This is a genomic window from Allorhodopirellula heiligendammensis (assembly GCF_007860105.1).
Taxonomy (GTDB): Bacteria; Planctomycetota; Planctomycetia; order Pirellulales; family Pirellulaceae; genus Rhodopirellula; species Rhodopirellula heiligendammensis.
In genome coordinates this window covers 368,864-426,534 of the sequence record NZ_SJPU01000002.1, presented here as the reverse complement: position 1 = coordinate 426,534, position 57,671 = coordinate 368,864, and the positions used below count along the sequence as shown (strand labels likewise).

The 57,671-nt window shown below is 56.9% G+C and carries 38 protein-coding genes and 1 riboswitch (2 of these 39 running past the window's edge); of the genes, 23 read left to right on the top strand and 15 right to left on the bottom strand.

The window, feature by feature from the left end; translation table 11 throughout:
* Positions 1 to 2,065 carry the 3' portion of an efflux RND transporter permease subunit gene (locus Poly21_RS11910; protein ID WP_146407260.1) on the top strand. The gene continues 1,280 nt to the left of window position 1, outside the view, so 2,065 of the gene's 3,345 nt are visible here — the last part of the coding sequence; its start codon lies beyond the left edge, outside the window; the stop codon is at positions 2,063 to 2,065.
* A 17-nt stretch (positions 2,066 to 2,082) separates the two neighbouring features.
* Here Poly21_RS11910 and Poly21_RS11905 read toward each other — a convergent pair whose 3' ends face one another.
* Positions 2,083 to 2,997 carry a GDSL-type esterase/lipase family protein gene (locus Poly21_RS11905; protein WP_146407259.1) on the bottom strand — a complete coding sequence of 305 codons (915 nt, stop codon included), beginning with the start codon at positions 2,995 to 2,997 and terminating at the stop codon, positions 2,083 to 2,085.
* Positions 2,998 to 3,197: 200 nt separating this feature from the next.
* Between Poly21_RS11905 and Poly21_RS11900 the strand changes: the two genes are divergently transcribed.
* Genes Poly21_RS11900 through Poly21_RS11890 form a run of 3 tightly spaced genes read left to right on the top strand, consistent with a single transcriptional unit; the run spans position 3,198 to position 6,508 of the window.
* Positions 3,198 to 4,556 (top strand): Gfo/Idh/MocA family protein, encoded by a 1,359-nt coding sequence (locus Poly21_RS11900; RefSeq protein ID WP_146407258.1) that lies wholly within the window; start codon positions 3,198 to 3,200, stop codon positions 4,554 to 4,556.
* Positions 4,553 to 5,422 (top strand): 3'-5' exonuclease, encoded by an 870-nt coding sequence (locus tag Poly21_RS11895; RefSeq protein WP_146407257.1) that lies wholly within the window; start codon positions 4,553 to 4,555, stop codon positions 5,420 to 5,422. The genes Poly21_RS11900 and Poly21_RS11895 overlap by 4 nt, the downstream gene beginning before the upstream one ends.
* 36 nt (positions 5,423 to 5,458) lie before the next feature.
* Positions 5,459 to 6,508, top strand: coding sequence for a CNNM domain-containing protein (locus Poly21_RS11890; RefSeq protein WP_146407256.1), 1,050 nt, complete (start codon positions 5,459 to 5,461; stop codon positions 6,506 to 6,508).
* Positions 6,509 to 6,744: 236 nt separating this feature from the next.
* Here Poly21_RS11890 and Poly21_RS11885 read toward each other — a convergent pair whose 3' ends face one another.
* From Poly21_RS11885 to Poly21_RS11865, 5 genes are all read right to left on the bottom strand, one after another.
* Positions 6,745 to 8,334: an alkaline phosphatase D family protein gene (locus Poly21_RS11885; protein ID WP_146407255.1), complete on the bottom strand. Its 1,590-nt coding sequence runs from the start codon at positions 8,332 to 8,334 to the stop codon at positions 6,745 to 6,747.
* Between the two features lie 357 nt (positions 8,335 to 8,691).
* Positions 8,692 to 10,083 carry a DUF1552 domain-containing protein gene (locus Poly21_RS11880; RefSeq protein WP_302118745.1) on the bottom strand — a complete coding sequence of 464 codons (1,392 nt, stop codon included), beginning with the start codon at positions 10,081 to 10,083 and terminating at the stop codon, positions 8,692 to 8,694.
* Positions 10,084 to 10,198: 115 nt separating this feature from the next.
* Positions 10,199 to 12,139 (bottom strand): DUF1588 domain-containing protein, encoded by a 1,941-nt coding sequence (locus tag Poly21_RS11875; RefSeq protein WP_302118744.1) that lies wholly within the window; start codon positions 12,137 to 12,139, stop codon positions 10,199 to 10,201.
* Positions 12,140 to 12,470: 331 nt separating this feature from the next.
* Positions 12,471 to 14,216, bottom strand: a complete 1,746-nt coding sequence (locus Poly21_RS11870; protein WP_146407253.1) for a hypothetical protein — start codon at positions 14,214 to 14,216, stop codon at positions 12,471 to 12,473.
* Between the two features lie 218 nt (positions 14,217 to 14,434).
* Complete coding sequence (locus Poly21_RS11865) at positions 14,435 to 15,559, bottom strand: potassium channel protein (protein WP_302118743.1); 1,125 nt, start codon at positions 15,557 to 15,559, stop codon at positions 14,435 to 14,437.
* A gap of 123 nt (positions 15,560 to 15,682) precedes the next feature.
* Between Poly21_RS11865 and larC the strand changes: the two genes are divergently transcribed.
* Positions 15,683 to 16,882, top strand: a complete 1,200-nt coding sequence (larC, locus tag Poly21_RS11860) for a nickel pincer cofactor biosynthesis protein LarC (protein WP_146407252.1) — start codon at positions 15,683 to 15,685, stop codon at positions 16,880 to 16,882.
* Between the two features lie 107 nt (positions 16,883 to 16,989).
* Here larC and Poly21_RS11855 read toward each other — a convergent pair whose 3' ends face one another.
* Both Poly21_RS11855 and fae read right to left on the bottom strand, forming a co-directional pair.
* Complete coding sequence (locus Poly21_RS11855) at positions 16,990 to 17,886, bottom strand: NADP-dependent methylenetetrahydromethanopterin/methylenetetrahydrofolate dehydrogenase (RefSeq protein ID WP_146407251.1); 897 nt, start codon at positions 17,884 to 17,886, stop codon at positions 16,990 to 16,992.
* Between the two features lie 226 nt (positions 17,887 to 18,112).
* A complete protein-coding gene (gene fae / locus Poly21_RS11850) occupies positions 18,113 to 18,610 on the bottom strand; it encodes a formaldehyde-activating enzyme (protein ID WP_146407250.1) in 498 nt (165 codons plus the stop codon).
* Positions 18,611 to 18,616: 6 nt separating this feature from the next.
* Here fae and Poly21_RS11845 point away from each other — a divergent pair, with 6 nt between their 5' ends.
* Positions 18,617 to 19,993, top strand: a complete 1,377-nt coding sequence (locus Poly21_RS11845; protein WP_302118742.1) for an ATP-grasp domain-containing protein — start codon at positions 18,617 to 18,619, stop codon at positions 19,991 to 19,993.
* A gap of 159 nt (positions 19,994 to 20,152) precedes the next feature.
* On the opposite strand, the gene Poly21_RS11840 is transcribed toward Poly21_RS11845, so the two are convergent.
* Positions 20,153 to 20,935 (bottom strand): class I SAM-dependent methyltransferase, encoded by a 783-nt coding sequence (locus Poly21_RS11840; RefSeq protein WP_146407248.1) that lies wholly within the window; start codon positions 20,933 to 20,935, stop codon positions 20,153 to 20,155.
* Positions 20,936 to 21,282: 347 nt separating this feature from the next.
* Between Poly21_RS11840 and Poly21_RS11835 the strand changes: the two genes are divergently transcribed.
* The 10 genes from Poly21_RS11835 to Poly21_RS11790 all read left to right on the top strand — a co-directional run bounded on the left by Poly21_RS11835 (position 21,283) and on the right by Poly21_RS11790 (position 33,976).
* On the top strand, positions 21,283 to 21,486 hold the full coding sequence (locus Poly21_RS11835; protein ID WP_146407247.1) for a hypothetical protein: 204 nt from the start codon (positions 21,283 to 21,285) through the stop codon (positions 21,484 to 21,486).
* Entirely contained in the window at positions 21,483 to 22,736 is a 1,254-nt protein-coding gene (locus Poly21_RS11830; protein WP_146407246.1) for a DUF1559 domain-containing protein, read from the top strand. The genes Poly21_RS11835 and Poly21_RS11830 overlap by 4 nt, the downstream gene beginning before the upstream one ends.
* A gap of 254 nt (positions 22,737 to 22,990) precedes the next feature.
* Positions 22,991 to 24,781 (top strand): glutamine--tRNA ligase/YqeY domain fusion protein, encoded by a 1,791-nt coding sequence (locus Poly21_RS11825; protein WP_302118741.1) that lies wholly within the window; start codon positions 22,991 to 22,993, stop codon positions 24,779 to 24,781.
* Positions 24,778 to 26,166: a transcriptional regulator gene (locus tag Poly21_RS11820; RefSeq protein ID WP_146407245.1), complete on the top strand. Its 1,389-nt coding sequence runs from the start codon at positions 24,778 to 24,780 to the stop codon at positions 26,164 to 26,166. The genes Poly21_RS11825 and Poly21_RS11820 overlap by 4 nt, the downstream gene beginning before the upstream one ends.
* Positions 26,166 to 26,723 (top strand): NUDIX hydrolase, encoded by a 558-nt coding sequence (locus Poly21_RS11815; RefSeq protein WP_146407244.1) that lies wholly within the window; start codon positions 26,166 to 26,168, stop codon positions 26,721 to 26,723. Before Poly21_RS11820 ends, Poly21_RS11815 begins: the two co-directional genes overlap by 1 nt.
* A gap of 216 nt (positions 26,724 to 26,939) precedes the next feature.
* Positions 26,940 to 28,358, top strand: a complete 1,419-nt coding sequence (locus Poly21_RS11810; protein WP_146407243.1) for a putative sugar nucleotidyl transferase — start codon at positions 26,940 to 26,942, stop codon at positions 28,356 to 28,358.
* A 293-nt stretch (positions 28,359 to 28,651) separates the two neighbouring features.
* Positions 28,652 to 29,458, top strand: coding sequence for a 30S ribosomal protein S2 (gene rpsB, locus Poly21_RS11805; protein ID WP_146407242.1), 807 nt, complete (start codon positions 28,652 to 28,654; stop codon positions 29,456 to 29,458).
* A 385-nt stretch (positions 29,459 to 29,843) separates the two neighbouring features.
* Positions 29,844 to 30,821, top strand: coding sequence for a translation elongation factor Ts (gene tsf, locus Poly21_RS11800; RefSeq protein WP_146407241.1), 978 nt, complete (start codon positions 29,844 to 29,846; stop codon positions 30,819 to 30,821).
* Between the two features lie 217 nt (positions 30,822 to 31,038).
* Positions 31,039 to 33,318: a bifunctional 23S rRNA (guanine(2069)-N(7))-methyltransferase RlmK/23S rRNA (guanine(2445)-N(2))-methyltransferase RlmL gene (rlmKL, locus tag Poly21_RS11795; protein ID WP_146407240.1), complete on the top strand. Its 2,280-nt coding sequence runs from the start codon at positions 31,039 to 31,041 to the stop codon at positions 33,316 to 33,318.
* A gap of 262 nt (positions 33,319 to 33,580) precedes the next feature.
* Positions 33,581 to 33,640: riboswitch (guanidine-III (ykkC-III) riboswitch) on the top strand.
* 18 nt (positions 33,641 to 33,658) lie between these two features.
* On the top strand, positions 33,659 to 33,976 hold the full coding sequence (locus tag Poly21_RS11790; protein ID WP_146407239.1) for a DMT family transporter: 318 nt from the start codon (positions 33,659 to 33,661) through the stop codon (positions 33,974 to 33,976).
* 267 nt (positions 33,977 to 34,243) lie between these two features.
* Here the strand turns inward: Poly21_RS11790 and Poly21_RS11785 are convergent, their stop codons facing one another.
* From Poly21_RS11785 to Poly21_RS11765, 5 genes are all read right to left on the bottom strand, one after another.
* Entirely contained in the window at positions 34,244 to 34,558 is a 315-nt protein-coding gene (locus tag Poly21_RS11785; protein ID WP_146407238.1) for a TMEM14 family protein, read from the bottom strand.
* A gap of 400 nt (positions 34,559 to 34,958) precedes the next feature.
* The gene (locus tag Poly21_RS11780; RefSeq protein ID WP_146407237.1) at positions 34,959 to 36,398 is read right to left on the bottom strand and encodes a DUF1501 domain-containing protein; all 1,440 of its coding nucleotides are present in this window, start codon (positions 36,396 to 36,398) and stop codon (positions 34,959 to 34,961) included.
* Positions 36,395 to 39,052 carry a PSD1 and planctomycete cytochrome C domain-containing protein gene (locus tag Poly21_RS11775; protein ID WP_146407236.1) on the bottom strand — a complete coding sequence of 886 codons (2,658 nt, stop codon included), beginning with the start codon at positions 39,050 to 39,052 and terminating at the stop codon, positions 36,395 to 36,397. Before Poly21_RS11775 ends, Poly21_RS11780 begins: the two co-directional genes overlap by 4 nt.
* A 113-nt stretch (positions 39,053 to 39,165) precedes the next feature.
* Entirely contained in the window at positions 39,166 to 40,623 is a 1,458-nt protein-coding gene (locus Poly21_RS11770; protein WP_146407235.1) for a DUF1501 domain-containing protein, read from the bottom strand.
* A 38-nt stretch (positions 40,624 to 40,661) separates the two neighbouring features.
* Positions 40,662 to 43,112 carry a DUF1549 domain-containing protein gene (locus Poly21_RS11765; RefSeq protein ID WP_146408627.1) on the bottom strand — a complete coding sequence of 817 codons (2,451 nt, stop codon included), beginning with the start codon at positions 43,110 to 43,112 and terminating at the stop codon, positions 40,662 to 40,664.
* A gap of 359 nt (positions 43,113 to 43,471) precedes the next feature.
* Here Poly21_RS11765 and Poly21_RS11760 point away from each other — a divergent pair, with 359 nt between their 5' ends.
* The 6 genes from Poly21_RS11760 (at position 43,472) to Poly21_RS11735 (ending at position 56,714) form a co-directional block, all read left to right on the top strand.
* Entirely contained in the window at positions 43,472 to 44,014 is a 543-nt protein-coding gene (locus tag Poly21_RS11760; protein WP_146407234.1) for a sigma-70 family RNA polymerase sigma factor, read from the top strand.
* A 1-nt stretch (position 44,015) separates the two neighbouring features.
* Entirely contained in the window at positions 44,016 to 45,830 is a 1,815-nt protein-coding gene (locus Poly21_RS11755; RefSeq protein WP_302118737.1) for a LamG-like jellyroll fold domain-containing protein, read from the top strand.
* Positions 45,831 to 46,071: 241 nt separating this feature from the next.
* Positions 46,072 to 47,775, top strand: coding sequence for a sulfatase (locus Poly21_RS11750; protein ID WP_146407233.1), 1,704 nt, complete (start codon positions 46,072 to 46,074; stop codon positions 47,773 to 47,775).
* A complete protein-coding gene (locus Poly21_RS11745) occupies positions 47,772 to 50,507 on the top strand; it encodes a PSD1 and planctomycete cytochrome C domain-containing protein (RefSeq protein WP_302118735.1) in 2,736 nt (911 codons plus the stop codon). Before Poly21_RS11750 ends, Poly21_RS11745 begins: the two co-directional genes overlap by 4 nt.
* A gap of 17 nt (positions 50,508 to 50,524) precedes the next feature.
* Positions 50,525 to 52,009, top strand: coding sequence for a DUF1501 domain-containing protein (locus tag Poly21_RS11740; protein ID WP_146407231.1), 1,485 nt, complete (start codon positions 50,525 to 50,527; stop codon positions 52,007 to 52,009).
* A 226-nt stretch (positions 52,010 to 52,235) separates the two neighbouring features.
* Entirely contained in the window at positions 52,236 to 56,714 is a 4,479-nt protein-coding gene (locus Poly21_RS11735) for a DUF4332 domain-containing protein (protein ID WP_146407230.1), read from the top strand.
* A 141-nt stretch (positions 56,715 to 56,855) separates the two neighbouring features.
* On the opposite strand, the gene Poly21_RS11730 is transcribed toward Poly21_RS11735, so the two are convergent.
* Positions 56,856 to 57,278, bottom strand: coding sequence for a hypothetical protein (locus Poly21_RS11730; protein ID WP_146407229.1), 423 nt, complete (start codon positions 57,276 to 57,278; stop codon positions 56,856 to 56,858).
* A gap of 164 nt (positions 57,279 to 57,442) precedes the next feature.
* Between Poly21_RS11730 and Poly21_RS11725 the strand changes: the two genes are divergently transcribed.
* On the top strand, positions 57,443 to 57,671 hold the start of the coding sequence (locus tag Poly21_RS11725; protein WP_146407228.1) for a PVC-type heme-binding CxxCH protein. Its footprint extends 3,266 nt past the window's final position; 229 of the gene's 3,495 nt are visible here — the first part of the coding sequence; its start codon is at positions 57,443 to 57,445; the stop codon falls past the right edge of the window.

Sequence of the window (57,671 nt, the reverse complement as noted above, 5' to 3'; positions counted from 1 at the left end):
CAACCAAACTCTCAACATGACGTCCATGTTCGCGTTTCTGATTGCGTTAGGAATCGTGGTCGATGATGCGATTGTGGTCGGTGAGAATATTTACGTTCATCGCGAGATGGGCAAGAGTTACCGCCAAGCGGCCATCGACGGTGCCTACGAAGTGATGCCGTCGGTGATCACTGCCGTCACGACCACGGTGATCGCATTCGCGCCGATCATGTACATGGAGGGTCGCATCAAGCGGCTGACGGTGGTGCTGCCCATGTGCGTCGGTGCGATGTTGCTGATTTCAATGATTGAGAGCCTGACCATCCTGCCAGCCCACCTCTCGCATCGCCGCAGTCGTTTTTTAGATGCCTTGGGTTACTTGTTTTTGCCACTGCGACCGCTCAGTTGGTTGTTGCAGAAGGCGAACGCGGCGATGTCAAGCTTACTCGCGTGGGTGATCGACAGCATCTACACACCGGTGCTTCGCTGGTCGCTCGGTAATTCGGCGATCGTGATCGCTACCTTGGCGGGTATGCTGATTTTGTCGGTGGGGGTCGTGAGGTCGGGAATGGTGCCGTTCTTGTTGTTGCCTAAAATTGACTTTGGGTTCATCACAGTGTCGGTTACCTACCCCGACGGCACCCCCGTGGAGATTACCGACGCTGCCACGCAGCGACTTGAAGAAGCCATTTGGCGTGTCAATCAACGCTCGATTGACGAGAAAATGACGGAGGATCCAGGAGGTTTCGTACAAGCGGTTCAGCGTACCGTCGGATCATCCGGTGACGAGGTCGGCATCGCTCCCGCCAGTCATGTGGGTGGATTGTTCATTCAGCTCAACGATATTGGTGAGCGAACTGTTAGCAGTGACGAGATTGTCCGCATGTGGCGAAAGGAGTCGGGAAGTTTCCCGGGTGCGGAAGCTGTCGCGTTTGGCGCCACTCCACGAGGTCCTGCTTCCCTGCCACTCGAGATGCGTTTGATGGCGACGGGCGAGCACCACGACCAACTCGATGCAGCGATCGAGCGTTGCAAGGCGAAACTGGCCGAGTACCCCTATGTTTCCGACATCGCAACGGACACTCGGCAAGGAAAATGGGAGTATCGCATCAAGGTTCGCGACGATGCCGAAGCGATGGGGGTTTCGCTGGCCGATGTGGCCGGAACGGTCCGCGCGTCGTACTACGGTGAGGAAGTAATGCGACTGCAGCGAGGCCGCCACGAGGTGCCGCTCCGCGTGCGCTATCCCCGTGACGAACGAAATACATTGGTCAGCTTTAATGATATCCGCATCCGCGGGATCGACCGGACCGAACGACCTCTGAGCGAGGTCGCCGAAGTCGACGTGCAACGGGGGTATTCTGAAATTCGCCGTATCAATCAAATGCGCAGCGTGGGCGTCGTCGCCGACGTGGACGAAACCCGCGGCAACGCTTTTAACGTGGTTTCCGATCTAAAGAAGAACTTCGTTCCCCTCCTCGCCGAAGAGTTCCCCGGTGTGGAGTTTGAGTGGGGGGGGCAGCAGGAACAGACCGATGAAACCGTTCACAGTCTATCGCTCGGATTCTTTGTCGTATTGGGAGCAATGTTTTTACTGCTGACAATTCAGTTCAACTCGTGTTGGCAGGCGGTGCTCATCCTCATGATCATTCCGTTCGGGTTTATCGGGGCAATCTTGGGACATGTCGTGATGGATATTGAACTCACCCTGTTCAGTATCTTCGGCATCGTGGCGTTGGCCGGTGTGGTGGTCAATGATTCCATTGTGTTGATCGATTTCATTAACCATCGCGTCGCCGAAGGGCTACCCCAACACGATGCAATTATCGATGGATGCCGACGCCGTTTTCGAGCTGTGTTGCTGACGTCGGTGACAACCTGTGCCGGAATGATGCCGATTCTGCTGGAGCGGTCCAAGGAAGCGCAGGTTGTGTCACCGATGGCCACAAGCCTGACGTTCGGTCTCGCCTTCAGTACGCTGGTGGTTCTGGTACTCGCTCCGGTGATGTACCAAGTTCTCGCCACACTGATGGCGAGCGAACCGGATCATGATGAGTTACCCACTGCAGTGACCGCCGCCGTTTAGCCACGTGCACATGAGACCTACTGCTCCACGTTGACACGCGTTGCACTCACTTCGCGTGCGGATGACGTGTTCACTGATGCAGTGTTGCCAAGCACTTCATCAAGGCGACGACGAATCAGCTCTGCCCAGAGCTGATACCCAGGCTCATTTTGGTGAAGCTTGTCTTGGCGGAATAACTCCGGTCGAGATTGATCCTGGCTGTCGAGATAATACTCCGCTGTGCTGATGAAGGATACACCGGGGTGCGTCAACGCAACGTCTCGCAGCATCGCGTTGAGATCGCGAATCTGCGGCCAGACGCGCCACCGTGAAGGTGTGGGAGTGACCTCGACCAAGAGCACTGGTGCATCGGGTTGATGCTGATGCGAGACCTCGATCACGTGAAGGACCATCTTCCGAACCGCGTCGACCGAACGGTCCGCGTCTGACCCGGTAATGTCGTTGGCCACAAACACCACCAAGGCCTTGTATTGATGGGGGGTAACCAGGCGTTTCGCGAATACGACTAGATCGCTGAATCGAGCCCCCCCATATCCTCGCCGAATAATGGGATAAGGTGCGAGCATCTCAGCGGCATCCTCCCACAGTCGGATGCTGCTGCTGCCCAGCAGCATGACGGCATCTTCGGGATCGCTCTGTGAGCGGTCGAGCTGTTCCAGTCCGGTAATTTCTTGCTCCCACCTAGCAATGGCTTTTGCTCGATCTTGCGGCGAAAGTATTCCCTCCAACTCCACTTCGGTGGCATTCCGTGAGGAAGAAGGGATTTTTTTTTCTTGCGCTAGGGCGTTCGATGCGGCACTGGACGACAACAAGATCAAGGCCGTACATAGTGTTGTCAATCGAGCCTGGGCGGACAGTGGCAGAGAACTCGCCGATGAACCCTGCGGTAGGGTAACTGGTATGGCGAAGCCTAGGATAGATCGTGGCGTCATGGTGGAACAGCTGGAATGATGGATGTGAAAAGCGGGTATTTACGGGCTCGACTGATGCACCCGCGCGAATTTCGTTTGGTGTAGAATAACAGACTGCTTCGTACGGGTGGCCAATGTGGAGCGGACGTTTCATTTCGACAACGTTTGCCTCGGCCACTCATCCCGCCTCACGTCCTTCCTTCGCTCAAACGTGTAAGTTTATGACAAATCAACAAAGCAATCCTGATTCGCTGCCAACGAGCTCAAATGAAAATCGCCGTGATTTTCTACGAAACCGAGTAGCGACCTCGGCGATCGCTGCATCGACATTAGCAATTCCAGCTGGCGTGTCCGCCGCTGAAACGAAAAGTAGTACATCGGCCAACGCTGACTCGAGCAATCCAATCCGGATCGCATTGGTTGGATGTGGTGGTCGCGGCACCGGTGCAATCAATGATTCGTTGACTATCAACGACGGTGTCGTGTTGGTGGCGCTGGCTGACCTCGATATTCAGAAGTGCGACCAAACTCGTCGCGGGATGACCAGTCGACATGCCGACAAAGTAAATGTTCCGGATGCCAAAATGTATGCGGGATTGGATGCCTACAAACGCGTGCTCGCTGACCCCGATGTGGACGTCGTCCTGCTGGCAACGCCTCCCGGCTTCCGTCCGTATCACATCTCCGAAGCAGTGGACGCTGGAAAGCACATCTTTGCTGAGAAGCCATCGTGCGTTGATCCCGCCGGCTACCACGTTTGTCTGGACGCTCACGAGCGAGCCGTCGCCAATGGCACCGCGATCGTGACGGGAACTCAGTATCGTCGACAGACCAACTATATCGAGGCCGTGGAGAAAATCCGCGAAGGTGCGATCGGTGATATCGTCAGTGCGACAACCCGCTACTGTTCCAACTCGATCTGGTTTAAGAACCGTAAACCAGGCATGAGCGAACTGGAATATCAACTCTACAACTGGATGCATTTCGTGTGGCTCTCAGGCGATCAAATCGCCGAGCAAGCCGTCCATAACATCGACGCACTCAACTGGGTGATGGGCTCGCCCCCGGAATCCGCATATGGCTCCGGTGGTCAGTTCACCCGCCCTGAAGGCAGTGAAATGTGGGATAGCATGTCAGTCGACTATGTTTATCCTGGCGAACGGGTCGTGTCCTTCATGTGCCGACAGATCCCCGGCACCCAAGGTGACAACGGGAGTGTGATCTACGGAACCGAAGCAAACATGCACATCGCTGCAATGAGTGGCGGATCACGAATCGTCGATCGCAAGGGCAAAGAAGTCTGGTCGGTCGCGGGAAGCATTTCCGATGCCTACAAGCAAGAGCATAAAGACCTGATCGACTCCATTCGCGATGGAAAACCGATTGTCGAACTGAAGCAGACTGCAGACAGTTCCTTGACCGCCGTGCTGGGACGATTGGCTGCCTACACTGGCCAGAAAGTTACCTGGGATTTTGTCACGGATAAATCGACGCTTGATCTCTTCCCGCAGGACATGGCTTCCAATGGTGTGCCACCGTCGCAAGGCTGTGCCATTCCTGGCAAAACGAAACTCGTATGACCCAGACGAATCGTGACGCCGTCGCGCATTTAATTTTCGACGTCGAAAGTATTGCCGATGGAGAGTTGATCGCCGCTGTCCGGTACAGCGGCGAGAAACTGTCCGCTGACGAGGCAATCGCGCGTTACCAGGCCGAACGGTTCGAACAAACTGGATCCACGTTTATCCCGCACACTTTCATGGTCCCGATCTCGGTCGTGATCGCGAAAGTGACGGCGGACTTTCGGCTACTCGACATCAAATCGCTCGACGAGCCGCATTTTCGACCCCATGTGATGACGAAGCATTTCTGGCAGGGCTGGGAAGCCTATCACATGCCGCAATGGGTGACCTTCAATGGGCGTTCGTTTGATATTCCGCTGATGGAGTTGGCTGCGTTTCGATTCGGGCTGTCAATTCCTAAATGGTTCGACGATAGTGGTTACAAGTCTCGCCGGAATCGTTTCAGCACCGCTTCCCACTTGGACCTGCAAGAACTGCTGACCAACTTTTCCGCCGCCCGTTTTAACGGCGGCTTGAATCTCGCCGCCCAAACGCTTGGCAAGCCCGGCAAGATGGGGCTCAGCGGTGACCAGGTTCAATCCTACTATGATCGCGGCGATCTCAAGGCGATCAGCGACTATTGTCGTTGCGATGTCCTCGACACCTATTTCGTTTTCTTACGGAGCATGGTGCTGACGGGCCGCGCCAGCTTGGCTCAAGAAACCGAGCTCGTCGATCAAGCCAAAGAGTGGATTGAAGGCCAAGCCGAGAGCTGCCAAGCCTGTGCGGACTACATGGACCATTGGTCAGAATGGACCAACCCGTGGCGGCCAGATGAGGATGAAGCCCTCGCCTCTGCCACGCACCCGGTCGATCAAGCTTGACTCCATGTGACGCACGCCCCTTTCTGGAAAAGCAGTATGGATTATGTTCTCCTCCTCACCTACCTATCCATTGCGATTGGTTTCTCATTTCTCTGTTCGATCGCCGAAGCCGTTCTGCTTTCGATCACGCCGAGCTACATCGCCGAACGTCGCAAGGACGAGTCACAATCGGCCCAGCGAATCATTTCATTGAAGGAGAATATTGACCGACCCCTCGCAGCGATTTTGAGTCTGAACACGATCGCGCACACCGTTGGAGCGGCGGGAGTGGGTGCGCAAGCAGCGCATATGTTCGGTGACAAGTATGTCGGGGTGATCAGTGCGGTATTGACGCTGTTGATACTGGTGCTCAGCGAAATCATCCCCAAAACGATTGGTGCATTGCACTGGCGACGGCTCGCGGGCGTCGTTGCGGTATTCGTTCGCTGGCTGATCGTGCTGATGTTCCCGCTGGTTTGGCTATCGGAGATTCTGACACGCTGGCTCGCCGGTAACGAAAAACAGACACTGGTCACGCGGGCCGAGATCGAGGCGGTGGCTCAGCTCGGGACGAACGAAGGTCTCCTGAAGGAGAGTGAGTCGCGCATTCTAAAGAATCTGCTGCGACTCGAATCCATCACCGTGGAAGATGTCATGACGCCAGCAACGGTCGTGATTTCGCTGGAGCAATCCAAAACGCTCTCCGACGTGATGGACGAAGTTTCAGCGCTGCCGGTCTCTCGGATCCCGCTTTATCACCAGCGTCGGGACGCAATGACTGGCTTTGTGCTGCGTAGCGATCTCCTGACGGCGATAGCAGCCGGCGATTTAGATCGGGCCCTGGAATCGTTTTCACGCGAAATTCTGTCTGTTCACGAGGATGATAGCCTCACGAGTGTCTTTGATGCACTGCTAGACGCCCGTGCCCACATCGCGATCGTGACCGATCGGTTTGGTGGTGTCGAAGGAATTGTCACGTTGGAGGACGTGCTGGAAACATTGCTCGGGCTCGAAATCGTCGACGAGCAGGACGAGACTGTCGACATGCAGAAGTTGGCCCGCGAGCGATGGAAAGAACGCTTGACGAAGCAGGGAATTCAGTCGTGAATATTGAAAGCATCGATGACCCGTGGCTTCCTTCTCAATGAATCACGTTGAAACTTCTGCGATGCATCTACGGCGAATTGTTTCGAAGTACTTTCCATCCAATCCATTCCCCTATGGCCGCTTTGTCGGCTTGACAGATCAAGAGAATGATCGACCAAGCCTCTGGGTTTCCGAACTGACAAGCTCGGAAACCCAGACCACATCGAGTGAAGCGGTATGGAGGTCGCAGCAGTTGGTTATGCTGTCTGAACCGCAGGGCAGCCACTCTCGACAACAAATGACTCTTGAGCGACGGTTTTACCGCCAGGTTTCAGGACGTCATCAGTAATCATGTAGTCCGCACGCCACGTTTGCGGCGTTACTTGGCAGCGGATGTAACCTCGCTCGGCGTTATGGTATTTCACACACTGGTTGGCTGCGAGCAATTGGTCGAGGTGCTTGAGCTCTTTCGGGCCATTGCCGCCACTGGTCAGTGATGTCGCGACGAACTCCGTCGCGACGAGCGGGTCAGATTCGCGACGGTCGTCGACGCGTAATTCATTCACCCAGGATGTATGAATGTCGCCAGTGAGTACGACCGGATTACTGATTTTCCGTTCGGCTAAAAACTGCATTAGTTGCATTCGTTCGTATGCATATCCCGGCCACTGATCCATCGAGTACTCCGGCGCAGTCGGGTCACCTTTGCGGTCAACCAAGCCCATCATCACCTGTTGAGCCAGCACATTCCATGTCGATTGGGAGCTGATGAGCTGTTGGTACATCCAGTTACGCTGGGTGCTCCCCAGCATGGATTGAGTTTTTGCCAATGCGTCCGCGTTGAGTGTGGATTTTTTATCGCCGTTGGGTTGGTCGCTTCGGTATTGGCGGGTGTCGAGTACCAAGAAGTCAGCGAGTTTTCCGTACTGCGATCGCCGATATAGTTGCATTTCGGCACCGCGCGGCAGACAGCTACGACGCAGTGGCATCATCTCGTAGTAAGCTTGATATGCGTTGGCCCGTCGCACCAAAAAATCAGCCGGGTCGACATACTCCTGTTCGCTGATGGCATCCGCATAGTTGTTGTCAGTCTCGTGATCATCCCACGTCACGATCCAGGGACACAGTGCGTGCATGCCGTGCAGCAATGGGTCTGAACGGTATTGCGCATGGCGAATACGATAGTCCGCGAGTGATTGGATTTCTCTACCTTGGTGGGTACGAACCTTTCCGTTTCGTCCTGCTTCGTATTCGTAAATGTAGTCACCGAGGTGGTACACGAGATCGACATTGTCGCGTGCCATCTGTTCGTAGCCGGTGTACAGGCCCTGCTCGAAATTTTGACAGGACGTGACAGCAAAAGTGAGTTGGTCGGGCAAGACATCGGCGAGCGGGAAGGTTCTCGTCCGGCCGACTGGGCTTGTCGCGTCGCCGGCGTGGAATCGATACCAGTACCAGCGATCCGGCTTCAGCCCGTCGACCTCTACATGCACGGAATGACCCAGTTGGGCAGTAGCAGCGGTCGTGCCTGTAGCGATGACATTTTGAAATGACTCGTCACCTGACAGTTCCCACGTGACTTGGACTGCTTCATTGGGCATCCCCCCATCGGGTTCGAGCGGGTGTGGAGCCAGTCGCGTCCACAGCACCACGCTGGTGGAATCCGGGTCACCCGAGGCAACGCCCATGGTGAACGGGTCACTCGAAAACGTGGGCGAACTGTTCGCCCAGCTGGTGCGACCGAGCAGTGGAACGGAGCTGAGCGTGGTGGCGTAAGCGAGCAGCCAACGACGGGAGATCCCGCCTTCGTAGCGCAGGGATTTGTTGATTTCTTGGCGCGATGACATTTCGATGCGAACCTTTGATAGATGCGTTGCACACATAAGATTTGGGAAGCAACAGCCCTCTGCAAGCGATCTGCAGGAGCCGATCTGCAGAGTTTCTGTTGTGCAGCCGGAAGTCTATCAATTCGAAATCATATTTGGATTTGCTTCACAGAAGATTCACACGCCCATCTCATCGATGCAGATTGCGGAAGCCATTGAGCGAGACACTTGATCTCGAGGCCGCAGTCAGTTGGCTGCGACGTGGAAGCGGCGTAGCACCGACATTCCTACCGGTGCCTAATCTGGAGGGAAACTTGTGCCGTGAATCGACGCCGCTCCCCGGGGCGACACCCGGGGAGGAAACACTGGCATCATTGACTATGCCAGCACACCGGGCAACACTCCGGTGCTGTCGGCGAATTGTTTTGTCGGATGGCCAAATGCGTTGAGCATGGCCAGGTAAAGGTTCGATAGCGGGGTATCGGGGCTGGCGGATAAGTGCTGGCCAGTGGCGATGCGTCCGCCGCCACTTCCGCCCAGCAGAATCGGCAGGTTATGGGGGCTATGGCTATTACCATCTCGGAGACCGGAGCCAAACAAGATCATGGAATTGTCTAGTACCGTTCCTTCGCCCTCTTTCATGCTGCGTAGTTTATTCAGCAGATAGGCGTACTGCTGAACGTGCCAGCGTGTGATGAGCTCGTACTGGGCGAGTTTCTCAGCGGAGTTCTGGTGATGTGACGTATCGTGGTGACCGCCTGATACGCCGTCTAGAAACGCGAAACTGCGGCCGCTGACGGCATTGCCAAACATGAAGGTACAGATCCGTGTGGTATCGGTCTGAAAGGCTAACGCCATCATGTCGAGCATCAATCGCACATGTTCGGGAAACTGATCAGGAGTATCCTGCGGAGGCGCCTCGAGCGAATCAAACGGCACGCGTGGACTCCACGCCATCGCGCCGGTCTGCTTCTGGCGCGAGAGCCGTTTTTCGATACTGCGTACTGACTGCAAATATTCATCCATTCGTCGCCGATCAGCTACACCAAGACTTTGAGAAAGTTCATGGGCGTCATCGATGACCTGGTCCAACAGCAACGCATCACGCCGACTTGAACGGCTGGTGGGTCTCGACGAACGCAGCAAGCGTTCATAGACAAGATGTGGGTTGAGTTCACGGGCAAGGGGTGTGGTGGGACCTTTCCAGGCGATATGAGATCCATACACGCGAGTGTATCCCACGTTGGTATCGACGCCTGTCGTCACGGGGTCGATTCCGAGCTCAAGGGAGGGCAGTGGTGTCAAGTTCTCGGCATGGGCCGCTGCGACTTGATCCATCGATTGACCATTGCAGTTCAGGTCGATGCCAAGCGATTTGTTGATCGTCGTGCAGGTTAGGAATCCCGAAGTTTTGACATAGTGCCCGTCGCCAACATTACTGGCTTGATTCCACAGATTTGAAAGCACCAACAGCTGATCCTGCACGTCGGCGAGCGGCTCAAGCGTGGATGAAAGCTGAAAGTCGCGTCCCGTTCCCTCGGGGGTCCATTTGTCTTGACGAACCCCATTGGGAACGAAGAGTGCGGCCATGCGGATAGGCGATTGGTCGCTGCTCTGAGAGTCTGCGGCTGCGGCTCGCCGTGGCATCATCGCTTCCAGCCAGGGCAGTGCCAGGGCCGCACCGGTTCCCCGCAGCAACGTCCGTCGCGAAAGCGACGCGCGCCGTAGATTTTGCTTATCAAGAAACGTCATGCGAACTTTACTTGCCATCGTTTTTTACCTGAGTGGAAAGACACTTTTGTCGGCTGTGAGTAGGCGAGTCTCTCCGAGACTCCGACGCGATCCACACAAGACTCAGATACGAGTCTCGGAGAGACTCGCCTACTCAGTGAACTAACTGGCCGCTCTTGAATTGGAACGGCACGCTCTTGATGATTTCGAGGACCAAGGTTTGGGCCCGGTAGTCGTCCTCGGCGAGTTTCTGGCTGATGGCTTCGACAACACATTGGTCTTCATTGGTCAACTGTCGAGCCAGCGCATATCCTAGCATCTTGCTGGTTAGGTGCCGAATGAATGCGTCTTTTCGCTGCATTAACTGTTCTTTTAAACCCGCTGCGCCTGCGAAGGTAGTGCCATCGGGCAGCGTGCCCGTACTGTCAATCTCGATGCCATCGACCTCCGTTCGCCATCGCCCCAACACATCGTAGTTTTCCAGTCCAAAACCAAGTGGGTCCATCACCGCATGACACGAGGCGCAGGTCGGATCGGCACGGTGTAATTCCAGGCGTTGACGTAGTGACAGCTTTTCGCCGCTCGGTTCCCCGGCCTCGTCCAAGTCGGGGACGTTGGGTGGTGGTGGAGGCGGTGCCGTACCCAGCAGCGTTTCCATGATCCATTTGCCACGGAGAACCGGGCTGGTCCGGTGAGAAAACGATGAAACCGCAAGCACGGCGCTCATTCCCAATGCACCACCACGATGACTTCCCGCCGGCAGGTCAACACGGCGAGGCTGCTCGCGAAACGTGCCCTCGATTTTATAATGTCGAGCCAAGCGGTTGTTGGCATACGTGAAGTCAGAATCAATCCAGTTCAGCAGCGAGCGATTGTCAGCGAGGAGATCTTCCATGAAGAACACCGGTTCATACTGCATGCCTCCGAGGAGTTCGGAGTCAAGTTTCCCGACCACTGCTTCGTTCGGTTTGAACTCCCGGCCCATGGCCCGGGTCCCCAACCACTGCTCGACGAAACTTTCAGCAAACGCACGAACCTTCGCATCGCGTCGATGACCCCGATCGTCAATGCGACTTTTCACCATCCGTGCGACTTGTTCTGCCAGTACCTCTTCGTCGTGCAATTTGCCTTGACTGGCCAGACGGGTCAATTCTGCATCGGGCATGGAGGCCCATAAGAAATAGGAAAGTCGCGATGCCATTTCGTAGTGTGAAATGAGAATCGGCTCAGGTCCAGTGTGTGGTTGCTCCCACAGAAATAGGAACTTAGGCGAGACCAGGGCCGCTTCAATCGCAAACTGAATTGCTAGCTCGTAGGATTGGTCATCCACGTAGGCCGATTGAAAGAGTTCAACATATTGCTGGATTTCGTCGGACGTCACGGGGCGCCGGAACGCACGGGGCAGGAAATTCTCGAGGACCTTTTCCGCTGCTGCTTGCGGAGTCGTTTCGGCCGAGGGCTGAGCGACCAGGATCGTTTTTCGATCTTGCGGATCGCTCATCGCGTGAGTAAGGGCGGCACGCGCCGCATCCAAGTATTTTTCCGCGTGGATGGGGGAAATGAACAGCGTCTCGGCGGCGTTGTCGAAGCCTTCGCCACCAGCACCATCCTCGGGCAGCCCGTGTCCCGCGTTGAACTGGATCCCCAGCAAATCTCGAATCGTGTTGGCATACTCGGTCCGATTGAGCCGCCGCAGCATCGGTCTGCCCGGCGTGACGCCGTCGTCGCAGACCGCAGCATGAATCGTTCCACGAATCCATTGGACGACCGCATCGCGCAGTTCCATCGGTGGCGTGTCACTATCGATCGGTGGCATTTGCTGCTCAGCAACCCGGTCAGCAATTCGATTCCACTTCTCGATTTCCAAAGGAATCTGTTTCGAGGACTCAAATGAACTGAGATCCAGCCCCCCTTCCCCAGCGTCGCCCTCGTGGCAATCGATGCAGTAGTTTTGAAAAAATTCCACGCCCGCCTCGGGGCTGAAGGCTTCGTGGTCAGCGGCGGACTCCGCGTAGGCTGACAGACACGGCACGAGGCAGATCGCGGTCGCAGCAAGCAAGCAGGAGAGTCGCGGACACAGTAAATGTGCACACATGGCAGACTGGGCGGGGGAGCAGGCGGGGTGAGCTGTTGGCTGGGCAACGGGAGGGACGTGCATTGTACCCGATGATTCGCTGCAGTTCGCCTCCAAATGCAGGACCAAAAAGAGCATTTTTTCCGGCGTCGCCGAGCTGCACATTTCGCAAATGGCTGTCGCTTGACGGAGTATCGGCCCTGCCGTGGGCATTGCGGCATCGATACGCTGATTCAACCCGCGGGACGTTACCGACGTGGTTTGATGAGCTGTGCCGCAGAGATCGGCCGCCCAGTTCGGGCCAATTGTCCCGAGCTAGGCATGACCGATTCGTGGTAGAACCTGCGGCTACTTAGAATCCGCCGGTGTTCTGCTGTTGTAGCTGCTTCGCTTGGGCTTGGCGGACTGCTCCACCGATTGCCCGTAGCAACCCGTCGCCCAACACAACACGGGTTTTCTGGCCATTGGCGACCGGACTACTTGTCGCATGGAGCGTACCGGCATCATCGGCGCGGCTGAGCGCGTCGATCATGGCGGCGATATCGTCATTGGCCTCGACCGACTGAGCGTACTGCAAAATCGGCATCAAGTTCACTTCAACGCTGACCAAGTCAGCACTGGCGGATGAGGCGGGACTTGCCGCAGCGTCGATCATCTCTTTGAGCAGTGGCAGACTCTGGTCACCCAGCGCGACATACACAGCCTTGTCGGCGGTGCCGACATGGACGCGAACCGTATCGCCGAAAATCTTACGGACCTCATCGTCCTTGGCAGGAACTTTAGCGGAGACCAAGTGTAGATTCACGCCATGGTAGGTGTCCCGATCAAATTCGAAGTCAGGTGCATCGCCATGACCTTTTACCTTGCCAGCAATATCTTTGAGAATCGCTGCGGCTTCATTTCCGTCGGAGACGAAACCACCCATGACGAACTTCATCGAACCGGCGTCGGTGAGCAGCAGAGCCCCTGAATCGAGCTTCCCTTCTTTGTAGGATTCCAACACCAAGTCAGCGATGCGGTTGACCACCTCGGTTGCGTCATCCGCTTCGGCTTTGTCCAACTTGTCAGACTTTTGGACCGCTTGAGCGAACATCTTCAGCATACTGTCTACGCCGGCACGTGCCTCCTGCACCGTCTCTGGACTGATCGAGGTGGCAGCGTGGTAGTAGGCTGCTGCGTCATCGCGTACGACCATCGAGTACGCCGATGGAATCGGCTGTTGGCTGGCATACATTTTAGCGAGTTTGGTGCCAGGAAGCGCCGTGAACGAAAGGTCCACGACGATGCGTTTCCCCTTCGAATCAATGTCGATCCCCACCATCAGTTCGTCGGTTTGCTTGATCATCTGCTCAAGTTGATCCATCGAACGCTGCGCGTATTCCCGCGAGGATTCTGCGTCCTCACCGCCTTGGCGGCTAATTGCTTGATCGAATCCCTGACGCAGTTGGGCAATCACGCTGTCGCGAACCGCTTCGGGAAGCTGTTGCATGTCCAAACGCACGCCGAGATCGTAATCCGAACCCAACTGTCCCAAAGCGGCCGAGGGATCCGCTGGGGCGCGGTCGAGTACGTTGCGGTTGCGAGCCAAGACGGCCCAGTTCCCAACTTGACGAATGAAAACGGTGTTGGCGCCGATGGCTAATACGAGAGTGCCGTCGGCGAGTTCGTCGGCGGGGCCGGTTTTATCTTCGTGACGCTTGAGCAATACCTTGACGTCCGAGGTGGGAATGAGCGCGATTGGCTCCGGTGAACCGTCGATCAATGGCACCAGCACGCCCACGGGCTGGTTCGTATCGATACCCTGGGTGAGACTGCCCGCCATCATCGCGAACATGCCGCCGAACTGAGGCTGTCCGATCGCGCCACTGAGGTAATTCAGATCCTGAGTCAATTGATTTACGCTGCCAATCGTCACCACCACGACCGGGTCGGTAGCGGCGGGCACGGCGGACCCCGACTGACCAGCGGGCTGTTTGTCTTGGGCCAAAAGATTGCCCAGCGGTGACAGTGTCATCGCAAAGGTGGACAATGCTACGACCGCAACTGCGGCGGTGCGAGCAAAACGAGAGGGAGTGAAAAGTCGTCTCACGAAAAACATCCTTATCTGTGTTGTACTGACTGAAAGAGGGAATCGAGCGGCTACCGCCGTGCAATTGCCACGCCACGAGTGCCCTGGCTTGTGAACGGTTGACCCATCCAAAGCAGAGGCTCGGACGCGCGTTCATGGCTGAACCACGCCGCTCCATCAACCATTACCCGCACAACCGGCGCATAGTTTCAAGAAAACAAGTCGATTGTTCATTTTCCTGGTAATCTTCACGAATCCTTTGCCGTTGGGTCGGTCTGGGATTGGTCCATCTCAAGGGACGGCGCTGTCGTGGAAGTATCATTCGGGGGGGTGGGTGGCGGGATCTGACGCTCGATTCGCACGATCATCAAGCGGATCATGCGAGATTCACGCTGGGTGGCAACCAATTTTCGGCGTAGTTGAGCCAGTCGCTTTTCGGGCGTCGATTGGAATAAGCGAGCCGACACATCGAGGATCACGAGGGCCCGGAAAGCGCGCAGGACGGTGCCACGCAGCCGGTAGGCACGGGCGAGCTTGGTCAGTTGCGGAATTTTCGCCAGACGCGCCAAACGGGTACCGCGCATGGCTTGCAATGACCGCAAAAATGAGAAAAAAGGCAGCACGATAATGGCCAGATCCACCCAATGGCGGCGCAGATAGTCGAATTTTTTCTCGGCAATCGAGATCATCAGAATAAATTCGGCAGCGAATGCGAACCAAATGACGCCCGTTCCAATATGTAGCAGCACGCGCAGCCAAGCATACTTCGCGACTTGTTCCTTCAGCAAAAACTCCACCACCAACACGGGCACGATCAACAATGCGATACCGATCATGGGCACGCTGAAGGATTGCTCGAGACGTCGCCTCAACCGGCGATCAGCACGCTGCCACGACCACTTTGGTAGCCACAGCCGACCGCCCATTTCCGCGCTCCGCGCGCACATCCGCAGCGACGGACACAGGCAAAACAGCAGCGAATAAGCATGCATTTTGGCAAACCCCCTCGTTTTGGGTCGAATTACCATGTGATAGATCGATTCGACAATCACCAGCGGCCAAATCAAATACATGCACCCGATCGCCGCTCGTTCAATCAAGATTTGAGAGGGCGAGACAGGGCCGAGTACGGCTTGCTGCAGCGACTCGAGCTCTGCCGATTGATCCGTTGGCGTTGCCGCCGCGCTGTCTTGGCGGGCTGAGTTGATGGGGACTTCCTGCTGGAGATCCGCGGAGTCGTCAGTCGAAAAAGCACCGTCGGTGGGCAATTCCTGGGCTGCTGCCACGGTTCGCTCCCGTAGCGCGGGCACATCGACCCACATCACGATCAAAACCGCCTGGCAGACGAGGAACGCGACAGCGAGTCCAAACATGAGCGGAGCGGTCCAGAGGGCGACTCGAATGTGAAGCCAATGGAGACGTTGCGTTTCTTTTCCGGCAAGATTCATGGGGCCGCGGCATTCCGTTGCGGCCGCCGATTTGGTGTACTCTCTCTCATGAAAACCAATTTACATTTTGATTGCCTCAGCGGCATCAGTGGTGATATGACCCTGGCGGCTCTAATCGACATCGGGGTGTCACCGCAACTCATTCGCGACGGCTTGGCATCGCTCAATGTGGCGGATTTGAAACTGCACGTCGATGAGGTCCGGAAATGCGGATTTCGAGCGACATACATCCGCGTCGAGCATCCCGAACAGCACGCTCACCGCCACCTGCATCATATCGAGGATATGATCGCAGCGGCCGGCGGGATTTCGGAATCCGCTAAAACACTCGCGATACAGATTTTTCGCTGCATTGGCGAGGCCGAGGCGAAAGTACATGGCTGCGACCTGAAAAAAGTGCACTTCCACGAAGTCGGCGCCGTCGATTCCATTGCTGACATCGTGGGGGTCTCAATCGCGATTGACTCGCTGCATGTTGACCAAGTCACGTCTTCGCTGATCCCCACCGGCACTGGTTCGATCGTCATCGATCACGGCCGCGTCGCAATCCCCGCGCCGGCGACGGCTGAGATACTCACCGGCATCCCGCTGGCGTTCAGTGAGATTGAATCCGAATTGACCACACCCACCGGTGCCGCGATCATCAAAACGCTTGCCAGCTCGTTCGGACCTCCCTCCGCAATGATCCCAATGCGGGTTGGCTATGGCGCCGGAACTCGCGATCTGCCGGGGCAGGCTAACGTGTTGAGGTTAACCCTGGGCCAAACGCATGCTCGCGAAGCGGGAGCTGAGCATATCGAGACGGATCAGGTTACGCTGCTGGAAACGAATGTCGACGATGCGACCGCTGAACAGTTAGCCGACGTGGCCGAAAGGTTGATCGCCGCGGGTGCCCTGGACGCTTGGCAGACACCATGTGTGATGAAAAAAGGCCGTTTGGCATGCATCATCTCGGTGTTGTGCCATGAAGCGGATGCCCCCGTGATGCAGAATTTGTTGTTCGAGCATACCTCTACGATCGGTGTCCGCCGGCAAGTCCTCGATCGCTCGAAACTCGCCAGAAAAGCGGTTGAAATTACCACCAGCTATGGATTGGCACGGGGCAAGGTCGTCACGCTGCCGAACGGTGCTCAGCGTTTCTCGCTCGAAGACGCTGACGCTCGCCGCTTGGCCAACCTCAGTGGCAAGTCAACTCGCGAGATTCACCAAGACGCGGAACAGAGCTGGCGGGCCGGTTCGGCGATGTGATCGATAGGGCGATGTGATTCATAGGATGGGCCGTCAGTTTCATCCTGTCGGGAGGCGCGTGTCAGCGAAGCATCGCCGCGTGCACAACTGAAGACAATGAGCCGCGATCAGGAGAGTTGTTCCAGGGTCAGTTCGTAGATCTGATCAGCGTCGAGGACGGCGTCATTGGTTTGGAAAAGTTGAGCGATGGCTGCCTTGTGTGTCCGCATTTTCAGCCCGCCCACGCCGATGGGTCCGTAGACGAGTGGCGAGTGTTCGTCGTCCCCTCGCAACCGCTTGGCTTTGTCGAAGGCTTCGATGCCGCCAATGCCCGCCGGTGGCACGGCATTGAGATCAATGGCGACGCGGAGATTTTCCAGTGCGTTCAGCTCGCTGCTGGACAGCAGTTCGACCCCGGCGGCACCACAGGCGACGATCGTATCAGCGCGGCTAAGGACTTGCATTTTGGCCTCCGGCGTTTCGGGCGCGGCCGCTTCCAGGCGCGGTTTTCCCGCCGACGAACTGCCGAGAGTTGATGCGATTTCACGACAGGCCGTTTCCGCGCGATCGAGCGAGCGACTCGCCAGGATTACATGTGCTCCTTGCCGAGCGAGCAGATGGGCGACGCGGCGGCCAACCGGCCCGGTTCCGCCGAGCACAACGCTGGTGGATTCCGCTAGCGAGACATGTTTGGTCAGCGACGCCACCGCGGCGGCAGCGGTGGTATTGCATCCTGACGCGTCGAGCATCACTGAAACTCGGACGGGGCCAAAGAATGCACTTTGCACCGCAGCGAATAGCTCCTCCGCAGCCCGCACATCGTTGCCGCCGATGAAGATCGCCGTATTGGCCAAATCGTCTCCGCCCCGAGTAAACATCGCCCCGTGAACGAGCGACTCGACGCCGGAAGCCTCGACGTTGGGATATCGGAAAAGATGGTCAACACCCGCGTCAACCGCGACGACCGAGTCAAACGAACTTGGATGGGAATCGACGTCCAACTGCAGAAGGATCTTTTTTGACATCAGCGGATCTGCCTGTATAAAAAAACCTCCCTCGAGTTAATCGAGAGAGGTTGAAATCTCAAAGAATGAAACCATCGGTTTGATGGATGGCTAAATGATCTAGTTAGCCGAGACACGTAAACCGGCTAGCCCGGTGCCTCCCAGCACTCGGTTCAGAGTAGCGTGGCGTCTTGCGGCACTTGGTTCGGAGTTGCGGAGGGCCGTTGCCAACTCAATCGACGGGATACTAGAAACCGCGGAAGGGGTGCTTGGCACTGTCCTTCTTGGCCAACATGTCGTCGACACTCGGCTTGCTGCCCATCGCGCTCTTGATCGACTCAAGCGTGGCTTCGTAGTTGTACTTGTAGATCTTTTCGTCGTCTTCGGCGGCGGGGTGAATGAACACGCCGCAAACGCAAACGAGATCTTCAGCGGCATCTTTAGGAATGACGCCTTGGCTAACCGCGTCGGCGACTGCTTGAGCGACAGCGGCCTGAGCAGGGCCGAACATTTGCACGGCTTGCTTCATGCCCTTGATCGTCACCTTGGTGATCATGACGGTGGAAGGCTTGACGGCGACGTTGGGCTCGAGCACGGCCAACAGGTTCGTGTGACCTTCGCTCTGGTTGGCCAGAGCGTTGGCGAAGGCGGTTCCGACAGGACCGTTCTTGCTACCGATCATCAGGTCGATGTGGGCGACTTCGTTACCGTCGCCGACCAGGGCTTCACCAATGTGAAAATGCATGACAGGATGCCTCAAATTAAAAGAGTTTTTTGGGAAACGACCGGTGGGGAACCCGAGGTCCTTGCCCCACACGTGGAATCCCAATCGAACGGTGGGTGGGTCTTGCAGAGCGAAACGGTAACAAACCCGGCAGGCCTCGCCAACCAGGTCTCGCCAACCGCCCCCCGAAACGATGATTTGCCCAGCATTTTACTGGTTGGAGCTTCGGTCCGGTGGGCGGCCCAGTCTGCTGCCGCAGGCGGCTACCGCGTGCTCGGGATGGACTTGTTTGGGGATCTTGACGCTCGCGCTGCCTGCACTCGATTCCAACGAATCACTTCCGCCGAACAGGACGATCCACGCCAGCTCAGTGATTCCGTGGCTCGGTTCGCGACGCAGGAAGGGGCCACGGTCGTCTGGGGGGGTGGGCTCAGGACGGCGCAGTCCAACTCCTGTGAGCAAAATGCTCTCACCCATGACGAGCTCGCCGTCCTCGCTAGGAACGCAGGATTTCGGGTACCCGAGACCATTGCGGCGACGGATCGACGCCGCCGGCGCGAAACTGGCCGCTGGCTCGTCAAAGAGGTGGCGTCGACCGGTGGGCTGGGGATTCAGTTCCAATACCCTGCGTCCAATCGGAAAATACCGGACAATGCGTTCCTACAGCGTTGGATCCCCGGTCGACCGGTGGGGCTGGTAGCGCTAGCGGAAGATCGAGGAGTATCGCTCCTGGGCGTGACGCGTTCGATGTACCACCGCTGCGGTCGCTTGCCCTTCGTCTATGCCGGATCCCGTACTCTTCGTCCCACAAACGTCGTTCCATGGTCAGCCATGCAATTGATCTGCGAACAGGCGGCAGAGCGTCGTGGACTTCGAGGGCTGTTCAATCTCGACTGGATCCAAGACCGGCAAAACCAATGGTGGTTGCTCGAAATCAATGAGCGGCCCAGCGCCTCTTGCGAAGTGCTCGAACGAGCGCGGCAGCACAACCGACAAGGCCTCGTCACCGATTCGCTCATGCAATGGCATCTCTCCGCTGTGTTGGCGCGAGGTGATGGCTCGCGGCCAAGCACAAATGCCGGCGCGATAGCCCCATCTGAACCTTCCTCCACCCATGTCAAACGAATTGTATACAGTCGTGCCACCGGACGAATACATCTGTCGAAGCTCGCCCGCGATTGGCACCGTGCCGCGGAGTATCCGAGCGACTCAGGAATGTCTCCCCGACTGCGGTTAGCCGACGTCCCTGTCGACGGAACTCCGGTGCAACGAGGGCAACCGGTTGCCACATTACTGGTTGATGCGAAAATGGAACATCCAGCTCTGGCAAAGACTCTCCGCCACTGTATCGACCAGATTCAGGCCAGCGTCGAACCGTTAACCGGAAGGCATCGATCGACTTGAGTCGCCGGTTTCGTGCAGCGGGGAGCGGAAATTCCAGGTGCGTCCGGCTATGTTGGACGACACTGGGTTTGGAGAGGAAACGCGCAAGTCCCGCATACCAGGGATCACCGCAGCGAAACTTCTAATGAACCCGTAAAGAGGCATGAGCTGTCCGACCTGTTAGGGCTTCAGCGTGCCGGGCAAGGACAGCAGGTCAAGATGCGGAACGGTCACGTGCAAGCATCCATGCCGATTTTGGTCGTATCGTAATCGCATCCAGCGCTCAATTTGCTCCTCTGGGAGAGTCGACGACGCGCGGCGACAAACCCCGTCGATGAGCGTTTGAATGATCTCGGCATCGCGGGCCTGCAAGCACCAATCGGTGGTGGCGAGAGTGACGTCACAGCCACGAGCAGTGAGTTCCTGCGCTAAAAAGTTCGATGCATTCGCACCGACTGCGGGACCAAATCCGTGGTCGCTAGCCCGGTGCGATTCCAAGCACAACTCGATCGCCACATCGAAGTCATCAGCTGGGGCCCAGATCGGCCCCCCCGCCGCCGTCATGGAAATCAGAATTGGAGATCGAGACCCGCGGTCGGCAAACTGTTGAAGCCAATCCATGGACGTGATATCCAAAAAGGCTGACGCCGTGATTGCGATCTTCTCGTGGATTGGAATCCATCCAAACTCTTTAGCCAGATCACCTTCCAGCAATTGGATCCGTTCCCTCGGGAGCCGGTTTCTAGCTATCCCCAGGAGTTCACGATCACGGTCGATCCCCAGCCATTGTGCTGTCGAGTGATCGAAGTTCGACAAATAACGGAAATTCGCCCCGGTGCCGCTGCCGAGATCAACAATCAGGCTAGCCTCCTTCGCAGACTTCATGAAAGGCCGAGCGAGCCCGGCACTGCGGAATCGACTGTCAATCGATTCTCGAATTGACAGCCAGTCGTTCGTCGACATCACGTCCCCTATTGGTCAGTATTGCGTTCAAGCGAATTCACCATTCGCCAAATCAGTGGTCGTGTTTGAAATTCGCCAGCGTCAAGATGCACCGGCAATTTTAAGAGTGCAGGAGCCGCGTCTTATGATCATTGTCGAGAGGTTCTGTCGTTCACCCTTAATCATTGCAGATTCTGACCAATAGGCGGCATCGGCCAGTACTGCGAGAGGCACTGCGGTGATTTGCTAGCAAAATCTGCAGCTGAACGTACGATCGTGTTCGAATAATTTCACTCGGATTTTCCTTGCTCGGGTGTGCGGTGTCCCCTACAAAGAGAGGGTTGCAACCTCGCTTTTGGGATTGAAAGGTGAACAAGTTATTAACCGATCGAGTTCTGTTGGTGATTGCGTCGCTGGTCGTCGTCGCATCGTTTTTTTCCGCCAGCACGGGATGCGGTCACCGTGGCGGCGTCGTCGGGGAGACGGACGAATTGAGTTACGAAGATGTGGAGGCTCAGATTCGTGCTGAAGACGAAGCGTCCGAGGCAGAGCATGAGGAACGCGGGCGATGAGTGCCGCACGCCGTCGCCCCGATGCCTTCACACTGGTTGAGTTGTTAGTTGTGATCGCGATCATCGGAGTGCTAGTTGGTTTGCTACTGCCGGCTGTCCAATCGGCTCGCGAAGCAGCCCGGCGGATGAGTTGCAGCAACCAAGTCAAACAACTGGGACTGTCCCTGCATAACTACCATGCCGCGTACCGCCAACTTCCCATGCACGGGACCGGGCCGACCAACGAGCGATCGCGACTCACTTCAGCCGCGGACAATAATAATGGCACCGGTTTCACGCGACTGGAGTTATCGTATCTCGTGGGTCTGCTGCCGTTTCTGGAGCAGCAAAGCCTGTGGCAAAAGATCAGCAATCCGATGATCGAGTCCGATGGTGATCGGTGGCCGGCGTTCGGTCCACGACCCTTGGTGCTGAAGTATCCGCCATGGTTGACCGAGATCCCAACACTCCGCTGCCCGAGTGACCCAGGTGTGGGTTTGCCAGCTCTCGGGCGAACGAATTATGCCGCCTGCACGGGTGACAGTTTTTACGATGCTGAAAACGGTGCGACGGTGTGGACGGGGCCCTCAACGGGCGGCCGCTGGCTCTATCAATCCGATCGACACGCGATGAATCGTGTCCGCTGCGGGATGCGTGGTTTGTTTGTGCCCAGATACTCAACGCGGTTTCGAGATTGCTTGGACGGGCTCTCCAACACAATTGCGTTGGGCGAGGTCATGACGGGGCTGAGTGATGGCAGTAATCGGACTATCGGGACGAGTGCCCCATCCAAAGCCAGTGGTGGCAAAAGTGCGGCCCAGTCCGTGGCTGATAACCCAAACCAGTGCCGCGACCTCGGTTTCTTTGCTCCCAACCGCCCTGGGTTTTGGGACTTGTCCGTGGTGACGACATACGCTCCGGTTTCGCAGCGTGGTTTCCGCTGGGCCGCCTTCCATACGCTGCAGTCGCAGTTCAATACGATTCGAGGACCGAACTCGCATCTTTGTTTAGTCGGAAGTTCGGATACCTACGGTGTCGCCCCACCGAGCAGCCGTCATCCTGGCGGCGTGCATGTGCTGATGGCTGACGGGGCCGTGAAATTCATTACGGAGTCGATCGACGCCGGGGACCCCAGTGTGCCCTGCGTGTACTGCGATCTGCTCAGTGGCGGCGCCAATAGTCCAACGGTGGCTGGCTCGACCAGCCCCTACGGTGTATGGGGGGCGCTCGGCACGCGTGCCTCACACGAAGTGATCGGGGCTGATTTCTAGCTGGGCATCGCTCCTTTGGCTTGAATTTCTTACCCGACGCGCAAGCGACGCAGTCGATCTCATGCCCTGCTGGCATTTCTGGTTAGGATGTGCTCCGTTGCACTGCGACAGCTGCTAAATAGCAGGCCGTTAACGCCAAAACGGATAATTTGGATGGACGAATTACGTTGTCATCCCAACAATGTGGAGCTGTCCAGCTAGGAACCTATCCGAATCGGCTCCAAGCGGTCACAATCTGAAGCACTTCATTTGACTTGTTCCCGATTCACCTGCTGACCTCCGCCGTGACCGCAAATTTTCGTACCGACGATGTGAACCCCGCCGACGACAACGGCGGTGATGAATCTAGCAACAACCCTGGAACTGCACGGCGACATTTTATACGCCAAGCGATTGACGCGGATCTCGCGGCGGGACGGTTCGATTCCGTATGTACGCGATTCCCACCGGAACCGAACGGGTATCTGCACATTGGACACGCGAAATCAATTTGCCTGAATTTCGGTTTGGCCCAGGAATTTGGTGGCACCTGCAACCTTCGCTTTGACGATACCAACCCGATCAAAGAGGACACCGAATACGTCGATTCGATCCAAGACGATGTCCGGTGGTTGGGCTTTGAGTGGGATAATCTGCACTTTGCAAGCGATTATTTCGACCAACTCTACGCGTGGGCAGAAAAACTCGTCCTCGATGGTAATGCCTACGTATGCGATTTGACTGCGGAGCAAACCCGTGAGTACCGCGGCACACTAACCGAGCCGGGGCGGGACAGCCCCGGACGCAGCAATACGCCAGAGGAAAATCTGGATTTGCTGCGGCGGATGAAAGCGGGTGAGTTTAAAGATGGCGAGAAAACGCTGCGTGCAAAAATCGACATGGCGGCACCCAATATTAACTTGCGCGACCCGGTCATGTACCGCATCGCCAATGTCAGCCACCACCGTACCGGCGACGCCTGGTGCATCTATCCGATGTATGACTGGGCTCACGGCCAAAGCGACTCGATCGAGAAAATCACGTTCTCGATCTGCACGCTCGAATTCGAGCACCACCGACCGCTGTACGATTGGTACTGCGACAAACTTGAGATTCATCATCCTCGCCAGATCGAGTTCGCCCGGTTGAACATCACTTACACCGTGATGAGCAAACGTAAACTGCTGCAGCTTGTGCGAGACAAACACGTTTCCGGATGGGATGATCCACGGATGCCGACATTGGTTGGCTTGCGCCGGCGGGGGTATACTCCGGAGTCGATCCGGGCATTTTGTGCTGATATCGGGGTAGCCAAGTTCAATAGCACGATCGACGTGGTGAGACTCGAAAACGCAGTGCGTGAACATCTCAACGAGGTCGCGCCGCGGCGGATGGCCGTGCTCGATCCGGTCAAACTCACGATCACGAACTGGGATGAGAACGACTCTGCGGTCGAGATGATGTCCGCAGTCAATAACCCTGGTGACGAGTCAGCGGGCAGCCGCGAAATTCCGTTCTCGGGCAGCCTATGGATCGAGCGAGAGGATTTCCAAGAAGACGCCCCCAAGAAATTCTTCCGCCTGAAGAAGGGCGGCGCCGTTCGACTGCGGGCGGGTTACATCGTTGACTGTCACGACGTCGTTAAAGATGCCGATGGCACGATCACTGAAATTCTATGTACCTACGATCCCCAAACGAAGAGTGGTCAAGATACGTCGGGACGCAAGGTCAAAGGCACGATTCACTGGGTCAGCTGCGGCCATGCCGCGGAGGTCACGGTGCGGAACTACGACCGTCTGTTCACGGCTGAAAATCCAGACAGCACCGCCGAAGGCAAAACCTTCCTTGATTATCTCAATCCTGATTCTCTCTCGGTGACCACTGCAATGGTCGAGCCGGAATTGGCGACGGCGGCCGTGGGCGACCGCGTGCAGTTTGAACGGCTCGGGTACTACATCGTCGACACTGACTCGCGCCCCGAGGCGTTGGTGTTCAACCGCATCGTCGGCTTGCGAGACACGTGGGCGAAGATTGCCAGCAAGGACCAACCCAAGGGCAAGAAATGAGTTCACCAGAGCCAAAGATCTCGTTGCCTGTCGTCGCCGCGGAGGATTATCGGCACGCTGTTGCGGGGGAGCCATGGGAATTGTGCCCCATTGCGATCACCGGCCCGATCCAACATCGCAGTTCGCCTCGGGATGACTCGTTCGAGGCGACCCGGCGTTTAGCCGAGATCTCTTTGCAAACACCACTTGATTACCCAGCCATCGGCGATGCAATCTTAGCGGGCGACCATGTGGCCTTGGCGGTCGACCCAAACGTGCCGCGTGTCGCCGAGGTCATCGCGGGTGTGTTGGACCTGTTGAAGTCTTGCGAAGCGGGGCGGGTCAGCATCGTCCTCTGGGCGGAGGCGTCCGATACATGCTACCAGTCGTTGACCCAGAGATTCCAAAACGTGGCACCCGAAGATATCGAATCTGGCTCTGCTCCGGGCGGGGACGCTCTCATCTCAGTGATGCGACATTGCCCACGTGATCGACGCGAAATGAGGTATGTGGCGGCCGACGCAGACGCCGAAGCAATCTACCTCGCGAGAGACTTGGTGGATGCAGATTTCACGATCCCAATTGTTGCCGCACGCGCCCGCGACGCGGCCGATCGGGCTGACAAAGCCGCTGTGTTCCCCATCTTCGCGGACGCATCGACGATGCAGCGTTATCAAACTACCGTTTCCATCGCCGATTCAGAAAGGATGGCCGAAGAGGTCAGTTGGCTCCTTGGGGTGCAGTTGCTGATGATGGTATCGTCAGACGCCGCAGGTAGCGTCGCGCGTATTCTGACAGGCACGCCCGAAGCCATTCGCGCCGAGCTCGATACACTTCATGCCGACGAGCAAGATGGCAGCGGTCGGAATGAAACCTGCCCACAGGCAGAGATGGTCGTTGCCGCGCTCGACGGCGATGCCAATGTTCAGACTTGGTCCAACGTCGCACGCGCCGCCGTCGCCGCCAGCGGTCACACCGAGGGTGACGCGGCCATCGTGGTTTGGTCGCAGTTGCGAGAACGGCCCAGCCCCATGTGGCAGCAAGAACTGAGCGATCGCAGGAACGACGCTGATTCCGATGGAATCGGGTGTGATGATTCTCACGAAGAGACTCGCGATGGGATCATCGAGCATGATTCCAGTTCCGCCTCTGCGAATGACTTCGCCGATTGGAGTACGGACCGAGCTTGGGCGCGGAAGCTGGGCCAACTCATCGAAAGTAACCGCGTGTTCCTGCATAGTGAGCTCGAGGATTCCGACGTTGAATCGCTCGGTCTGGGGATTATTAACTCCGTTGATGAACTGCACCGACTCGGCCAAACCTGCCAGGCGGCTGGCATGCTTCGCGCCGCCCAATTTCAAGCCAGCTCGATCGCCCGATCGGAAGCCGCGACCGAGGAAGGTTAATGGACCTGCCCCCTGCTGCCGGTCCACCGGCTCAGCGAATCGAAGATGCGTTTGCTTTCTGCCCCCGCTGCGCGGCGCCCAACCTCACGCCGGGATCGATCCCGTTCCGCTGTGGTAGCTGCGGCCTGGCAATTTATTTTGGTCCAGTCGCAGCCGTCGGTGCATTGATTTTGGATGAGGAAGGCCGGTTGTTACTGGTACGCCGGGCACGGGATCCCGGCATGCATCAATGGGGTTTGCCCGGCGGTTTCGTTGACCAAGGTGAGACCGCCGAACAAGCACTCCGGCGGGAGGTGCTCGAGGAAACTCAGCTGACCCTGGTGCAGTCGGAGCTACTCACGACCGGTCCGAATCGTTATACGCATACCGGGGCGACCGCCGATGTGCTGGACCTATTCTATCTGTGCCGCGTGAAATCGACTCAACCCGTTATCCTCGCTCCCAGTGAGCTGTGCGAGTATCGCTGGTGCGTTCCCGGTGCTGATATCCTGGGGAACATGGCGTTCCCGTCCAACCGCAAAGCGATTGAGCTATGGCTATCGCAGCGAGAGGGGTAGCTGTCTTGGGTCACGCTAGGTAAGTCAACGCATTGGGCCTAACGTGTGCTCATGGTCTGCTGTTGGTGACCCGACAGTACGCTGAAACAGAGTTCTTGCAGACCCGCTCGCCCAGCGACGTCAAACGATGCGCGGTTAACACAGATTCGGTTCACCGCGTTAAACTGCTGGGCGATCGACTTTTGCAAACCCGTCTACCCCGTCCGAAATAGCCCCATGCTGATTTACTGTTTTGAAGACGAACGTGTTGAGAAGCTGGCTCCTATCATCCACGCCCGACCGGCGTATGCGATCACCTGTGCTGGCTATCGCTTGGTGGACTGGCTCCATGAGCTGCAACGCCAGAGCAACGATGCTAGGATAGTCGGTGACGTCCGCAGCTACCTGCAGGCGATCCAGGTCGCTGACTACGGGCTGGACCTCGTGCCACATTCGATTGTATCTCCGGATCCGTCGGCAGCCGACATTTCCGATGTGTTGTTGGTCAATGCACGTTTGGTGCCGTCCGTCGGCAACCTGCAGAGCCTCCGTCAGCTGGTCCACGAGCAGCGATTCGCAGTCATCATGTCCTCCGGTGACGGCGGTGAGACTGAAATGGAACCGGATGGAGACGCAGAACCCACCAGCGCCGGCGTGGTGCTGGCTGCGTGGTTGCCCGCCGCCGAGGTTGCTAAGTCGCTTGGACGCGCAGCCAAAGTCGTGGCGGAACAAGTCGACGCGGCAATGAAGCTGGAGGGAGGACGTCGAAAAGCGTCGCGTGAGAGCGCCCCCACCCCTGCCTACGCCGCCCTGTGCCGGCATGCGGCAACGACAGCCAGTCGTTCGTCACTGCGGCTCCATGAATTAAGATGGCCGCACGACGTTGTCTCGGCGCACATGAAATGCATCAGTGGATCGATCGAATATCGAATTTCCGTGGGGAACTACAGCCAACTCGAAGATGGCGTGTTTGTCGGCGCAGGGGTCTCCCTCGGTGAGTACGAATCGATCCAGACAGCCGGCGGGGCGATTGTTCTCGATGATAACGTCCAGGTCGGCCCATTTTGTTATCTCGAAGGTCCCATGTATGCAGGCGCCAACACACGTGTGATCGAGCACTCCTCCATCAAAGATGGTGTCTCGTTGGGGCACACCGCTAAGATAGGTGGAGAGGTCGAGGCGTCTGTGATCGAGCCATTCACTAACAAGCAGCACCACGGTTTTCTCGGCCACAGCTATCTCGGTAGCTGGATCAATCTCGGGGCCGGAACGTGCAACAGCGACCTAAAAAACACCTATGGCAAAATCAATATCCAATATGGTGAAGAGAAAATTGCCACCGGGATGCAGTTCCTCGGTTGTATCATGGGAGATTACTCAAAAAGCGCTATCAACACGGGCATCTTCACAGGCAAGGTGATCGGCGTGTGCAGCATGATGTACGGGTTCGTCACGGGAAATGTGCCCAGCTACGTCAATTATGCTCGGCTGTTTGGCCAAACCTCGCTGTTGCCCCCCGAAGTGATGGTGAGCACTCAGGCTCGCATGTTCGCTCGCCGAAAGACGAAGCAGCGACAGGAGGACATCGATCTGATTCACGCGATGTACCACCGCACTGAGACCGAGCGGCTGCTTTCGGATCAACTGGGTTTTTGAGGCTTTCTCGAACTTTTGCGTCTCAGCAGCAGCCTGGGGGCTCGTCTCATTTTTCGAAATGCGTTGGGGTTGTGTAAAACCCATCGGTTTTCTAGCATTTCGCGTTCCCTCGAGCTGGAACGACGTCGATTCCAGCCAACTTACTTTTGTCTTTCATGTCCATTTGGTGGGGCGAAGGGCCGCAAGGCTCTGGAATCTCGTGTGCGGTTGCCTCCGTTCGCGTCCATTCTCGAACCCGATGTGAAAGAAACAACCTGGAGAATGCGCCGCGTCAATGCGGGCAAATCAAGCTGATGGCAAACGAAATTGTTAAAGAGATGATCGAGTCGGGCGTCCACTTTGGACACCGTACCAGTCTCTGGAACCCCAAGATGGCTCCGTACATCTTCGGTAAGAAAAACCAGATCCACATCCTCGACATCCGCGAAACGCTCCGTGGATTGCTGCGTGCCAAGAAGTATTTGTCGCAAGTGGCCGCTGGCGGTAGCTTGATTCTGTTCGTCGGTACCAAACGTCAAGCAGGCGAAGCCGTCGAAGAGCAGTCGCTGCGTTGCGGGATGCCATTTGTCAGCGAACGCTGGCTCGGTGGAACGTTGACGAACTTCCGCACCATTCGCAGTCGTCTGGGCCGTTTGGAAGAGCTCGAAGATCTGCGCAGTGGCGAAAAGATCAACGCCTACAGCAAAAAAATGCAGTCGTCGCTCAACCGTGAATACCGCAAAATGTATCGCAACCTGAACGGTTTGCGGACGATGAACCGTCTGCCCGAGGTGATGTTCATCGTCGACCCCGGCAAAGAGCGGAATGCTGTTCGCGAAGCAAAACGATTGGGCATCACGACTGTTGCCCTGATCGATACGGACAGCGATCCCAGCCAAATCGATCTGCCGATTCCTGGCAACGATGACGGCATCCGTAGCGTTGAGATGATCATGCGTGAACTCGCCGATGCGGTCATCGCAGGCAAGGGTGCAGTCCAGACTCAAGCATCTGACGCTGGCGCGCCAGCCGCTCAGAGCGAAGCTCCTGCTGCCACCGAAGCCCCTGCAGCAGCTGAGCCTGTCGCTGAAGCCGCCGCCAGCGAACCTGCTAGCGAGTAATACGTCTCAAAGGTTAGACGTCCGCTCAACCGTGTCACTTGCGAAGGTGGCACGGTATACCGCCCAGCGTCATCAAAAATGTGCGAGAGGTGGGATTTCGTCATCGAGCCGAGTGCCGTGAGGTACCGAACATTTCCCACCAGCATGCTGCCGCAACGGCAGCTCGTTTGATGAAAAAAATGACTGAGCTCGGACCCACGGCAACTGCTAGAGATATTCCGGGCGTTTGGGTTCCAGTCTAGATCATCAGTGTCGTTGCAGACGATTCGTCCCAGCGGACCGATGGCGCGACGCGGCTAACCGGATCGGCGCCCCTCCAGCGGTAGCCGACTGACACACAAACAAATACATAGATATCTGACACTTGTAAACTTAGGAAGCAAAGATGAGCATTTCTGCCAAAGACGTAAGCGAGTTGAGAAAGTCAACGGGCGCCGGCATGATGGATTGCAAAAAGGCACTCGAGGAATCGGGTGGCGATATGGAAGGTGCCCTCGATTACCTTCGCAAAAAGGGCAAGAAAGTCGCTGAAAAGCGTGCCGATCGCGATGCCAACGAAGGTGTTGTCGTGGTCATTGCCGAAGGTAAAAAAGGACTCCTGCTGGCCCTGAGCTGCGAAACTGACTTTGTTGCTAAAAACGAAAGTTTCATCGCATTGACCGAACGCATCGCTCGCTTGGCGATGGACAACGGTGCCGCGAGTGTCGACGAAGTCAATTCGTTGGAGATCGAAGGCACGACTGTGAAGGAGCATCTCGTTACCGAAACAGGCCGTACCGGTGAGAAGATCGAAGTTTCCGATGTCCAAGTCGTCGAAGGCGAAAACATCGCTTCGTACATTCACGCCGGAAGCAAGATCGGCGTGCTGGTATCCTACAAAGATGGCGGTAAGGACGAAGCACCTCAGTTCTTCCGTGGCGTAGCGATGCACATTGCCGCGATGAAGCCTTCGATCCTACACCCTGACGAATTCGATGCCGAGTTTGTTGAGAAGGAAACCGAAGCTCTCAAGGCCCAAATCATTGCTGAGAACGAACTCAATGAGAAGGAAAACCTTGGCAAACCGGTCAAGAACGTGCCCCAGTACGCCAGCCGTCGCCAACTGACGCCTGCCGTCCTGGCCGCGACTGAGGAAGCGATCAAGGCCGAACTGAAAGCCGAAGGCAAACCGGAAAAGATCTGGGACAAGATTGTTCCTGGCAAGCTCGAGCGTTTCATTGCCGATAACACTGCATTGGATCAAGAACGCTGCCTGCTGAGCCAGTTTTACGCTCTTGACGATACGAAGACGGTTGAAGTGGCTGTTAAGTCGCTCAGCCCCGAAGCTGAGATCATCGAGTTCAAACGCGTTGCCGTGAACTGAGTACCCCGGCTACTCGTCATCGTCGATATTCATGTAAACGGCTCTGGTTTCACTGGAGCCGTTTTTTTTGGTCTGTCCACGATAATTACCTGCACGAGCCTTGTTATGATCGCTTGGCGTTGACGGAGGGGATCCCGGGGCTAACGTCTACTGCCCAATCGAGTTATACCGACGGCATTCACCTGTACCTACACCTGCTTTGGACAATGAGTTCCTCATGCACTCTCAACAACAAGAATTGGATCTCATCGCTGCGTGTGCCTTTGGGCTCGAAGCGATCGTACGACGCGAACTCTCTGGGCTGGGGATCGACGCCACCATCGGTGAATCCGGACGAGTGCATTTCCGCGGTAACCTGGAGACAGTTGCCAAGGCCAATCTATGGTTACGCTGTGCTGATCGAGTACTGATCCGCGTTGCGGAATTCGCTGCCGCTGACTTTGACGCCCTGTTTGAAACGACCAAAGCGATTAGCTGGGGTGATTGGATTCCCGTCGATGGTGAATTCACGGTCACTGGCCGCAGTGTGAAGTCGACCCTGACGAGCGTGCCGGCGTGCCAGCGCGCGGTCAAACGAGCGATTGTCGATGCGATGCGTCGCGATCATGCTACCGAAACCCTGCCTGAAACGGGGGCATCGTACCCGGTCGATATCGCATTACTAAAAGATACTGCCACCATCACGATCGACACGACGGGGCGTAGCCTGCACCGCCGTGGATACCGCTCCGCCGTCACGGCCGCACCGCTCAAAGAAACCCTCGCTGCAGCCATGGTGATGCTGAGCTATTGGAAGCGGGATCGGCCGCTCGTTGATCCGTTCTGTGGCAGCGGCACGATTCTCATCGAAGCAGCGATGATCGGCCGCAACATGGCGCCAGGCCAATCTCGCGAGTTTCGATTTGAGCAGTGGCAGGATGCACCGCGTGAAGCGATCCTGCAGCTTCGTACGGAGGCATTGCAAGGCGTGCTCGAGCCACTGCCGCAGCGACTGCTCGGCAGCGATACTGATTTTCGGGTCCTGCGGTTCGCTCGCGAAAACGCCGAGGCGGCGGGAGTAACGGCCGACGTGCATTTTGAGACTGCGGATGTTCGCGATTCGCGTAGCAGCCGGCGGTTCGGATGCCTGATCACCAACCCACCCTACGGCATGCGACTCGGTCGTGACTGGGAGATTGAAGAACTCTACGCCGCGCTGCCCAATGTTTTACGGCATCTACCGACATGGTCCTTCTATTTCCTGACTTCATTTTCCGCGTTCGAAAAGGTGCTCGGTCGCAGCGCCGATCGTCGGCGCAAGCTTTACAACGGCCGCATTGAGTGTACCTACTACCAATTTCAAGGTCCCAAGCCAGTCGCGGATTCGCCGCGCACATCGGCGTCGCCTGACACCGCAGTAGCGTCTGAGGTAGTGCCAGCTGCGCCGGAGAGAGTCGACGACGCTAGCGGTGATCGCGAGGCACAGTCAGTTGCCTCTGAGCCGCAGCTGGAGAAATCCCCGCGACCGTATGTGCACGCCGTTGGCGAGGCTGCCTTTGGTGCATTGGCGGATAACGCACAGCACCAAGCTGACCTGTTTGCGACGCGGCTGCGGAAACGTGCCAAGCATTTTCGGAAGATGATGGCGCGGCGTAACATTACTTGTTTCCGTCTTTATGAACGTGACGTGCCCGAAATCCCACTGGTCGTGGATCGTTACGAAAACTACCTTCACCTGAGTGAGTTTGAACGGCCACACGATCGCGACGCCGCTCAACATGCTGCTTGGTTGGATCTCATGGCCGCCACTGCCGGCGAGGCACTCGATGTGCCCAAACAGAACGTGTTTCTGAAACGACGTTCACGCCAGCGGGGAAACACCCAGCACGAGAAGATCTCGCAAACCGACCAAAGGATTCCTGTCCAGGAAGGTGGTCTCACCTTCCTGGTTAATCTTGCGGACTATATCGATACCGGGTTGTTTCTGGACCACCGCGTCACGCGTGGTATGGTTCGCGAACAGTCTGCTGGCAAGCATGTTCTGAATCTTTTTGCGTACACCGGTTCATTCACTACCTACGCGGCCGCAGGCGGCGCCGCATCGACGACGAGCGTCGATCTCTCGCAGACCTACCTCGACTGGGCACAAGAAAATCTGAAAGCCAACGGTTTGAGCGGCCCCCAACATCAGTTCGCGGCAATGGACATCGGTGAATTCATTCGCCGCCATCGGACCGGTGAGGTATATGATCTCGTCATCTGCGACCCACCCACGTTCTCCAACAGCAAACGCACCGATGAAGACTGGAACGTGCAAACCGACGCCGTGCCATTGCTCAACAACATTCTGAAACTGGTCCGACCGGGCGGCGTGATCTTCTTCTCCACCAACTTTCGCAGATTTAAGTTTGATATCGAGTCGCTCACCGCGACCGCGATCCATGAAATCTCCAAACAAACGGTTCCTGACGAGTTTCGCAATCGCCGCATCCATCGCTGTTGGCGAATCGAGAAGTAGAGGACCGGTCGCAGGCAACGGAGGTTTTTACTGACCTCTCCCACGGGAAGCCCCCAACCCTTGGAACACAACGTCGGCAGGCGTACACGGCTGAGTAAGAGAAGAACGCGGTCGAACTCATAGTCAATCAAGGAACATCGAATCTCTGGTGACCGCTAGCTGTCCGAGGGCGCATGCGATGAAACGCAGTACTCCGAGCGAGGGCGGAATCTCACGCGGCTGTCTTGACAAATCGATCGATGCGGCCCACAACTAGTCATCGTGATTGCCATTCAGGCCCGGACGATGTGCGACGTACCCGGTTAAGATAAGACGACGCATCCCTCAAAGGAGCGTTATCATGTCATGGGTTTTTCTCGTTATCGCAGGTCTCTTGGAAGCTGGCTGGGCGATTGGCCTCAAGTATACCCACGGCTTCACAAAGCTCGTTCCGAGCGTGCTGACCATTCTGGGTATCATCGCGAGCATGTATCTGCTCGCGCTTGCTGCTCGAACTCTTCCTATCGGGACCGCCTATGCCGTTTGGGTTGGCATCGGCACCTTCGGCACAATTGTCTTAGGCATGACGTTCTTGGGCGAGCCCGTGAACGCCGGACGTGTTTTCTTCCTCATCCTACTGATGGTGTCCATTATCGGATTGAAATTGACCGCACACTAAACGAGTTGACGTTCAATCGGACCTAAGGATGCCAGACGTAGCGTTCGAGTGATTTGACTTCTTCTTTGGAACAGACGCTGTATGGATGGAGTCAAGTTCGTCGCTAAGATGCTGTGTCCCTGGGGGCCGTGTCCCTGGGCGCCTGTCCCTGGGCGCCGTGTCCCTGGGGGCCGTGTCCCTGGGGGCCTTGTGGTGGTGACGTCCCTTTCGATGGTGGTCGGTGACGAGGACTGCGGTGCTCTCGTCACGCATTTGGATCGGCCTAGTCTAAGCGACCAAACGGAAAATGAGCGTGCCGAGGGTGATCAATCCCAGGATGACGACCAGCAGGTTGGGCATGATTTTGAACTTTTTCCGTAACGACGCGCCAAACTGGGCAACCAATAGCAGCGAAACTACCATCCCTAGAATGGCACCTGCTGTGATCCCTCGCGCCATGAGGAACGCCGAGAGCAGAAGCAGGCCGCCCGTGATGCTGCCAGCGATCAAAGATGCCTTGCTCGAAGCTTTGACATAGCCCATGACTCCTCCGAAGACGACAAATGCTCCAAAGATGGCTGTTACGATTACCGGAAAGTCCACACAAATCTCTTTAATTTAATTGCTAAGTCGGGGTAGGTAGGATTTGGCGGAGTCGTCCATTGGTCCGTCCACCCAAGCTGCCTTTTCGCTCGATTGTAGGGAGTCGTCTGTGTTTCACTCCACCCCCGACATGTTGTTTGCTGAGATTTTGAGCGAGAAGCCAAGCGATTAGGATCTTGGTTAGCACCCTAGCCGGACTGGACGCTGCCGAACGTAGGCATGTCGATTGTTCGGTAGGTGAGCCGACACGCGTCAGCGGCCGGGCTGGCGGTGCTGCCCAGTGTCATAGAGCTCTCGGCTCAAAAGCGTCGTTGACGTTGATTACTCCAATGGTCAGTCGATGCCCAGCGGCTAGTGTAGTCATCCGCAAAGAGCTTGACGTGGATGCATAGGACCATGATTAGATCAAGACTTCTTTCACGACGCGGGCATGTTCCACGCCGGTAAGTTTTTGATCGAGGCCTTGGAACCGATAAGTGAATCGTTCGTGGTCGATTCCCAGGCAGTGCAGCATTGTCGCGTTGAGGTCACGGATATGGACTCCATCTTCGGCGATGTTGTAAGCAAACTCATCGGTTTGACCGTGTGAAATTCCACCCTGAATCCCACCACCAGCCATCCACGTGCTGAAGCATCGCCCGTGGTGATCGCGACCGCTGCCGAGCGCACCCTGGCTATAAGCGGTGCGGCCGAACTCGCCGCCCCAGATGACGAGCGTATCATCCAATAATCCACGATTTTTCAAATCGGTGACGAGCGCCGCCGACGCCCGGTCGGTATCGAGGCACTGGGCGCGGAGATGGGGCTGGAGACTGACGTGTTGATCCCAGCCACGGTGGAAAAGCTGAATGAACCGCACATCTCGCTCGGCCATGCGGCGGGCCATCAGACAGTTAAATGCATAGGTCCCGGGCTGGCGGGCGTCCTCGCCGTACATTTCGAATGTGTGCGCGGGTTCATCCGAGAGATCCGCAATCTCTGGAGCGGCGGCCTGCATCCGGAACGCCATTTCGTACTGCGAAATGCGAGTCTCTATTTCCGGATCCCCGCTGGTCTGAAATTTCAGCCGATTCAGTGCGGCTAAATCGTCGAGCTGCTCGCGGCGGTTCTCGCGTGTGATGCCGGCGGGATCGTTCAGGTACAGGACGGGATCACCGCTGCTGCGGAGCATGACGCCCTGGTGACTCGACGGCAAAAATCCGCTACCCCACAGCCTCGAAAAGATTGGCTGACCAGGGTTCTTGCCGTTGCCCTGGGAGAGCAGCACCACATAGGCCGGCATGTTTTGGTTCTCGCTACCGAGACCGTAGCTCGCCCATGCCCCCGCACTGGGCTGGCCAGGAATCTGAGAGCCTGTGTTGATGTAAGTAATGCCCGGATCGTGATTGATCGCTTCCGTATTCATCGAGCGGACGATGGCGATGTCATCGGCAATCTTTGACGTGTGAGGAAGCAGGTCGCTGATCCATGTCTCGCACTCTCCGTGCCGGGCGAAGTTGCCGATCGGTCCGCAAACCGGAAACCCTTTTTGACCCGCTGTCATTCCCGTCAACCGTTGGTCACCACGGACGCTCGGTGGGAGCTCCTCGCCGTGTTTCTGTTCAAGTACGGGCTTGTAGTCAAACAGGTCGATGTGCGACGGGCCGCCAGACATAAATAAGTAAATGACGCGTTTCGCGGTCGGTGGAAAGTGCGGCAACCCTGCAGGTGTGCCCATGGCACTCGCGATTGCACTTTGATCGAGCATTGATCCCAGGGCCAGACCACCGACACCGCCGAACGCTCGGCTGATGAACGTACGGCGAGAGGCTGATGCAAGTTGCTGCATGTTCGTACTCATTCGCGTGTGATCGTTTCGTCAAGGTTGAGAATCAGCGATGCGACCGAGCTCATCGCAGCGATTTGGGGATAGTCGCTGATCGCTCCGTAATTAATGTGGCCAGTACGATCAGTGCGCTGGACCGCGGCGCTATCCACGGCATTCATAGTTCGAGAGTCTTGGCGCCCCAGGTAACTCGCGGCCCGATCAGGCGACGCAGTGAAATATGCCAATTGTCGCTCATAGGCGGCACTTAAAATCTCTAGCTCATCAGGGGATGGATTTCGTGCGGTGGCAAGCCGAAAACCATGACCAATCTGGGCGACCACGGACTCGCCGGCGTTCAACATCCGCATCGCGAGTCCCCGTGAGGCCTCTACGAATTGGGGTGCATTCATCAGCACGAGAGCCTGCAGCGGCGTGTTGGTCAGCGAGCGTCGCACGGTACAGGTCTCGCGACTGGGAGCGTCGAAAGTTGTCATCACAGGCGGCGGCGAAGTGCGTTTCCAAAACATGTAGAGGCTGCGGCGATACACTTCTTCGTCGCGGTCAGCAAAGTAATGCTGCGCCGAGAAAAAGCCGCCGTAGCCAAAGTGGCTGACCTCTTTCCATAGCCCCAGTGGCTGCGGTGGGTACACACTGGGGCCACCCACGGCTGTGTTGAGCAATCCTGCAATGGCAAGTTCACTATCTCGAACGGCTTCGGCGGAGAGGCGAAAACGTGGCGCTCGAGCATAGAGTCGGTTATACGGATCCACCTCCAGTAACTCCTCGTCGACATTGGAGGATTGGCGATAGGTCCGCGACATCAGCATGCGTTTCAGTAAGTCGCGCACATTCCAGTCGGACTCCAAAAACTCGGCCGCCAACCAATCGAGCAATTCCGGATGCGAAGGCCATTCGCCTTGCGAGCCAAAATCTTCGCTCGTCTTGACGATCCCTGTTCCAAAGAGCATTTGCCAATAGCGGTTTACCGCCACCCGGGCGGTGAGCGGATGATCGGGATCGATCAGCCAGTCGGCCAACGCGAGGCGGTCTGCGCGGGTCGAAGGTGGCAGGCTTCCGAGGATCTCCGGGATCCCTGGATCGACAATTTCGCCGTGTTGGTCGTACTGGCCACGCATCAGGATGGGGGTCAGGCGATCGGCAGCGTCCTCGTTCATCACCATGACCGATGTCTTCCCAGAGGCGAGAGATTTTCGCAGCAGATCGATCTCCCCATCGATACTCGCGACGAGTTTGCCCATGTCCGTGTTGGCTTTGCCAAACTCAGCAGCGACTAAGTTTTGGTCTTCTAGGCTGCGTTCCTGGTCCGGCTTCCGCAACGCAGCGACAAGGTCGAGTTGCGGAGGAAATTCGCTGGCAGCGAAAAATGGCATCGGCAACGCACGTGATACGAAAGTCGTCACGGCTTGGGTTACCAGACTGGCGTCTGCCTTCGCGAGCGTTTCACGTTCCCACACTTGCCTGGCATCACCGAGCAGATTTTCCGGATTTGCTTTGGCATGCTGGAGTGATGCGATGCGTGACTCCAGTGACGCTCGAAATGCGGCGTCATCCGGCAAGATGGGATCGACGGAGATCATTGGTTTCGTATTACCGTTGACCCCGCCTTTGCCTGGTTCGGTGGATGTATTGAAGAACGCAAAGAATCGATAGTAGTCACGCTGAGAAATCGGATCGTATTTATGGTCGTGGCACTGGGCACAGCGCATCGTTAAGCCCATGAACGCAGTCGCGACGGTGTCGACTTTGTCGATAATGGTGGCTACCCGGTATTCCTCTGCAATCGTTCCCCCTTCGTGCGTATTCATGCTGTTTCGCAGAAAACCAGTCGCGATCTTTTGTTGCTCAGTCGGGTTGTCCATCAGGTCACCAGCAAGCTGTTGACGGATGAACTCATCGTACGGCAAATTATTTTGAAACGCCTGGATCACCCAGTCTCGCCACGCCCACATGTCGCGGTGGTCATCGATCGAATAACCATTCGTGTCAGCGAAGCGCGCGACATCGAGCCACTCCATGGCCATCCGCTCAGCGAACTGCGGACTGTCCATCAGGTGGTCGATTGTGGTTTCGTACTCCAACTCGGGGTTTTTTAGAAACGCGTCGACCTGCGCCAGGGTTGGGGGCAAGCCGGTTAAATCGAGATACAAGCGGCGGACAAGGGTTTCGGGTGATGCCTCGGGCGAGAAACCCAGATCGCTCTGCTCTAGTTGAGCGGCAATGAATCGGTCGATCACCCCGGTAGTCGTCATCGTCGCTGGTGGCTCGGGCCGCTGTATCGGTTCAAATGCCCAGTGTCCGGTGAACTCGGCCCCATCTTCGATCCATCGTGTGAGTAGGTCAATTTCCTCGTCAGTGAGCGGGTTCTTGTGCTCTTGAGGCGGCATCCGCATGTCCACGTCATCGTTGGTGATGCGCAGCACTAATTCGCTCGCATCGGGATCGCCGGGAACGATCCCGGCATAGCCGCCTAAGTCGGCGAAGGCACCTTCGCTGGTATCGAGCCGGTACCCTGCATCACGATTTTGCGAGTCTGGGCCATGACACGCAAAACACTTGTTTGACAAGATTGGGCGAATATCGCGATTGAAGTTCAGCGGCTGCCGCGTTTCAGCGATGGCTGCGGACGCCAATAGAAATAGCGGCAAGAACTGAAATAATTTTATCATGTTGGTCTCTCGCCTAAGCAACAGCGACTGGATGTCTGGAGTAACCGTGGCGTGCGTCCGAGTCTGGAAAGCCCCGGCTACTCACAGTAGGTGTCGATTCATCTGCAGTTAGCCTATGCAAATAGCCTTTCGACACTTTGGCCTTTGCCGTCGCTGGTGACATAGAAGGGCCGTCCTTCAATCTCGAAGCCCGTCCGTGGGCTGATACCCATGGCGGTCATGATCGTGGCATGCAGGTCCTCGATGCTGACGGGGTCCTCGATCGTGACAAGCGGTCGCTCAGGGGAGGTCGCTCCGTGAAGATGACCGCGTTTGATTCCTCCGCCAAACATCAGCACGCTTGATCCCGCCGTGAAGTGCCGGTGCAACCCATAGTGTTTCAACTCGGTCATCTGGTCTCCTTTGAATCGGGCCTGGTCGTTTGCATTGGAGCCCGGTTGTCCCTCGGTCAATGCATCCCGACTGAATTCCGACGCTACGATGACCAGGGTTCGATCCAGCAGATTGCGTGCTTCTAAATCCAGGATCAACTGAGCGATCGGACGATCGATCTCGCGGTGCATTCGCTGCATCGTTGTGTGTCCGTCGTTGTGAGTGTCCCAGTTCAAAAAGGGAACGTACTCCGTTGTCACTTCGACAAAGCGGGCACCCGACTCAACCAGGCGTCGCGCCAGCAGGCAACCTTGACCGAACCTTCCCGTGTCGTACTTTTCATAGCTGTCGCGTGGTTCCAGCGTGATGTCGAACGCTTTTCGATCGTCGCTACTGAGCAGGCGATAGGCCGCATCCATCGACTGCAGCATCGATTCCTGGTGATAATCACTCATCCGATCACGATCGGGACTAGCGTCGACCAATCGCCGGAACAAGCGATTTCGGTCGGCAAACCGCTGCGACTGCATACCTTTAGGAGGGCGCACGGACACCGCAGCTTGATCTGGGTACGGCAAATTCATGGGGCCGAATTCGCTACCGAAGAACCCGCCCGTCGTGAACGCCTTCAGCTCCTCACTCTCACCGACACCCTCGAGACGCTGACCAATGTTAATAAAGGCGGGCATCACTGGGTTAGGAGCTCCCAACACCCTTGCCATCCACGCACCGAGGTGTGGTGTCGCTACTGTTTGCGGGGGAACATAACCAGTGTGCCAGTGAAACTGGTGGCGTGAATGCAGAATACTGCCCAGGTCGGGTTGCACGTGAGAACGAATCAGCGTGCCGCGGTCCATGACCGCAGCGATGTTCTCGAGCCCTTGGCAAATCTTGATGTGATCCACCGCAGTGTCGATAGCGGGAAATGTGCTGAGCATATCCTTGTAAGACAAGCCAGTCTCAAACGGCATGTACCGTTTGGGGTCAAATGTGTCCGGCGCCGCCATGCCACCACCCATCCACAGCAAAATACACGCGTCGGCGGTAGGGCGAGGATGCTCGATTTCGCCTAGTGTGCTGTCGGCGAGCACCTTCGGCGTCCCCGCTGCGAGGGCCGCCGCACCTGCCGCTGACAGCCGGCGCAAGAAATCACGTCGCACAATCGATTCGGGGGCGGCTGGGTCGGTTTCGAAATTCATGAGACGTCAGACGGGTTGGTGGGTGGTCGTCGGCAAATTCAGCGAACGGTCAAGAATTCAGGCAACATGCAAACTGCCCACATGGCGTCTTGCACGTCGGCAACGCTGGGCTGATCCCCGAGCGAGGCACGCAATAGGCCTTGCTCTGGAACAGTGGGTGGACGTGAGAGTGCCGCGAGAAAGAGATTTTGAATCAAGCGATCTGTATCGCTTTCGCTGTCAGCGAGCAAGCGTTGAGCGCCGATCGCAAACGATCCCGCCAAAGTCGGCTCGTTGGCCAAGTCAATCGCCTCAAGCGTGGTAACCGTATCGGGTCGCATTGACACAATCTGTTCACGCATCGGACGTCCCAGGGACTTCATTAGCGCCGTATTCTTCAATAGTGAAGTGCGGACCATGGGCGTGTCACTACCACTGACCGCAGCGGCGAGCAGCGTGGAACCTTGGTCCTCGATCACACGCGTCCACGCAGCCACCGGCGAAACTACCGTGACGCTCTGCCACGTATCTCTACCAATCGTATCTGCATGCAGCGTATCATCACGAGGCGATGGTACCTCACTGCTATATTTCCACGTGCCGTCGGACTGGATCGACACCTGTGTCTCATCCGCCAGGTCCACTCGCGCGTCGAAGAAAAAGCCCGCGGGGTTAGGATTGTCGGTATCGTTTGTTACGACGGCCTCGAGAACATTGTTCCCCTTGGCGAGATGCTGAGCTAAATGAACCGACTGCGGTTTTGTCCAGTCACTGCTTTTGCTAACCAGCTTTTGGTTGATGAACAGTTCAAACCGATTGTCACAGGTAATCACCGCACCGCCCGCGATCGCTGAGTCAGGCAGGTGGATCTCTTTCCGCAGAACGATGGTTTGATTTCCAGGCACCGTTCCATTGGTGAGCTGTCCCCATATCCACTCCCCAGTGAGCTCGAAGCGATCCGTTGTTTCGAGATCAGCGAGACGGCGAACGATGGGGGCATCGAACTTGCCAGGAGCATCTCCGGTCAACTGCCAAATACTGTCGAGAAACTGCTCAGCCGTCATCCTCCTCGCCCGCGGCCCACGGAACACGTAGTCATCACTGGAGGGGCGTCCATCGATGACTTCAGATCTCGATTGATAGGCGGCACTCGTCGCAATTCGCCGCAGTGTCGCTTTCAAGTCGTAGCCGCTCGCAATTAGGTCCGATGCTAGATAATCCAGCAGGTCCTCGCTCCAGGGTTCGTTCTTCATCGAATCGAGTGGATGGACGATGCCTCGCCCCATCAGGCAGTACCACAAGCGATTGACAATCGTTCTCGCAAAACGCCCGTTTTCTGGATGGGTCATCAGCGCCGCGAGCTGTTGAAGTCGCTGCGGACGTGGCGCGTCGGGATCGACTTGCCCTAACTCAGGAAACAGCCAGGCTGCCTCTGCAGTTTCGCCTGTCGGTTTGTCACAACGGTGCAGTTCCAGAGTTTCCTCCGCGTAAATTGCAGCTAAACCATACGCATCTTTCAATGTCCAATGATCGACAAAACTATCATGGCACGACGCGCACTTCATGTTGATGCCGAGGAATGATTGCGAGATGCTCTGCGAAAACTGAATGGGCAACGTCTGGCCCGCACTGACTTCCCCCCGCCACTTGATGCCGTCGATGTAGCCTTGACTCTCGGAGGTCGGTGGTGCGATCAATTCTCTGGCCAATTGATCAAAGGGTTTATTGTCCAGCAGCGATTGATACAGCCACGCGCTAATCTGTGTGCGACCGCCCGTAATGAATCCCGTGCCGCTGTAGTCGTTACGCAATAAATCGTTGAAGAACGTGAGCCAATGATCGGCGTATCCAATCCGATCGGCCAGCAATTGATCGATGACCCGTTGTCGTTTGTTTGGATCTGAATCCTCGATGAAGGCGTCGAGCTGTTCGCGGGTGGGCAGTAGCCCGATCAGGTCCAACGACACCCGCCGCAGAAAGACACGGTCGTCAACGGATGGTGGTCGAGTGAGATTTTGCTCAGCTAAGTAAGCATCCAAAATACGATCGATGGGATGATTCCGATCCTCTTGCGGGGCCGGGAGGTGTGGGGTTCGCGGTCGTAGTGGCGGCTCATACGTCTGAATCTCGAAGGTGAAATCCTCGTCCCAATTCACGTCATTCTCAATCCAGCGCCGCAGCACTGCGATCTCATCTGGACTCATTCGCGGCCGATCGGCGGGGGGCATCTGGGAATCAGGATCCGATGACGCTACCAATTCCAATAGATAGGAAGTGTCAGGGTCGCCGGGTTCGACGAATCCAGAATCCAGCACGTCCGCTCGGGTATTAAATGAAAAGTCGCCTTTCGCTTCCCGGCCCCCGTGGCAGTGGGTGCAATTGCGTTTCAGGATCGGAACGACCTCATGAGCAAAGTCGACCGCCGCCGAGTCTGTCACTGCCAACGCGATTCCGGGGGATGCCCACAGGCATCCAATGACTGCAGTAATTCGGAAACCCAGACTCAACATAGATAATGCTTGGAAGGCAGGAGCTGACATTTCGTCGCACGAACGAGACGTCAAGAAGGTGGGCTCGGAATCTCTATTCCGAGGATCGTGGGACCGCCTCCATCATAAGCGCTCGCGATCAAGTCGGCAAACGCTGAGAAAGGAGATAAACCGGTCGCCATTAACGAGCTGCCGACTTCGAGAACCTCGCTCACAGGCTTCATTTGGATTGACCTTTTTTTATTGGTGGTCGGTAATTTCTCTCCGTTGTGGAATATCTTAGTACACGGGGCAAATAGCACACCCAGGGCAGATGGTGCCCCTCGTGGCATGTGCCCTGTGGCAATTGCTTCCACGCAGACGAGCAAGCATCGCTTCCTATGTCGGATCGAGACACCCAATACAACGAATTTGTCATCTTGCTCTCGCGGCATGACCAAGCGATTCGGCGATTCGTCCGGTCTTTGTTGCCGGCCCCCGAGGGCGTGGATGACGTCGTGCAAGAAACCGCGTTGGAATGTTGGAAGAAATACGGTGAATTTGCGCCGCAAGATGCAGCGGATTCCTCGAATGAATTCATCCGTTGGGCCTGCGTTGTCGCACGCTATAAATCGCTTAGTTGGCAACGCGATCGCGCTCGCGATCGTCTTGTGTTTCGCGAGAGTGCGATCGAATGTCTGGCCGAGACGGCCATGGAACAACTCGACCAGCACGAATCGGAGCGTCGTGCGGTCGAACTCTGCTTGGGAAAACTGCGAGCGGCGGAGCGACGGCTGCTGTTGAGTGTTCATACGCCGGGGCAATCCGTCGCTGGTATCGCAGCCGAGACCGGTGCACAGCAGCGACGGTTGTACAGCAAAGTCAATTCATTACGCCGGCAGATTCTTGAGTGTGTTCAAGGACGCTTGGCTGGAGATGCATAACATGGACCACGAAATTCACAAGCTGATCTATCAGGCGATTGATCAGACCATCACGCCGGACAACCTGGAACGCTTGCAAGATGCGATCGAAGGCAGTCGTGAAGTCCGTCTGGAGTATCTACGAGCGGTGCATCTGGGTGAGACGCTGGAGGAGATCGCGACAAGTGAAATGCATTCAGCGGTGTCCTCACCCGAGCAAGTCACCAGTTCGCTTCCCGCTGATCTTTTGAGTCCCTCTCGCGTCAATCACGGTTCTCGGGGGTTTGGACTGAAAACCTGGGCCAGCGCCAAAACGACTCAGCCGGGTGACACGTTCCCGCCCGGCAGTGATACCGGGAATGCTGAGCCCAATCGCCTAGCGACAGGGGTGTTGGGGTTTTCATGGGGACCACTTGTCATCGCTGCGTCCATCGTCGCGATAATCAGTTGTGTAGCACTTTGGTCCGGGCGGACGAACACGAGCGACCAAGCACCGAGAGTCTCGCGATGGGAATCTTCGCATGGTCGGGCCGAGGAGTCGCTCATTGCCGGCCATGCTACTCTCCGTCGATCGGTCGACGTGCAGTGGTCCGACAATGCCACCTCGTTCCACGAAGGCGATGTGCTGCCCAACGGGATGTTGCAGTTTGATGGCGGCCTGATGGAGATTGATGTCTTCTGTGGTGCCTCCTTAATTGTGGAAGGTCCGGCATCCCTGCGGTTCGAGTCGGACTGGGAAGTTTCGTTGGTGAAGGGGCGATTGCGAGCCAATGTGCCTCCCGTTGCACGGGGCTTTATCGTCAAGGCGGCGGATTCTGAAATCATCGATCTGGGGACTGAGTTCGCTCTCGAGGTCGGGGCCGATCACGCTCGCGTCGAGGTACTCGATGGAGAGGTTGAATTGCGTGGTGGTCCCCACGATGGTGATCACCTGGTGACCGGACAAGGAGAGTGGCTCACTGGCTCAGGGACTGAGGCGTTCGCTTTGCATGGCATCAGCAGCGGCGAGGATCTTCGCCGGCGGTTGCAGCAGGCTCAATCCCAACGGTTTGCCGAATGGCAACGTTTTTCAGAGGAGCTCAGCGGCGATCGCCGCCTGATGGCTTACTACCCTTCGGCAGGTTCCAAGTCTGAGCGAATCATTCGCAATGCAGCCTCCGCGAGCACGGCTCGCAATGGTCATCTGGTCGGGCCGGTAGAGCATGTTTCAGGACGTTTCGGAGCACAGTCGACGGGGCTTGAGTTCGATCGGCCAGGCTCGCGGGTGAGAACTCGCATAGACGGAAAATTCCAAGCGTTCACGTTTTTCGCGTGGGTCAAGATTGACAGTCTCGACCATATCTACAACTCACTGTTTTTGGCGGACGGTTACGAGAATGGCGAGCCTCATTGGCAGATTCGAGATGACGGACGATTGATGTTCTCGGTGATGGTCGACGACAAACAGGATGTTCGCGTCGCTAACCGGTTCGACAAGGAAATTGTCCGGGATGCAGGCCGCCACCATGTTTATTTCACCGACCCTATCTGGGATGCCACCCAAAGTGGACAGTGGCTGCAGCTGGCCGCTGTCTACGATCCGCAGCGACGACGCGTCGAACAATATGTCAACGGCCAACAGGTCAGTAGCGAGGAGATCGTGGATGATTTCTACATTGCTGATCTGCGAATCGGACCAGCAGAGATTGGGAATTGGGGCCAACCGTTTCGTGATTCACCGTGGTTCGCCGTACGAAATCTAAATGGAACCATCGACGAGCTGGGGATCTTCAATGCAGCCTTGGACGCCAGCGAAATTCTCCATCTGTATGACCAAGGGAAACCGCTTGGATACTAGACAGAATGATTGAATGCAAAGTTTTCGAACGCGTCGAAGCGATCGTAAGTGTTGCGAAGCGGCGGAGCCAAGAATAAATCGCTTAGCCGATGTGGATCTTGTGAAAGATCCTCGCCGGACAGGAACTGCAATAAGATCCATCACGCCCCAGAATTTAGATGCGACCAAACACTCGCTAGACATCGCCAAGCTAAAGATCCCAGACCGCTTTTCTTCTACCCATCGAGCCAGACAAGACAATATGGAACGACTTCATTTCCTTTCGTTGCTGATACTGCTCGGCTTAGCGGGACAGACGCCGTGTTCTGCACAGCAAGCTGGCCGTGATGGTGTGAGCCAAGGTTCCCGACAATCGACCGAGGAAACCGGGGCAGGCGTCCAAACGGCGAATCAGAGTGACACCAAACAGCCCAATGTTCTGTTTATCGCCATTGACGATCTGCGCCCGGAACTGGGGTGCTATGGATCTGAAATCGCGGTATCGCCGCATCTCAACGAGCTTGCCGAAACCGGCTTGCTGTTCAATCGAGCGTATTGCCAGCAAGCGATCTGTCGACCATCTCGCGCCAGTTTGATGACGGGCGCCCGTCCTGAAACCACCGGGTTGTTCCACAACTACGTCTCCCTTCGAGAGTTACAACCCAACATTGTCACGCTGCCACAGCACTTCATTGCCAACGGCTATGAGACCGCATACTGTGGCAAAATCTTCCATCATGGTGACGAAGACGAAGCCCACTCGTGGAGTCGGGATCCGGTCAAGAGAATCAAGGGCATCGAGAAACCGAAGGGAGCATTTGCGTTGCCCGAGAACATCAAGGCGCGGAACGAGGACTTCCAACGGATGTTGTCCAAGTATGGCGAAGCGGCGCGGCGGGGACTGGCGAGCGAGCCTGCCTATGAGAGTGCTGACGTCCCTGACCACGCCTATGTTGACGGATACAACACACTCCTGGCAATCGAAACACTGCACGAGATGGTTGAGCAGGGCGACAAGCCATTTTTTTTGGCAATGGGCTTTACCAAACCTCACCTGAACTGGATCGCGCCAAAGAAATATTGGGATCTCTATGATGCTGATCAGATTCCGATGGCGCTTCATGCCGACGCACCGCGTGACGGGGCGGCGATGGGATTGCATGCCTCCTTTGAACTTCGCACCCGCGCGGGAATTCCCAAGTCGGGTCCGCTCGGCCCTGAACTCTCCCGCACGCTTAAACATGCCTATCTGGCCTGCGTTAGCTACGTCGATGCACAGATCGGGAAAGTGATCGCTGCCTTGGATGACGCCGGGGTTCGCGACAACACGATCATCGTCGTGTGGGGCGACCACGGGTGGCACCTCGGAGACATGGGGGTGTGGGGCAAAGCGACCAACTATGAGATCGCGACGCGCGTTCCGTTGATGATCTGGACCCCCGATATGAAAGTTCGCGGAGAAACGTCCGACGCCCTGGTTGAGTTAGTTGATATCTACCCCACGCTATGCGAGCTGGCCGGCATATCCAAGCCAAGTCATTTAGAGGGACACAGTTTCGCACCGCTGCTCGACGATCCACACCAATCGTGGAAGCAGGCAGCATTCAGCCAGTATCCCAATCCGGCACTGCGTGAATGGGCCGCCAACCCGCTCTCTCCAGCCATGCGAGAAACCTGGTTCGGACCGCTGATTCAGCAGGTGGAACAACGGATCGAGAAGCAGCAAGGAACGACGTGGGACCGCGAGCTGTTCGAGCAGCATTTGATGGGCTACACGATGAGAACGGATCGTTATCGCCTCGTCGTCTGGAAGGACCATCGCCGCCCCGATGCGGAACCGTTGTTTGTCGAAGTGTATGACCATCATTCGGATCCTCTCGAGACTGAGAACATCGCATCGAAGAACCCCGGTTTGACCGCAGAGCTTATTGAACAGTGCAACGCCGGATGGGAGGCAGCGAAATGAGAATTTCTAAATTGTCACTGAACGCAGTTATGACGCTGGCATTGACGTGGGGCACATGCGCCACTCCGCTTTTCTCGGCTGAAATTGATTTCGAGAATGAGATTCTGCCGATTCTGGAGGACAACTGCGTCTTTTGCCACGGCGAGGATGAACAGGAGTCGGGTTTGAGGCTCGACCGCCGTGTTGGGATGCTCAAAGGGGGTGATTCTGGCTTGCCAGCGGTGGTCCCCGGCGACATCCAAAAAAGCTATCTCCTCGAGGTAATCAACCATGTTGACCCTGACATGGCGATGCCGCCTGATGAAGATAAATTGTCAGAGGATGATATCAGGCTGGTCACTCGCTGGATCGAGCAAGGCGCCCTCTGGCCAGGTCAGATGGATGACGTGGTGGAGGAAGAGAGTGACCATTGGGCGTTCCAACCCATCGCGTCAGAGTTCCAGCATGATTCCATCGATGGATTTCTGAAAGCGAGATTGGTGGAAAGCGGCCTGGATTATTCCGACCCCGCGGATCCACGGTCACTGATTCGAAGGGTTAGCATCGTGCTAACTGGGTTGGCACCCAGTCCCGAGCGCACTGAGCGGTTCTGGCAAGACTATCAGCAGGACTCGCAAAATGCCTACGAGACGCTTGTCGATGAGCTACTCGCCTCTCCGCATTATGGCGAACGCTGGGCACAGCACTGGTTGGACGTCATCCGCTGGGCGGAAACCAATGGCAGTGAAAGTAACATGTACCGTAAGAACGCGTGGATGTATCGAGATTACGTTGTCCGGGCGTTCAATGAGGACAAACCCTACGACAGATTCATTCACGAGCAACTCGCCGGCGACCGACTCGGTCAAGGCGATGCCACCGGATTCCTCGTGGCAGGCCCACACGTGCCGGCAGCGACCGTGGGTCAGGAACCGACCTCGATCCGGCAAGCCCGCGCCGATCGGATGGATGAGATTTTACAAACGGTCGGTGCCTCGGTGATGGGCATGACCGTCGGCTGCGCCCGCTGCCACAACCACAAGTTCGATCCGATTTCCATTCAAGACTACTATTCATTGTCGGCCGTATTCCAGGACGTCGAGTTCGGTAGCCGGTATCCTGAGTTAAGCAGTGATCATCCTCGCGTGGTCCGCGAACGAGAACTTCGCCAGACGCTCGCACACCTGCGAAGCGAAATGCGTTCGCAGGGCTGGGCGTGGGTGGAAGACTGGACAGGCTATGAGGAAATCCATTTCCCACCCAAACAGACCGACGCGTTGCGTATCGATTTCGATCGACGATGGTTGCAGATCGATGAACTGGAGCTACTCGATGTCGCCCAACCGCAGAGGAATCTGCTGGTCGCAATGGCTGACACGGTGATCACCGACAACCCAGTGACCCATGACAAAGCCCAGCCAACGGCGCGTCTGAATGATGGTGTCTTCGGGACCAAGGGATGGAGAGGTGTCAGCCCGAAAGGAAGCGATGAGACGCCTTGGCTTCAATTTAAGTTCCCTGAAAAGACTACTGTCGGTACGATCCGGATCAGTTCCAACCGCGAAGATTTTTTGCAAACCGATTATCTGGAGGGCATGAACAAACGAACCTATGGCGACTTCACGATTCAGCTGCCCGATCAGGAAGGCGCATGGAAGGCCTTTGCATCGACCGCCGCGATGAGAGAGAGATCGAAAAGCAACGAAGACCGGCAGAACTTGCAGGATCAAATCCAAAACGTAATCGAGGAATTGCTGATCCAAGGTCCGCAGCCCGCGTTCTTGGCAGAGTTCGTCGAGCCGGTATCAACCTTCGTACTCTCTCGTGGGAGCCCCGAAAGCCCACGTGACCAAGTTTACGCCGCAGCGCCGCGATTGCTTGACGGACAATTGAATGTTCGTCCAGATAGCCCAGGGCCGCAACGTCGCGAAGCGCTCGCCGACTTGCTGACCAACCCCAGTAATCCGCTGACCGCCCGAGTTGTTGCCAATCGTATGTGGCATAACGTGTTCGGCGTGGGCATCGTGTCCACACCGAGTGACTTCGGTCGCGCGGGTGCACCTCCGTCCCATCCGAAATTGCTCGACTGGTTGGCCGCTGCAGTTGTTGAGTCGGATTGGTCGTTGAAACGCGTCGTCCGTATGATGGTTTTGTCGCAAGCGTTTCGGCAATCGAGCGAACCGCGTGAGGATGGTCTGGCCGTCGATGCGTCCGCCCAACTGCTGTGGAGATTCCCGCCGCGACGCGTCGAAGCCGAGGTCATTCGTGACGACGTCTTACAAGCCTCTGGGCGACTGGATCGTTCCATAGGCGGCCCGAGCTACCGGATTCACAACGTGAAAAAGCGTTACTCGCAATGGGAGGTCGTTGACAACCATGGTGAACAGACCTGGCGACGGATGCTCTATCAGGAACGAATGCGGCGCGTCGACGATCGCATCTTCACTGCATTTGATTTTCCTGACTGTGGACAGATCCGTGCCAAGCGTCCTGTTTCGACCACGCCACTGCAAGCATTGAATCTGTTGAACAGTGATTTCGTCGTCGAGCAGTCGAATTTGATAGCAGGCCGCGCCCGCGACGAAGCTGGCGAATCGGTTTCCGATCAAGTGAGACGGTGCTTTGAATTGCTGCTGCAGCGCCAGCCGAATGATTCAGAAATTGCCGCCTCAGTGGAATTTGTCGATCGACAAAGCCTGGCGCTGCTCTGTCGAACCTTGATCAATACCAACGAATTCGTCTTCTTGCCTTAACCCGAAGGTCGCATCGAATGAACTCCGAAAAACTCTCGCCGATCGGTCGGTCACTGCTGGATCGTCGCGGCTTCCTCGGGCAATCGGGAATGTCGATGGGCGCTATTGCGCTCTCACAATTACTCGCCCGTGACAATCTGCTGGCCTCGGAATCTGTTGGTCCCATCCGGCCAAACATTAACGAGCAGAAGCCTTACGCTCCCCGTCCACCCCATTTCGAAACGCCTGCCAAACAGGTGCTGGTTATCTATTGCCCCGGCGCCGTCAGCCACGTTGACACGTTCGACTATAAACCTGATCTCTACAAAATGGATGGTCGGAAACCGCCAGGACTGCCCGCGGTCACTTTTGAAGGTCCGACCGGCAACATTGCTAAACCGTTTTGGGATTTCAAACCGCGTGGCGAATCGGGCAAGATGGTTTCCGACCTGCTGCCGAATCTTGCTGAAATGGTCGATGACTTTTGCTTCATGCATTCGTTGACAACGCAAACCAGTGCTCATCCGCAAGGTGAGAACTTCATGAACACGGGATTCACGATGGAGGGGTTTCCCTCCTTTGGCGCGTGGGTGACGTATGCCCTTGGATGTGAAACCGAAGAGCTACCTGCATTTGTCGCTATCAACGACCCCCGCGGTCTTGCTCGCAGTGGTAAGAATAATTTTGGCAGCGGCTTCCTGCCAGCCGCTTTCCAGGGCACGGACTTTACCGCTGCGCATCCACCCGCCAATCTCGTCCGGCCCGGTGACTATCGCGGATCGGCGGATCGAGACAGCGTGTCCTTATTGCAGCGTTTCAATGCCGGACATATGCAACGCTACCCCGGCGACGCGGACCTAGCGGCGAGAATTGCGAGCTATGAACTGGCGGGGCGAATGCAGTCGTCAGTCCCCAATGTCATGGACATTGCTGGCGAACCGGCCCATGTCCACGATGCCTACGGCACTGGGACGGGGACTGAATTAAAACGTGCTTATGCGAACAATTGTATTCTCGCACGACGATTGCTCGAGAAGGGAGTCCGCGTTGTGCAGCTATTTAACGGCAGCGATCCGTCAGGCGGCAACGGGATCACGAACTGGGATTCTCATAGCGATATTTTAAAAACGCACGCGATGCAGGCGGAGATCATGGACCAACCGACCGCGGCCCTGATCGCTGACCTGAAGCAGCGCGGAATGTTGGATCACACCCTCGTCGTGTGGTGCACCGAATTTGGCCGCATGCCGTTTTTGCAAGCCAACGGTACAGGTCGCGACCACAATCCGGGGGCGTTCACTTGTTTTCTCGCTGGCGCTGGCGTGAAAAAGGGCTTCAGTTACGGCGAAAGTGACGAGTTCGGTTTCAAGGCCACCGTTAACGAAACGAGTGTCTACGACTTCAATGCCACGCTCCTCCACCTGATGGGCCTCGATCACGAGCGGCTCACCTACTATCACAACGGCATTGAACGCCGACTGACCAATGTTCACGGACACGTGATCCAAGACGTGTTGTCATGAGCGTTGGAAACAACCTGCTCGGGACTCCTGCCCAAATCGCGGGATTTTGCGTCTGAGTTTCACGGAATCGGTCTTTCGGCAAAATCGACATTTCGATTAAAGTTCACGCTGGAAATATTGATGGCGAAGGATCCCGCCAGGGGCAGGACTGCCTCTAGCCTTCGTCGATGTCGGTCGGTGCCCCCGTGGGAGCTGGCCCTCGCACCCATGGATTGGAGCGTTCGCGATGTTGTTGGATCGAATTGAAATTGACAGTCATGGTCCGTTGAACCGGGTCGAATTAGGGCCGCTGTCACACCATCTCAACGTGGTTCTTGGGGCACCCGGTTCCGGAAAAACCGCCATCGGCCGCTTTATTCGTGACTCATTGATCGACCGCGACTATCCCCGGGGCATGCTCAGCGGATCGGCGGGGCGAGTCGTTTGGGTGCATCAAAATGGCTGGATTCATTGCCGCCGTGAGCAGGACGGCTCGCCGGGCGGACGACGCAGTGTGGAGTTCGAGTCACGCGGCGAAACCGCAGGCACATGGGACGGCTACACCGACGGCTGGTTTGCCGCTGCACCGATGACTGATCATCGCACCAGCCACGGCAGTTCCGGAACATCACGGCCTTTGCAATCTTCGCTCGCTGCGCGAACACTCGGCAACATTCGCCTGCCCGAATCGATCGTCGATGGTGTACTGGTTGACACGACGATCAGCAGCGTCTCCCGTGTTGTCGCCGCGTGCATCTCGGCGGGACTGGATCAAGCCAACCTCGCTCCACTCTCCTTTGAAAGCGAAACGGCACACTACAACGAACGCGGCATCGAGCATCACCCCGCAACCGCGTCGCCCTCAGGCCGCGACGATCGCAGACGCCGGGCTCTGCGGGAGGAACTCGCTGACATTGAAGCCGAACTTGGAAAGCTATTCAGTGCCACCCAGGGGCATCCTCACGAAGTTCATCGTGCCTCCGAATTCCAGGCTGAGTCAACACGCAACTCCCGCGAGATCGAATCGCTCCGCCACCAGCGTACCGAGTGTATCCGTCGCCGCGACGCGTTGCTGGCGCGGCGCAGTGAACTGCGGGCTCGCCGCGACCAAGAAGCGCAAGATCACTACCGCTATCGCGTGGCCAATTCACACCACCCCGACCGAGTCGATGCGGCATTCGAGTCGACCCATGCGAGATCCCACTGGATGGCTCGGGATGCCCGTTTGCGATCGCTCCATCAGCGTGCTGATTCGCTCCGCAGCCGCGCATCGGCGTTACAACGCTGGATCGGCGAACTGGATAGCCAGGATTCGGCAGCCACGAGTTATCGGTATGGCGCCGCGGTAGCAGTGGATTCCGGATTGGGCTCTGTACCGTTCCAGCCTGCTTGGCAGTCCGACTCGGCCGAACAGCTCCAGAACCGGATCCGCCAGGCTGACCAAGAGATCGTATCACTGCGCCGCATCTTGGCGGACGTACAATCGTTGCGTGATTTACTGAGTTCTACCGGTCGATCCACCGCGAGCAGTCCTGAGTCCTACGATTGGCTGGACGATGGCTCCTTGCGAGGCCGGCGATACGATCACTTCGTTCGCGCCATGGATCACTACAGCAGCGATCGGCCCTGGTCGGACTTCTACGCTTCTGCCTACCGCCCCCTCCGTCCTGTTGACGATTTGGCAATTCGGATTGAATCAACGACCCGTCATCTCGATTGGCTATTGTCCCAATTCGAGCGACCGGGCGCAGCCTCCGCCACCCACTCGATTGACTCCGAGTCCTGGCGTGTCGAAGGTGACCGCGACGGCATGATCGAACAATCACTGCGACGAGTCCGTGATCAGCTTCGGCGACGCGATTACGCGCGGACGACGCAGATGGATCCGATCATTGCCGACTTGAATCAAACGCTTGATCGCTTGCTCGACCACCGTCGTCGAGTCGTTGCTGCTTTGGCGAGTCATCCGGTGGGAGATCGGCGCGATTACGTTGGCTATTCGAGCCCGCATCCAGACTGGTTCGCTGAACGCCAAGTTGCCATGCAGGAATTGGCAAGTGTGGAGCAAGAGCTCCACATCGTTCTCGAGCAAACTGCCGTGCTTCGACGTGCGCAACGATTCCTGCCCATTTTGGATCCTGTCTATCCGATTGGGATGGGTTCCTCGACGGCGTTTGGCGTTGATACCGATTTATATGCAGCAAGCCGAGCCGATAGTGCTTGGCAGACGGAACTGCGGTCGATCGATGCTGAGATCGCAGATCGTCACCGGCACGTCAATGAAATCGACCAACGAATTCGTGGTCTACAAACGCACCGATCCACAGCACGCGTTTATCGGGCGACTCCATCGACGAATGACATCACACGGCTGCAGCGCCGCCGCGAAGAGCTGATCGCGGAATTGAACCGTTGTCGACCGTTGGCACGACCGGAATCCTCGCTCTCGGAGCTTGCAAGCCGTTGGTTGGTGCGACTTTCCAATGGGCGTCACCGCCTCCTGCGTTGGTCGACGGTGCCGATCGCGACGGACCGCTATACCACGTTGGCAGCGGAAATCGATTCATCGGGCAATCCAGAGAACGCGCCAGGCCGTAGCGTCCACGTGTCGATCGATAATGTTGACGATCGCAACGTTTCCGCCGCGACCCGCGCCGTTGCTGCGTTAGCGGTTCGCTTAGCCGCCGGCGAGCTGTTGGGGAGAATGGGGCACGCGATTCCGCTGGTGCTGGAAACCCATCGCGAACTTTTCGCCGAGCACTCGCCTCAGCAGTATCCAGATGACCTCAACGGCAACCGGGCCTTTCAGCAATGGACCTGCGAAGGGATGAGTGGCGACAGCATCGCCTCGGCGCTGGCTGATTATTCCGCAGCAGGTCGGCAGCTGCTGATTTTGACCGAACACACCAAACTGGCAAACCACCTACAACGTTGCGGTGCCCGTCACTTTGCACTCCACACCCAACGAATCGTGCATCCGCATCGTCCAATGTGGCGTGGGGGACAACGTCAAGACAGCTACACCGGTCCTCACCCCATCAGTATGGACGGTACGCCGAGTGGCCAGCCTAGTTGCGAGCACGACATGAACTGGACCGAAGCTGGAGCGGTCAATCGCGAGTTCGATCAAGCATGGCGTCAGAGCGCCGGTCTACGCACGCAGACGCACGACGACGCCCATGCGACGGATATTCCCGCAGCCGGAGCCGCCTATCGCGATGGATACTATTACGCAGACCAGAGCTCGACGGTCGCGGCATCATCGACCAGCACTCCCGCTCAGCCAGCCTACGGCGGCGATGTGGCTCAGAGTCTGACGGCCCGACATCATGGTGCGGCGCTCAGCGACGTCGATGATGTTCCGTTCTTCTTGACTGTCGACAGTCCGATTGACGCGGCGCCCTCGATTGACGCCGTGGCTGCCCAACGCCTGCGTCGGATTGGAATCTCACACATCACGCATCTGATGAATCAAGATAGCAATCGCCTCGCCGATACCCTCGGGTTGGCGGGCGTTGATGCTCGAACGATCCGCCGGTGGCAAGCCGAATGCCGATTGATGTGCCGCGTTCCTCAACTCCGCGGTTTTGATGCTCGCGTCTTGGTGGGATGCGGGATCACCGATCCGGCCCAACTCGCGGCCATCCATCCGACGGACTTGCTCGATCGCGTCAAAACATTCCTTGCGACCGAACGCGGTCAACGAATTTTGTTGTCCGGTACCAGTTATGAATTGTCTCGGATCACGAGTTGGATCGCCTCGGCCAATGACAGCGTCCACACGAGTTTTCGCAATCGTACGGTCGACGGACGCCGCGTGCGAACGCGAGTCGTCCGCGAAGAATCGGAGCTGCCGCGACGCAGTGCCAACGCTACAGTGCGAACCAACCATGTGGAGCACGACGAAGACGTCTATCTCACTGACGATGATTTTGATCAGGAGCGATATGAGGTTCAGGTCGAACGCCGCGCGGATCAAATTGTCGACGATCTCGATGAACTGACGCGTCAATATGATGCGGGGAGTGACTCGCAGGACCGCACTGGGGCGGCGAGAAATCACCGAGATCGATCCGCCCCGCCGAAATCGACTGCTCCGCGTCCTGCATCCTATCGGATGAATAGTGAAGCGAAAACGCGAACGCGTCGTGCTGAGCGAAACATGCGACGCCAAACCGAGCGAAATCGAGCGTCGCAGGGCCAACGTGATACGCCCACCCAGATCGATCGCGAGGGGCGTGAGCAGACTCGTTCGATTCATCGCAATGAATCGTCAACCAAGACGACTCTCCGATTTTATCTGGAACGTGGTGATGATGTCGTTGATGCCCCGTCGATCGGTCCTCGAATGGCCGAACGATTGAACAAGATCGGGGTTGTCACCGTTGACGATTTACTGAACGCCGATGCTGCTGACATCGCGGAAAGCCTCAACCACCGTCGCATTGAAACAGACACTGTTATTCAATGGCAGCAGCAAACCACGCTCGTATGCCGAGTGCCGATGTTGCGAGGGCATGACGCTCAGTTCCTGGTGGCTGCTGGCGTCACTACAGCGGAGGTCTTGGCGAAGTGCGAAGCAGCCGAGCTGTTCGAATTGGTCGATGCGGTCGCCCAATCCACAGAGGGCAAAAGAATTGCACGCGGTGGTGCCTTGCCTGATTTGGTGGAGGTCAGTCAGTGGATTGAATGTGCCGCTCAGCACCGCCCCCTGCGAGCAGCGTAGGTATGTTGGGCTCCCCAGCTCGACGAGTTGCCTAAGCTTGTGGAGCCTCGCGTTGATCGGATCTCAGTCGTCCGATCGGCGTTGCGGTTGTTCGGTCTTCGCAACGATCCGCTTCGCGCGAGATCCGCATGCGATTTGTGGCTAGAACAGCCGTTGATAGCAGGCGAAGAAGAGCCATGCGTGCAGGGCGAGCAATACGGCGGCGAACATAGCACGCGACGAGAACAGACCGAGAGTGGCAAGTCCACACCCCAGTGCAGCGACAATCACCCCACCTTCGGGGAAATACTGTAGGCAGGCCAAACCACAGATGGCGACCCATGCCGATGCCCAGTTCGCCGCCCGCAGCACGCCCCATTCGGGATCAAAATCACGGCCTCGGGTCGCGACCGCCTGAGCATTAATGTCCGCAGCGGGATCGGGGGGCGATGCGGCAAAGGGACTGCCGTGGCGAACCGGCAAATCGTTTCCGCTGATATCTCTTGCTGTGCCATCACCTTCGAGCGTTTCGGGGACGCCGGGGTCGCTCGGACTGGGGCCCGGTGGGGATGGCGGTGGACTCATTGGCGGGCTGGATTCGTTTATCGAATTTTGCGACTGCAATCATGTTCTCTGACGCTCGAGACAGCTATCCTAGTACATCTTGCCGGGACTGTCTGGTTTACGCATGAGACAATTCTGGCAGAAACGTCGCTTCCACTCCGCCGCCGCCAAAATCCGCCCGTCTGATGTCGCAAAAATCGCCGCCCCACCCTGATCAACCAGCCTTCCAGTATCGCCAACCGATAGGATTGATTCTTTCGCTATTTGCATTGGCGGCCGCGGGGCTGGCTGCTAATGACGGGGCGGCTGCTGACGTGGCAGGGGCCGGTCCAACCCGGGCGGCCGTAGCGGAAGTGGCACCCGCATCCGACGAGCCCGCCGAGTCGATGTCTGCGATCCGCATCGAGCCCGAAT

Excerpts from the sequence above, each read along its gene's own strand:
- Poly21_RS11905 (WP_146407259.1), bottom strand. The coding sequence starts at position 2,997 with ATGACGCCACGATCTATCCTAGGCTTCGCCATACCAGTTACCCTACCG.
- Poly21_RS11900 (WP_146407258.1), top strand. The coding sequence starts at position 3,198 with ATGACAAATCAACAAAGCAATCCTGATTCGCTGCCAACGAGCTCAAAT.
- Poly21_RS11895 (WP_146407257.1), top strand. The coding sequence starts at position 4,553 with ATGACCCAGACGAATCGTGACGCCGTCGCGCATTTAATTTTCGACGTC.
- Poly21_RS11890 (WP_146407256.1), top strand. The coding sequence starts at position 5,459 with ATGGATTATGTTCTCCTCCTCACCTACCTATCCATTGCGATTGGTTTC.
- Poly21_RS11885 (WP_146407255.1), bottom strand. The coding sequence starts at position 8,334 with ATGTCATCGCGCCAAGAAATCAACAAATCCCTGCGCTACGAAGGCGGG.
- Poly21_RS11880 (WP_302118745.1), bottom strand. The coding sequence starts at position 10,083 with ATGGCAAGTAAAGTTCGCATGACGTTTCTTGATAAGCAAAATCTACGG.
- Poly21_RS11875 (WP_302118744.1), bottom strand. The coding sequence starts at position 12,139 with ATGTGTGCACATTTACTGTGTCCGCGACTCTCCTGCTTGCTTGCTGCG.
- Poly21_RS11870 (WP_146407253.1), bottom strand. The coding sequence starts at position 14,216 with ATGTTTTTCGTGAGACGACTTTTCACTCCCTCTCGTTTTGCTCGCACC.
- Poly21_RS11865 (WP_302118743.1), bottom strand. The coding sequence starts at position 15,559 with ATGTTTGGACTCGCTGTCGCGTTCCTCGTCTGCCAGGCGGTTTTGATC.
- larC (WP_146407252.1), top strand. The coding sequence starts at position 15,683 with ATGAAAACCAATTTACATTTTGATTGCCTCAGCGGCATCAGTGGTGAT.
- Poly21_RS11855 (WP_146407251.1), bottom strand. The coding sequence starts at position 17,886 with ATGTCAAAAAAGATCCTTCTGCAGTTGGACGTCGATTCCCATCCAAGT.
- fae (WP_146407250.1), bottom strand. The coding sequence starts at position 18,610 with ATGCATTTTCACATTGGTGAAGCCCTGGTCGGCGACGGTAACGAAGTC.
- Poly21_RS11845 (WP_302118742.1), top strand. The coding sequence starts at position 18,617 with ATGCCTCAAATTAAAAGAGTTTTTTGGGAAACGACCGGTGGGGAACCC.
- Poly21_RS11840 (WP_146407248.1), bottom strand. The coding sequence starts at position 20,935 with ATGTCGACGAACGACTGGCTGTCAATTCGAGAATCGATTGACAGTCGA.
- Poly21_RS11830 (WP_146407246.1), top strand. The coding sequence starts at position 21,483 with ATGAGTGCCGCACGCCGTCGCCCCGATGCCTTCACACTGGTTGAGTTG.
- Poly21_RS11820 (WP_146407245.1), top strand. The coding sequence starts at position 24,778 with ATGAGTTCACCAGAGCCAAAGATCTCGTTGCCTGTCGTCGCCGCGGAG.
- Poly21_RS11815 (WP_146407244.1), top strand. The coding sequence starts at position 26,166 with ATGGACCTGCCCCCTGCTGCCGGTCCACCGGCTCAGCGAATCGAAGAT.
- Poly21_RS11810 (WP_146407243.1), top strand. The coding sequence starts at position 26,940 with ATGCTGATTTACTGTTTTGAAGACGAACGTGTTGAGAAGCTGGCTCCT.
- rpsB (WP_146407242.1), top strand. The coding sequence starts at position 28,652 with ATGGCAAACGAAATTGTTAAAGAGATGATCGAGTCGGGCGTCCACTTT.
- tsf (WP_146407241.1), top strand. The coding sequence starts at position 29,844 with ATGAGCATTTCTGCCAAAGACGTAAGCGAGTTGAGAAAGTCAACGGGC.
- rlmKL (WP_146407240.1), top strand. The coding sequence starts at position 31,039 with ATGCACTCTCAACAACAAGAATTGGATCTCATCGCTGCGTGTGCCTTT.
- Poly21_RS11790 (WP_146407239.1), top strand. The coding sequence starts at position 33,659 with ATGTCATGGGTTTTTCTCGTTATCGCAGGTCTCTTGGAAGCTGGCTGG.
- Poly21_RS11780 (WP_146407237.1), bottom strand. The coding sequence starts at position 36,398 with ATGAGTACGAACATGCAGCAACTTGCATCAGCCTCTCGCCGTACGTTC.
- Poly21_RS11775 (WP_146407236.1), bottom strand. The coding sequence starts at position 39,052 with ATGATAAAATTATTTCAGTTCTTGCCGCTATTTCTATTGGCGTCCGCA.
- Poly21_RS11770 (WP_146407235.1), bottom strand. The coding sequence starts at position 40,623 with ATGAATTTCGAAACCGACCCAGCCGCCCCCGAATCGATTGTGCGACGT.
- Poly21_RS11765 (WP_146408627.1), bottom strand. The coding sequence starts at position 43,112 with ATGTTGAGTCTGGGTTTCCGAATTACTGCAGTCATTGGATGCCTGTGG.
- Poly21_RS11760 (WP_146407234.1), top strand. The coding sequence starts at position 43,472 with ATGTCGGATCGAGACACCCAATACAACGAATTTGTCATCTTGCTCTCG.
- Poly21_RS11755 (WP_302118737.1), top strand. The coding sequence starts at position 44,016 with ATGGACCACGAAATTCACAAGCTGATCTATCAGGCGATTGATCAGACC.
- Poly21_RS11750 (WP_146407233.1), top strand. The coding sequence starts at position 46,072 with ATGGAACGACTTCATTTCCTTTCGTTGCTGATACTGCTCGGCTTAGCG.
- Poly21_RS11745 (WP_302118735.1), top strand. The coding sequence starts at position 47,772 with ATGAGAATTTCTAAATTGTCACTGAACGCAGTTATGACGCTGGCATTG.
- Poly21_RS11740 (WP_146407231.1), top strand. The coding sequence starts at position 50,525 with ATGAACTCCGAAAAACTCTCGCCGATCGGTCGGTCACTGCTGGATCGT.
- Poly21_RS11735 (WP_146407230.1), top strand. The coding sequence starts at position 52,236 with ATGTTGTTGGATCGAATTGAAATTGACAGTCATGGTCCGTTGAACCGG.
- Poly21_RS11730 (WP_146407229.1), bottom strand. The coding sequence starts at position 57,278 with ATGAGTCCACCGCCATCCCCACCGGGCCCCAGTCCGAGCGACCCCGGC.